The organism is Vibrio sp. Isolate24, from assembly GCF_022398215.1.
Classification (GTDB): domain Bacteria; phylum Pseudomonadota; class Gammaproteobacteria; order Enterobacterales; family Vibrionaceae; genus Vibrio; species Vibrio coralliilyticus_A.
In genome coordinates this window covers 980,414-1,038,084 of record NZ_JAKEUU010000001.1, presented here as the reverse complement: position 1 = coordinate 1,038,084, position 57,671 = coordinate 980,414, and the positions used below count along the sequence as shown (strand labels likewise).

Genomic DNA, 57,671 nt, shown 5'->3' with positions numbered 1-57,671 from the left:
CGAGCGAATCTAGAAGGCTCTGAAAAAGGTAGTTTTGCATCTATCGCATACCAGTCATTACCAGTCATTACCAATCATTGGATTATTTTTAGTTGTCCATTCCATGATTTTTATTGGTCATGAAGTTTCGCATCCATCATTCATTTCTTTACTACCTGTTTTGGGAACATGTCTCTTCATTATGTTCTCCCACCAAGGAGATGTATCTAATGATGTGATGTCTTTAAAACCTGTTGTCGGAATAGGTCTTATTTCTTACTCGTTATATCTATGGCATCAACCTGTATTTGTGTTTTTTAGATTCATTAAGCATGACTACTTTAGGTATGAGCAGTTTGTACTATTAGCTCTTATCTCTTTCGTATTTGCAGTATGCAGTTATTTCTTTGTTGAAAAGCCTTTTAGGAAAAAAAGGGGTTCTAAGGGAAAAGTGATTGTCATGCTGAGTGTTCTACTCCTTTTGTTTGCGTTTAACTTCTTTGTTCAAGAAAATCGAGGATACCCAGAAAGATTGGGGGCTGTTGTAACTCTTTTTAAAGATCTTAATGATAACTCTACCTTTAAAATAGGAGGAGTTCGTTGCTTTAATCAGTCATTCGATAAATCCTGCAGGGTTATGAGTGACCAAAAAAATGTTTTGTTACTTGGTGATAGTCATGCTGGAAGCATTGGTAGACACTTATATAATGAATCCTTAAAACAAGGCATGGGATATATACATCTAACGCCCTCTAATTGTACTGGGATTAATACTGTTAGGGCAAAGCAGAAAGTACAAGGAGAAGTTCTAGGGATAAAGCCTTGCGAAGTTGCATCTGAGAAGATTTCAGCATATTTAGAAAGCCCTGTTACACCTAGAATGAAAATTGTGTTTGTTGCTAGGTTACCACTGTATTTGAGTGGAAAACGCTTTGATAATGGCTTAGGAGGGCTTGAGCCTGGTGGGGATCGTTGGATCGAAGCAGTTAACGGTGGAAGTGCGAAGCAAGCAGTTATCGACAAGCTATCTTTTTGGGCTTCCTTAGGGCATGAATTAGTTTTGGTTTATCCGATCCCTGAAATTGGCTGGCATGTACCTAGAAAAATCCAACAAATTTTAGGTGAGCATGTTTTACCAAGCTTGAAAAAAGAAGCATATGATAATTTGAAAATCGGCGTCCATGAAACAACCTATCAAGAGAGGACATCGGAAGCTTTTGACCTCTTGGATAACGTAGAAGGCGAGAACGTTTCTAGAGTTTATCCACATAAAGTATTTTGTACTGAGGGTCACTGTAAAGCTAATGACGCTACATCAATTTATTATTATGATGATGATCATTTGTCTACACATGGTGCCAAACTTCTAGTGAATGAAATCGCTAAGCATTTACCATAAATCTCGTTGTACGCACCAAGCTGAAGAACTAGAGGCTGATCATCAGCCTCTTTTTTTATTGTTCTGTCACACTTTGGGGCAAAAATGTTTCAGCCAGAATTGGCTGAAACGAATGTGAACTATACAAACAATGCTGCAAAAGATTGCTCTCTTTTAATTGAGGTCAAGATCGAGGATAGAGAGTCAAGCATTGCCTCATGTACAAAATTACCCATGCTTATGCGTTTTACACCTAGAGTTTTCAGTTCTGAAAAGTTAGGTAATCCCGGAAAACACATCACATTTATCGGTAGAGAGGTACTATCGACAACGGATTTGATATCATCTTTTTTATTGATACACGGTAGGAAAGTGCCATCAGCACCTGCTTGTTGATATCTATTAATTCTTTCGATACTTGCTGCAAGAGGATCTTCAACATTAAGTAGAAACACGTCACTTCTGATATTAATAAAAATTTCAAGACCTGCTTTATGAATATGTTCTCTAACCTTTCCTAATATTTTGCCGAAAAGAGCGCTATCACACAAGATTCTTTCACCGTCTACCACGACACTGTCTTCTATATTGACTCCGACAACTCCAACTTTAGCTAACTCAATAACATTCTTTGCTATGATTTCAGGTGTATCCCCATATCCAGATTCAAGATCTACGGTCAAAGGCAGTTCTGTAGATTTGACAATAGCTTCTACAACCGACAGAAGATCTTCGAAGTGGATACTTTCTCCATCTGCCTTTCCAAGGTTATTCGCTATAGCTGCGCTAGAAGTACCAATGACAGAAAACCCAACATTTTCGGCAATCTTCGCGCTTGGTACATCCCATACATTACAAATAACTATCGGTTCGTCCATTTTATGCATATTCTTGAACACGTCTCATACCTCCATTTACTTTTGTAGTGAATAATTTCAGGCAAATGCTATCAACGGAATGAGGGAAATGTTCGCTGTTTTCGGAACTGAATAATAAATATTGAAATTGAAGAATATTTAGTCTTTGTTCTACTGTACATCTACAAAAACTGAAAAAATTTTGAGTGCATGTCGAAAATAGCCAAGCGCAAACGTCCTTGAGTATGAAAGAACAAACCAAAAGGAAACTTAAGATGAAATACATGCTTTTACTTTATGCTGCACCAGATCAAGAACCAGCATTTGGTACCCCCGAATTCGACAAGATGATGGAAGACTTTGCCCTCACGACGGAGACTTTTGAAAAGGATGGTGTACTTGTTGGCGGAGAAGGTTTACAGGATGTTAATACGGCGACTTCACTGCGGATTAAATCTGGCAAGGTAGAAACTATGGATGGGCCTTTTGCTGAAACACGTGAACATTTGGGTGGATACTATATTGTTGATGTCCCCGACTTGGATGCGGCACTGCGATGTGCAGAAATCATTCCCGTGGCTAAGTTTGGTACTATCGAAGTTCGCCCTTTGTTGGATTATAACGAAGTAGGTTAGTGTATGAACCAAGCCTCATCAAAAGCAATTGCTGTTGGCCATGTGATTAATGATGTCTTGAGCAAAGACAGAGGGCGGCTTTTGGCGGGGCTTATTTCACGCCTTAATGATTTTCAATTAGCCGAAGATGCTCTACAGGAAGCATCAATTGCAGCATTGAAACACTGGACGCGATCTGGCCTGCCGCATAACCCAGCAGCTTGGCTGATGAGAGTTGGATTAAACAAGGGAGTAGACCATATTCGTTCGGCGCGACGAGATGAGAGAAAGGTTCGAGATATGGTTGACAACTTCATGGGTGGTGAGGAATACGGTGTTCCCGAAACGATTCCGGATGAACGTTTGCGCCTTATTTTTACCTGTTGTCATCCAGCCTTGGAAGAAAAGTCGCGTGTCGCTCTAACCTTGCGTACGGTTTGCAATTTGACGACAAAGGAAATTGCTGCTGCTTTTCTCGATAGCGAGAAAACCATGGGGCAACGCTTGTATCGCGCAAAGGCCAAAATTAAAGCTAAAGGAATTGGGTTCTCTATTCCAGAAGCAGATAGATGGTATGAGCGACTGGAGACGGTATTAACAACCATTTATTTGATATTCACCACTGGCTATGTCAGGGAGGGTGAATGTCCACGCTTGCTATGCCAAGAGGGTATCTTTTTGGCTAGGCTTCTTGACAAGCTGCGACCCAATGAACCTGAAATTGAAGGTGTACTTGCCTTAATGTTACTTACGGATGCGAGACGTAAAGCTCGAATAAATGCAAGTGGAGTGATGGTACCTGTCGAAGAACAGGACACTAGCCTATGGCAGAAAAACAATATTGATGAAGCTCATCTTCTCCTTTCTAATGCCATCAAAAAAAGACAACCAGGGCCATTTCAGATCAAGGCTGCGATAACAGACTGCCACATGATGAAGCCTAGCCCCGATTGGGAACAAATGTCTTTGCTTTATCAATCGCTATGGCAATTCGAGCCCACTTCGGTTATCGCCTTGAACTGGGCAGTCGTGATTGCGGAGACAGGTCACCCAGAACTGGCGCTTACAAAGTTGAATAAGTTAAAAAAAGACCTTTCAGATTACCAACCTTGGTATGCGAGTCGTGCGCATATTCTCAGTCAATTAGGACAAAAAAGAGAAGCTAGCACTTTTTACAAACTGGCCATTGAAAGAGCGCCAAGTGCGGCAACACGTAAGTTCTTGGAGTTGAGATACGAGACGTTACAAGTGGATTAACATGGTACAAACACCAAAAAATAAAGCAATCTGCCTAGGCTGACAGATTGCTTTATGACTAATCCCTCTTATGGCTTTAGTTTTAGTACCTTGTCGATGTCATCGGCACTATGGCGCTCTGGTAATTGCTCCCATTCTTCACCCATAGTACGGTTGACGATACGACCACGTTGAACGGCTTCACGAGCTTCAATCTGTTTTGCCCAACGCACAACATTCTCATAGGTATGGACCTGTAAAAACTCAGCGGCATCGTATGCCTTGCCTAACACTAGATTGCCATACCATGGCCAAATCGCCATATCGGCAATTGTATATTCCTCACCCGATACGTAAGTGTTTTTGGCAAGTTGCTTATCCAACACATCTAACTGGCGTTTTACTTCCATAGCAAAGCGGTTAATTGGATATTCTTGTTTTTCATCAGCATAAGCATAGAAATGACCAAACCCGCCGCCTAAAAATGGGGCAGAACCTTGCGCCCAGAATAGCCAGTTAAATGTTTGTGTTCTAGCTGGGCCACTTTCAGGTAAAAACACACCGAATTTCTCAGCAAGGTGAACCAGTATCGATGCCGATTCAAACACGTTAATTGGCTCATCACCCGACTTATCCACTAAAGCAGGAATTTTTGAGTTTGGGTTTACCGAAACAAACCCCGATGAGAATTGGTCAGAGTCACCGATATTAATGATATGAGCATCATATTCTGCTTCTTGAATACCATGTGCTAAAAGCTCTTCAAACATAATGGTAACTTTTTGACCATTTGGCGTGCCTAATGAGTAAAGCTGAAATGGGTGCTCACCAATGGGCAGTTCTCTTTCAAATCTTGCTCCTGCTTCTGGACGGTTTATATTTGCCCATTGATTACCTGAACTTGGTTCATTTTTCCATACTTTAGGTGGTACGTATTCGTGAGTCATTGTTCTTCCTTATCCAAAAATGATATCCGGCACTAGGTTAGATGGTGGTGGTGTGAAGAGATAAAAACCCTCCATTATCAGATTATTAGAACCTTTGGTTATTGCAAATCGGTTAATTGAATAAGGGGTTGCTAATGTAGATAGACTATAGAGGAGCAATCAACTGATATTGCCCCCTCTATCTGTGGTGTGGCTAAGCTTGCTTAAGATGTTCAAGTGCAGAGTGTAGCGAGGGAAGAATATAATGCCCTAACGCCTTTACGTCTGCACAAGGCTCCACCAAGTCGGGAATTTGATAAGTGGTCATGTTGGCAGCGACCGCACTTTTGACTCCATTATTGGAGTCTTCGAATGCAATACAATGCTGAGCTTGGACGTTGAGACGGTCGGCGGCGAGTAGGTAAATTTCCGGATCGGGTTTACCGACTGAAACTTCACAGCCACAGGTTAGACCATCGAAATATTGGTCTAAGCCTGCCAAGCGCAATTTAACCTCTGCGATATCACGGTGAGTCGAGGTGGCAACCGCCGTCGGAATTTGGTTCTCTCGTAGCCATTTCAACAGTTCGACTACGCCTTCTTTCACTGGTATTGGTTGGTGTTTGACAATAGCATCATAATTACGACGCCATTCATCATGAAGCTTATCAAGATCGTCTCCATAGGCGGCACGAAAGATCTTTTCTATACCGGCAGCATTACGCCCGATGATTGAGAGATAGACGTCTTCATAAAAAGGTAGGTTGACGTTAACACAAGCTTGTTTGAATACGCGCATGCATACACGTTCTGTGTCTAACAGTAGGCCATCCATATCAAAGATAGCGGCTTGAATTTTCATAGGTACAGCTTAATCCTTAACAGTTAGGAAGCCCATTCTGGCACACATCATAATTATAGTAAAAGTGCTGACCTAGACGTGGGTTTGTTGAATGTGAAGGTTATAGGAAGGAAAATGATGAGTAGGCTGAGGGTGATTAAATAATCAAAGGTCTGATATTTACCAGACCTTTGTCATTTCAGCGGAAATTACAGCATCCACATTCTTGCTGTGCGCGCCGGAATGCTAAACGTATGATAGCGTGAGCTAACCACAGTGGTATCTCCCGTTAGCGTGTCTTTATACGAAACGTTCCAATTGAACTCATGTTGGTAGGTGTCCACAGTAACGGACTTCGCATCGCCACACTTGTTGATGCCGACTACGCCTTCCTTACCACGTTTGAAGACAAGCGTGCATTGGTCACTGTGTAAGACGGTCATTGATTTACCCTGCATTGAGTTGTGGAACTTGAGCATGTTAATCATAGTGGCGTCTTTCCAGACGTCGGCCCAACGACCGTTATCTCTGTCTTCACTGTCTGGTAGTTCATCACTGTAGACAAGTGGCGTGCCACCGTCTTTCCCCAAAACGTATGCGTAAGCTAACTGCTCATCCTTCGGATCCATGATTTGATAACGGAAGCCATCATTGGTTGGAATGTCATGCGTCACGGTGAAAGTAATGGCGCGCGAGCTCTCTAACGCTTGACCGTAGGCTTGAGGATCATGAAGTTGGTTTAATCCACCACCGAAAGAGAAAGCACCGCGAATAGAAGCGAACAGAGGGAAATCGTAAGCGGCGTGATTGGTATTGTTCAGGTAAGGCGCCAAAAAGGCTTCATAGCCACTGTCGCCCTTACCACCACTGGTAATGACTTCACCAAAAACATGCATCCCAGACGTAATATCTGATGTAAAAATCTGATCGATCTGATACTGACTCATGTGTTTGACAGCATCGATGCGGAAGCCTTTGATTCCCATCGATTTAAGTGCCTGAAGGTATTTCTTCTGCTGTGACACCACCCAGTTATTTGGATCTAAATCTGGTAATCCGGTATCGCCATTGTCACCACAAAGTCGCCAGTACTGGACGTGGCCTGGATCGTTCCAGTTAGTGATACAACCTGCCGGATGAAAGTCATTTCCAGAGAAGAGGTTTTGGCTCAAGTCGCCAAACAATGTCTGGTTTGCGTAGTAGCTGCTGCGAGAAGCATAGTCATTAAGCACATCGGTGCCAGGGTAATTCAGGTCGCTACGCTTTGACGCTTCGTTGGCCATATGATTCAGAACGACATCGGCATAAACATCTACGCCTTGCGCTTTAAGTGCAGCGATCATCGCTTCTAGATCTTGTTTGTTACCGAGTGGTGAATCGATGACACGAAAATCCTGAGGTTGATAACGTGCCCACCATTGGGTACCACTTGATTTCATGGCGGGTGAAATCAGAACCTTTTTGAATCCGTTTGCGGCGATTTGCTGGGCATTATTCGTGACATCCGAATATTTCCAGTTAAATGCATGTAGGATGGCGTCGGCATAAGTAATTTGAGGTACGCTGAGCGCAGCAGTGGCAGCGAGTAAAGTTGTTATATTTTTCATAGGGTGTTTCTCGTTATTGATATTCACGCTAATGATATTTTTGTGGCTTGCCATTAGTAGTGCTCGAAGTAGAAGGCTGAATTGCGGTCACACTCTGTAGGGGTTCAATTTATAAAATTTCTAGTAGAGTAGAATTTTGTGATATACCAGTTCGTTTTTTGAACGAATTGTTCGAAAGTTATACAAAGTGTCGGTTTGAGCACTTTTTATATCGTTGACGAATCCGTCATTTGTTATTTGTTGAGTTAGGGTGACCATTGAACGACGCAAGCTTACGTAGACTCCAGCAACTGCTTATTAAGTATGAGTCTGGCAAAACATACCATCTGTCTATCGACGAATTGGAAATAGCATTATCTACTTCAAGAAGAAATACTTCTAATATTTTGAGAAGCCTGTCTGACATAGGTTGGATCAGTTGGCTTCCTTCTAAAGGGAGAGGAAAGCTTAGCCAGTTTAAGATCATGCATAATTTACAAGGGGCACTTGAGCACATCTTTAGCAAAGAACTTGAACAAGGGCGTTTTTCTAATATTTCTCGTTTAATGGATCTGTATGGACACCTTGCGGTCAAAGCTTTGGCTGAAGCAACGGTAACACAAGCAAGTGTTAACGAGCGTTGTGATAGTTTGCTGATCACTGAATATCCATGGGTAGATACATTAGAACCTGCTAAGACGTATCGAATTGCGGAAATGCAGGTCATTCGTAGCGTCTATAGTACCTTGTTGACGCAAGACGAATCAGGCCGTATTCAAGCGGGGTTAGCACATAGCTGGAAAGTGGAAGGACGCTTTATTCATTTATGGTTGCGGCAAGATATTATTTGCCACGATGGTGAAGTGTTAGAGGCCACTGATGTTTCGGAGTGTCTACATCGGCTTAAAGTAACGGATGGACCGGTTAAGTACCTTTTTGAACAGGTGATCGGCATACGCGTTCTCGGCGCAGGGCAAGTAACGATTGAGCTCCAGCAACCTAATCCCTTGTTTTTGCATGTTTTGTGTGTGGTTCATGCTTCAATCTATCGCCTAAAATCTACGTATTTCTCAAGTGGTCTTAGTACGTATATAGGAAGTGGGCCTTTCTATCTGAAGGATTGGGACCGAGAGCGCTTGGTGTTGAAACGGCATCGTAATTACTATGCGCAATCAGCCTTGCTGGATAAGATCACCTTGTCTTCTTCTTCAGAGCTGAGTGACTTTAGCCTCAGTTTCAATAAGGATGGAGATTGTGAGGAAAGTACGATTAATGCTTTGTCTTACCTTGCTATCCATTTAAGGCCTGACGCAGAGGTCAGCCGAAACAACCTTCATCGGCTTGTTGAGTACTTGCGTCGCTGTCGCGCTAATCTGGACTCAGAAACGGTTGTTAATGATGTCAGTTTTACCCCTTGTTTGGAGCGTATTTCTGATGACGCGCCACCGCGTTTAAACGGGCACTTGGTACTGACCATGCCTCGACTGACCATTCCATATCTCAAAAAGATCGCTAAATGGCTAAAGAGCACGATTCTAGAAACCGGGCTGACCCTTGAAATTCTCGAGTTAGAGGATATTAGCAATCCAAGCTCAGTCAGTGACTATGCCGATATTCTCTTTATCGAAGAAGTCATAGAGCAGCCTGAAGAATTTGGATTGTATGATTGGCTTCTTGCCAGCTCTGGCCTGAAATTCATTTATGATCAAACAGAAATGAATACTCATTATGAACAAGTGAAGCATGCAATGAGTGATATTTTGTACTCTTATTCATTACGTAAAATTGAGCAGGGCCTGTATGACAAGAACCTGCTGCTGCCTCTGTTCCATGGTAAAGAAAAAATCACGCGTAGTCTTGAAGTGCATGGCGTTGAAACAAGTAAGTCAGGGTTGAGTGAGTTCTATAAGCTTTGGATTGATAAGGAAAAACAATAAGTTAATCTTATTTTCTGATAGTAGATGGTTAATAAAACATGCATTATTTCTACCTGACCCTTTCATGTTTTATGCCTATTAAAGCCTATACCATCAGCACGTGTTACCAATGATTACACATTAGGATGCATTGCTTTGTGCAGTGCAGTTTTACTCATAGGAAATATGTGTCAGGGCCTATTATCATGACTTCCAAAATTATAGCTATCGCGACTGTTTCTACACTTTTGACTGCTTGCGGTGGAGGTGGTAACGGAGGAGAAACCTCGTCAGCCACATCGCCATCTTCTCTTCAATCTAAATCAATTCAAGGTGTTGCCATTGATGGTTACATATCAGGTGCAACTGCATTTCTTGATCTGAATTACAACGGTGAACTGGATAGCGGTGAACCAAAAAGTATTACCGATGCCAATGGTCGATATGAGCTTTCTCTATCAGGAGAGAATGCGGATTGTATTGATTATGCGCCAATCGTGGTTGATGTACCTGTTGGCGCCATTGATGCTGACAACCCAAACACTCCGATCGAAGAAGCATATCAGCTGTTCTTTCCTCCAGTAAAGATGACGACTTCAGGTTCTGAAATTAAGTCAACGACTCCATTGACTTCCATGCTTTGGAATGTGATGAAGCTAAACCTAGATATAGATGATAATGCTATGGGTAGTTGTGCAGACCTAAAACTTGCGATTCAGTTGCAAGGCATTACGGACAATAGTATCCAGGAATTAGAAAACGATGTAGCGAACCGGAACAACGTTAGTGTAGATCAGCTGTATAGTGACTTCATAAAAGAGGATGACAATGAGGTAAAAGCGCTTACACAGAAACTAATGCCAGTAATCAAGGCCTCTTATCGTGAATCAAAGATGTTAAGACAGCAGAATCCGACAGCCGAAGAAGCTTACGTTAGTTACATTGTCCGCAGTGATGAGGATACCAATGACGATCAGAACGACCAATGGTATAAAGTTCAAGTGACAAAGAGTGGCTCAAAGGTAGAAAGAAGAACATTTGACGTAACGAGCGAGCTTGTTGACCCTCAATTGATTGAGCATATTGTGACATATACAGCCGAGAATAGTGATCTGTCCTATACAAGAGAGTACAGCCTGCGTAGAGAAACCGAGGGTAATCAAGAGTCTATAGAGACTCTCCCCTTTAATTGTTCAATTAAACAAACCATTGAGGAAACTCATAAGCTCTATGCAAATTCATGGCTTTATTATGTCGTAACTAATCAATCTGCTACTAAACAAGAATCCGAGATGGACGTTTGTCTCAATTATGATGTTGGTGGGGATGATTATGAGCAAACGGTAGAAGTGATGGCGGTTGATAATAGTCAGAATCAAGGGACAGTCATTATTGGACATCGTTTTCATTATGACCAATATAAGGCCAATGCTGCATGGGTAGATGTGGATCCTACGTTGAACAACGTCAATGGAAACTTGCTGGAAAGTTTTGTTCATATAGATCCCGATTTTCGTGAGAACGAAGGTTACGGTTCATTATTCTGGGTGAGATCGAAAGCAGAGTTTAGTTCGAATGAGTCGTCACAAGTTATAACAATCAAGTACTCAGATGATGCCTGGTTTAAGGAAACTGATTACGATGATGGCAGTACAGTCTATGAGTGTTCTGAAAGTGAATTTGGTGAATGGAATGTATGTGGATATCAGCGTGCTTTTGCCAATAAATATAAGGTTCTTAACGATGATAGACTTCCGGTGCTTAAGGCTTTAGCAACGTATTCACAATAATGAGCCACTGAAATAGCGGGTTAAGTGAGAAGGTCGGCCATTCGAATGAAAAAACATGCACTATTTTGTCCCATTTCTTACGTGTTTTTCTAAATCTACAGCTGTTAGCATTCGCACTGCGTTAACCACTGCTATAACGCCACGCGCCATTACACTCTAATGGCGCGTTTTTGCCTTTCATTATTCATCGGGGATTTTGCAATGAACCTTAAACTTATTGCTGTTGTATCCATCTCTGCAGGCCTAGTCGCATGCGGGGGAGGCGGCGACGGTGGTTCACCTAGCTCTAGTACTTCATCTCAAACACGAAGCCTTCAAGGTGTGGCCATAGATGGATACATCTCTGGCGCGACGGCTTTTCTTGATATCAATTACAACGGTCAGTTAGACTCTGGTGAGCCTAGTGCTGTAACTAATTCAGAGGGTAGCTATCGATTATCTTTGTCAGGTAGTAACTCTGACTGTATTGATTACGCGCCTATTGTTGTAAATGTGCCTGTCGGTGCGATTGATGCGGATCATCCTAATACGCCGATCAGTGAGCCATACCAGCTTGTCTTTCCTCCAGCAATGACACTCAGTTCAGAGCATGAGATAAAATCTACTACACCTTTAACGACAGTATTGTGGAATCAAATTCAGGAAGACCTAAATGAAAGTGGTATCACCAGTTGTACCGGGTTGAGGTCTGCTGTAAATACGCAAGAGAAAGTGATCCAAAATGTTAAGGAGCACGATCATCGTATTGCGGCACGTTATAACATCGCAGTAGATAAGATTTACGGTGATTTCATTAAGGAACAAAATAAAGAGCTGTATGAATTAGCTCAGAAGATGATGCCCGCAATTAGGAAGTCATACAGTGATACTAAGGCACTTCAGCAGGTAAATCCTGGCGCTCATCAAGCCTATGTAGACTACTATTGGAAATACTGGGACAAAGATACACAGCAAAAAATAGACAAGTGGTATAAGGTCAAAACAGTTTTAACTGACACTAAGCTAGTACACACGGAATACGAAGTCTCAGCAGACTTACAGACCGAAGTATTACTGACTCGTCATACAGAGCGAAACACGAAAAAGAAAGCAGGGTTTGACTACACTAAGAATGCATCATTATGGATTAATGAAGATAACGCCAGCTACAGCTGTGATATCACCGAGTCAATTGAGCAACTTATTCAACCCAACTCTCTGAAAACTTATCGTGTGAGTAATAGCTCAAGTACGCAAGAACTGGATTGGGATAGCTGCAAAAACAATAATGTGGGAAGCAATTTCACCCAATATTTAGAAGTGATAGTCGTTAATAATTATCGTGATGGTATGTTACGCGCCCAGCATACTTTTAGTTATTATCCCAATCCTAAATATCCTGAATGGGTAAACGTTGAGCAGAAGATCGATAGTTTTAGCCGTAGCACTTTGGATCAACTGAGTTATATATCTTCAGATTTCAATGACGACTCAGATTACGGGGCCCACACGTGGGTGAGGTCTAAGCACTCCCAAGTGGCAGTGACACCGTTTAAATTTAACGGTATTGCAATTTCAAGAAACGCCATCGGTGATTGGTGGAAGAATACCTATTACTATAATGGTACCTCTTCATTGGAGTGTTCTCCTGATAAAGGAAAGACTTGGTCAAAATGTAAGTAATGTGTTTTGTTAGATTAAGCCCCTGATTGGGGCTTTTTCTTTATCTGGAATCATTTAATGGGTGTTTGTAGTAAACCAAAGAGAAAATGTTTAGTAGACTATCCACCTAATTATAAAGCTTAAAAGGAAATAGGAATGAGTCAGCAGCAAGTCGCGTTTATTGGTCTAGGTGTGATGGGTTACCCGATGGCAGGTTACTTAAGTAAAGCGGGGTATTCCACCAAAGTGTTCAATCGCACTCAAGCAAAAGCGATTAAATGGGCCGATGAATATCAGGGCACAGCGTGTGAGACGCCAAAGCAAGCAGCGCAGGATTGCGATGTCGTGTTCATTTGTGTGGGCAATGATGATGACGTGCGCAGTGTTGTTTACGGTGAAGATGGCGTACTGGCTGGGTTGAAAGCAGGTGCTGTTCTGGTCGACCATACTACAACCTCAGCAGAGCTTGCGGTTGAACTGGCGGCCGCAGCAAAAGAAAACGGTAATCAGTTTATTGATGCGCCAGTTTCTGGTGGTCAAGCGGGCGCGGAAAACGGCGTGTTGACCATTATGTGTGGTGGTGATCAAGCAGTGTTCGAGCAAATCTCACCAGTGATGGATGTGTACGCTAAACAAATGACGCTATTGGGGGAAAATGGTCAGGGCCAACGCTGTAAAATGGTCAACCAAATCTGTATTGGTGGCATTCTGAAAGGGCTTAGTGAAGCGTTACTACTCGCTCAAAAATCTGGTTTGGATGTTGAGCAAGTGGTCGAGACCTTGAAGCATGGTGCGGCAGGCTCATGGCAAATGGAAAATCGCGCCGTGACAATGTCACAAGATAAATTCGATTTTGGCTTTGCCATTGACTGGATGCGCAAAGACCTAGGTTTTTGCCTAAAGGAAGCGGAACGAGTCGGGCTTGATTTACCTTTAACCAAGAAGGTTGATGAGCAATACGCTCAGCTACAACAAGATGGCTATGGCCGTATGGATACTTCTGTTCTGATGAAAGCGGTGGCGAAAAACAATAAGCGCTAAATAAAACAATACGCCGATGCGTGCAGGTAGCGATCGGCGTATGGATTTCAGTTCTGATTTAAGCGGGTTGCTCAGCATCAATAGAAGATAAACAGCTCTTTGGTATCAAACAACTTAAAGAATTCGAATCCTTTCATAGCCAACTTCCTCACTTGTAACATCGAAGGTTAATGGATTAGTGAAACTTTTATGCGCTTCGTTTCTTAACTACGGTTACCTCTTTAAATTTAGTGCAACTTGTCGTTATTTTCCAAATTGTTGATGAGTTAGTCACTTGCAAGGTCTGGCTTGTTGATACCCCACGACCTATTATCGGCCGTGGGCTGACAAGCTAACTTACTGTTTTAAATCGAATCGGTCAGCGTTCATAACTTTGGTCCAAGCTGCGACAAAGTCGCGAACAAATTTCTCTTTGTTATCGTCTTGAGCGTAAACCTCTGCATAAGCGCGTAGGATTGAGTTGGAACCGAACACAAGGTCGACTCGGGTCGCTGTCCATTTCTCTTTTCCACTACTACGTTCGACAATAGAGTAGGAGTTACGCCCTGTTGGTTTCCATGTGTATCGCATGTCCGTCAGATTGGCAAAAAAGTCGTTTGTCAGTGCTCCGACATTGTCTGTGAATACACCGTGCTGAGTACCCGAGTGGTTAGTTCCCAAGACACGCATACCACCAATGAGGACCGTCATCTCTGGTCCGGTTAAGCCCAATAATTGAGCATGGTCGAGCATCAATTCCTCAGGGCTGACCGCATAATGCTGCTTCTGCCAGTTTCTGAATCCGTCTGCAACAGGCTCTAGCACATCAAATGAATCGATATCTGTTTGTTCAGCACTCGCATCACCACGTCCCGGAGCAAAGGGAACGGATATGTTGACGCCAGCAGCTTGAGCTGCTTGCTCGATACCAACGTTGCCTGCAAGGACTATGGTATCGGCGATACTAGCACCTGATTCAGAGGCTATACCTTCTAGTATCGAAAGTACTTTAGCGAGCTTTTCAGGTTCGTTACCTGGCCACTGATTTTGTGGTGCAAGACGAATGCGTGCGCCATTCGCACCGCCACGTTTGTCTGAGTTGCGGTAGGTACGAGCACTGTCCCAGGCGGTTGAGACCATATCACTGATGCTTAATCCACTTGAAGCGATTTTGGCCTTGACTGCTTCAACATCGAAGTTGCTGTGACCTACAGGTACAGGATCTTGCCAAATCAAATCTTCCGCTGGGACATCTGGACCGTAATAACGGGATTTGGGCCCCATATCGCGGTGAGTTAGCTTAAACCATGCACGAGCAAAGGTGTCTGAGAAGTACTCAGGATCTTGGTAGAAGCGCTCTGAGATTTTGCGATATTCAGGGTCTATTTTCAGCGCCATATCGGCATCTGTCATGATTGGGTTGTGACGGATACTAGGGTCTTCGACATCGACAGGTTTATCTTCTTCTTTGATGTTGTCAGGTTCCCACTGCCACGCGCCAGCCGGACTTTTTTGCAGCGACCAGTCATAGTTTAATAGGAGGTGGAAGAAGCCGTTATCCCATTGCGTTGGGTGGGTTGTCCATGCGCCTTCCAACCCACTGGTCACTGTATCACGACCAACACCGCGAGAGGTGTGGTTGTTCCAACCCAAACCTTGTTCATTAAGATCTGCTCGCTCGGGCTCCGCACCCAATTGAGATGCATCTCCGTTACCGTGTGCTTTGCCAACAGTATGACCACCCGCCGTAAGAGCAACGGTTTCTTCGTCGTTCATTCCCATGCGCTCAAAAGTGACGCGCATATCCTGAGCAGTTTTTAGTGGGTCTGGGTTACCATCAACCCCTTCAGGGTTGACGTAGATTAAGCCCATCATGACAGAGGCAAGTGGATTTTCTAAGTCCCGCTCACCTGAGTAGCGGCTGTTTTCACTCCCACTTTCAGCCAGCCATTCGGTTTCTGCGCCCCAGTAGATGTCTTTCTCTGGGTGCCAAATGTCTTCACGGCCAAAAGCAAAGCCGAAAGTCTTCAAGCCCATAGACTCGTATGCCATATTGCCCGCAAGGATCATCAGATCAGCCCAGCTGATTTTGTTACCGTATTTTTGTTTGATAGGCCACAGTAAGCGACGAGCCTTGTCTAAGTTAGCATTATCAGGCCAAGAGTTCAGAGGTGCAAAACGTTGGTTACCGGTATCAGCACCACCGCGACCATCGCCTGTACGATAAGAGCCTGCAGAGTGCCACGCCATGCGGATCATTAAACCACCATAATGACCCCAATCTGCTGGCCACCAATCTTGGCTATCTGTCATCAGCGTTTTAAGATCATTTTTCAGGGCTTCTACGTCGAGTTTTTTCAACTCTTCGCGATAGTTAAAATTCAAGCCCATTGGGTTTGATTTCTGATCATGTTGATGCAGGATGTCGAGGTTGAGGGCGTTTGGCCACCAAGCTACGTTGGATGAGCCTGAAGAGGTTGCACCGCCATGCATAACAGGGCATTGACCGTTTGTACTCACGTTTTTATGATCCATGTTTGCTCCTTGAGTGTCGCTTATTCTCGGTTACTGCTTTGGCTGTTGTTTCAGCAGTAATCGAATTATTGGGTATTTTCTTAAAGACAAAGACGTTTCCCCATTGGCAAAGCGCCTGAGTGAATGCCCATCATTGGACTGTTGTTTAGATGTCAGGATAGTTGGTGAGAGAGCTTTTATAAAATTGTTTATGGCTATGCTATCGATAGATATTCTCTATCAGGTGCATATTGAAATGTACAGGTAAGGCAATGAGGAATATGAAAGCGAGTAATAACAAGGGCTGCCCTAGAGCAAGCAGCCCATTATAGAAAAGTTAACCGAATTTAACTTCTAACTGTTCGGCTTTATTCCAGCTGTCGTGAGTTTTGATCTGAGAAGCGTAGCGAATAATATTGGGGTAGCGTTCCAGTAGCCCAAACTTGGTGAGAATATCGACAATGAAGGACATCATGATATCGGCTCCAGTCAACTTATCTGCAACCAGATAACGCTTATTCTCCAAGCGTTGGTCAACGTAACTCATAACCTTGTGCAGCTCGATCTCCGCATAATCAGGCAGGAAGTTCATCTGAGCGCCATCCTTCGCGATGAACGTCTTTAACAGTAATGGCAGTGCCGCAGAGCTTTCTGCAAAATGCAACCATTGTAAATAATCTAGGTGTTCACTTGAGCCTTTAGGCGGTGCGAGCCTGTCTGCAGCGTATTTGTCGATCAGGTACTCAGTAATGGCTCCAGACTCGGTAATGACATGCCCGTCTTCTTCAATCACCGGAGATTTACCAAGTGGATGAATAGCCTTTAGCTCTGGCGGGGCGAGAAAAGTCACGCTATCGCGATGATAAGGTACGACTTCATAGTTAACTCCCAGTTCTTCCAACAGCCAAATAATGCGTTTAGAGCGTGATTGATTGAGATGATGTAATTTAATCATGTTGGTCTCCGGTTACAGTGGGTTGTTGGTTTTTACCACCAGCTTGCCAAAGTTCTCGCCTTCTAGCAGGCCGATAAAGGCTTGTGGTGCTTTGTCAAAGCCTTCGATTAGATGTTCGCGATAGTGGATTTTTCCTTCTGCTAGCCACTGGCTCATGTCAGTGGCGAACTCTTCATAACGATGAGCGTAGTCATCAAAAATGATAAAGCCCTGCATTTTGATACGCTTGATAAGAAGTTGTGACATGAGTAGGGACATTCGGTCAGGCCCCTCAGGCAGTGCCGTCGCATTGTATTGAGAAATCAGACCGCAAAGTGGGATTCGAGCGCTGGTATTGAGTAGTGGCATGACGGCGTCGAAGACTTTACCACCGACGTTTTCAAAGTAGATGTCGATACCTTGGTCACAGACTTTGGCTAATTGCTCGGCAAAATCATCTGCCTTGTGGTCGATACATTCGTCGAAGCCTAATTGTTGTTTGGCATATCGGCATTTTTCTTCACCACCGGCTACACCAATCACACGGCAACCTTTCAGTTTGCCGATTTGACCAACCATCGAACCGACAGCACCTGTCGCTGCGGCAACCACCAAAGTCTCACCTGATTTGGGTTGGCCAATATCCAGTAAACCCATATATGCGGTAAAGCCTGGCATGCCCATCACGCCGAGCGCATAGGAGGGGTGAGTTGGGTTCATGCCCATTTTAATTAGCCCTTCACCGTCTGAAATCGCGTAATCTTGCCAGCCAGCGAAAGCCAGTACCCATTCCCCAACTGAATAATCAGGATGGTTTGAGGCTTCAACTTGGCACACTGTGCCACCGACCATCACGTCATCAATCGCAACAGGGTCGGCATAGGATTTGGCATCACTCATACGCCCACGCATGTATGGGTCGAGAGACAGATACACACTTCGTAGTAGTAGCTCACCTTGAGCAGGAAGGGGCTTTTGGGTTTCTTCTAAACGGAAGTTTTCAGCAGTTGGTGCTCCTTTAGGGCGTGAAGCAAGAACGATGCGTCGGTTTACGTTGTTAGTCATTGTGTTTCCTATTATTAGACCAGTCGTCTAGTTGTAATTTCAAAAAATTCCCGTTGGTTTAGCCAAACGGGAATAGGTAACTTAAGTGCTAAGTAGAGACTGAGTGGTCTCTAAGCTACGTTCAAGATGTGATTGATCCTGAACCAGTTTGTTGAGAAGGCTTGCGCCAAGCCATTGTTGGTAAAGCTGAGCCGCAACCAAATGTGCATCCACAGTTTGAATAGACTGATCTTTAATACCAGCCTCTATGCAGCTCGCGATGGAGGCAATGACTGCTCCTGCGCCATTGGCTAGCTTGATACGCATAGGCTCAGACAGATCAGAAACTTCGGCACTGAGCTTGACCACAAGGCATCGATTGGCGTTGCAGACACCATTTTCTACGTCTAACCAGCGCGAGAAGTACCCCATTAAACGCTGATAACCATTGCCTGTATCAGCTGTAAAAATGTCATTAATACGCGCTAAGTAGCTCTTAAAATAATTTTCAATAAGCGCTTCACCAAATTGCTCTTTGGACTTGAAATAGTGATAGAAGGATCCTTTCGGTACATCTGCGGTCTTAAGCAACTCAGATAAACCCACTGCTGTGAAGCCCTTGTTTACCACTAATTCGTAACCCACATTGAGAATATGTTGGCGAGTGTCGTGTGTTTTTTCATTCATAGCGTGCAATATAGAATAAATTAGACCAGTCGTCTAGTGTTGTAGTGACTTGACTTGTTTGGTTTGGCCATAAATGCGAACCGTTTAACTGACTCTATCAAAGAGTGGGTTGAACGACTCGCACGCTAAGTGGCTAAAGTTTCAGTGGTAAGACATCTGGGCTGTCTGAATGAGAATCCTTGTTTTGTTGCTTTAGGTAGGATTTTGACTGAGTATGTACGGCCTGGCTTCGGCCATTATTTTTGGCTTGATACAAAGCGGTATCTGCGGCTTTAATGAGCTCAGTAGTCGAAGTGTTAAGCTCAGGGAAAGTCGTCACCCCGATGGAAACACCGAGTTGCCCTAATGATAATCCTTTCATGTCTAAATGCAGATCTCTAACGGAGTCGACAATGTGGTTGGCGAGCTCCATTGACTCATCTACTGAGCTACTTGGGCAGATCACCGCCAGTTCTTCACCGCCAAGGCGGCAGGCGACGTGTTCGTCGCCTATTTCTCGTTTCAATAGATTGGCCACTTCTTTTAATACGTAATCCCCTGCATCATGGCCGAAGTTATCATTAAAGCGTTTGAAATGATCTAAATCCAACATCAGAAGTGATATAGGGCTGTTGTCTTGTGCGGCTTTTGCCCACTCTTTCTCAAAAATTTCTTCAAAATAACGGCGATTGAATAGGCCTGTTAAAGGATCCCGCATCGCTTGTGAACGAAGCTTCTCTTGTAGGCTTAAGTTCGCCAGTGCCAAACCAAGGTGCTCTGCGATGGTAAACGAAAGCTGCTTGATATCTTCAGATATCTCTCCAGTTTGGTCATCAAAATACAAGTGAAACATGCCCACTGTGTTACCATGAGCGGTAAGAGGGATACAAAGAGTGAGCCCATCGGTCGAGGCCTGGTTCATGTGGTTGCATGAGAGGTTATGATGCTTCTCTTTCGATAAATGATATTTCCCTTTTCGCAGTGCCCAGCAGTCGTTAGGGGCGTATAGCTTACTTGCGGGCCATTCGCCTCCCCAGTCGAGTTTGACTTCCAACTGGTTGCGAGAGTCGCGCATGATGGAGACACAGCCATTCACGTTACCTAATACTCTGGGAATGATGTCTGCCACCACAATTTGTGCCTCTTTCACTGTATTGCAGGCCGCTAGCATGTTGGCTAATTGGTGGAGCAGTTCAATTTCCTGAGTGCTTTTCTGAATACGATATTCCTGCTGATCCCTTTCCGCTTGAACCATCCGGAATAATTTACGATGGCTGACCCAAGTTGAAATAACAAGAATTAATACCGAACACGCCATTAAGACGTGTTCGATAAACTTCAAATCAGCCGACATGGCGTAGACTGAAGTCATGGGCATCGCGAGACGAAGAATATATGTTGAGTCGTGACCATGGCCGTCTTCGGGGAGTTCAAGCTTTTTAGCTACATAAAGTAATTCTTGGTTTAAGGATTGGCTAAACCGTTTGGATATGCCTGTTTCACCAGATAAGGCGGAAACAAACTCTTGTCGGCGACTGTGATCGTCAAGCCGAGCTATCTCTCGGTTATTCAATTGGGAGTCGCCCAGTACTTCCCCTGAACTGTGTATGATGGTGAATCGTTGCTCAAAGCTAGATTGTGAAAGTGTATCAAGGAAGCTATCTATTTCAGGTTGACTCATATCATAGAGATCAAGGTTCTTGTCTTGAATTTGATGTGAGACGTCATCAATGATGTTTGACATGTAGGTACTGACAATATTTGTGACCCAATTGTCTAGTGTCTTATCGTAATAGTAGCCACCAACAAGTAAAGAAAGGGTCAGTGCCACAACAGGGAAGTATTGAAAGCGATTAAGAGAAGAGCGAATCATAAGGTCCCCATACTAACGGCTATAAAGATGGATTTTTACGTAAAAAGTCAAACGATACTCAACAGAGAGATTACTATTAACAATAAGTAAGTGTAGAAGTTCTCTGACTATATGCAATTGTGTTATTGCTCTTTGGTTTTATAAAACTTTTCCATTAGGTTGTTGATTTATATAAAGGATTCAGGATGAAAGGGTTACGCTTAGGTATAATGATGCTTGCTCTAGCAGCACTGAAACCTTGTGCTGCAAAGTCCATTGATTTAGTGACGCTTGAGTATCCGCCCTATATAGAAATGCAAGGACAGCAAGTCTCAGGCGTTGCTGTAGAGCTCGTAAGATATGTCTTTCATCAGTTAGAAACGCCAGTGAACATCACTGTGTTACCTTGGGCGAGAGCACTAACCTTGGTTAAACGCGGCCGTGCTGATGGTATCTTTACTGCGTTCAAAAATCCCGAGCGGGAAAAATTTGCAGATTTTTCGGAAAATGTGCTCTTCGTTCAAAATATCAGTCTCATGGCTCTCAAAGGAAGTGATTACAAACCTACAGAAGTTTTAGCTGGGGATGTATCCAAAATTGCTCTTTGTGTCGTCAATGGCGTGAGTTATGGCAAACGTATGGATGAAAAGATCGCGAAGGGAGGCTTTCGGCTCATTTTCCAAAGAAACAGCACGGAAGAGTGCGCTCATCTCGTCCGGACGAAACGCGCAGATATATGGGTAAATAATGAGTTCGGTGCGCGTAGTATTCTTGTTCGTGAAGGTTTAGATAATGATATTGAGATCTTATCGCCTCCTATTGAAGCGACACCCAGCTATATTGCCTTTTCCAAAGGTCGCAACCACGGCGAATTACTGAAGCGTTTTGATCAAGTCTTATTTAATATGAAGCAAGACGGACGCTACGAAGCACTCATTTACGACTATTTCGAAAACATGAGAGTAAAGTAAGTTGGTCTTTTTGTTTGGCTGATAGAGTCGGATACCGCCCGGTGATGCCGGGCGAGTGCCGCACTGCTTATGTATTCACCAGTTCATAAGTAATCAAAAACAGATCGTCTGTACTTGGGTAGATCTCACGAATCAGTTGTTTAAGCTTGGGCAGTTCAATCGCTTCTTGCTCTGCATGAAATTCGTTAATGTCATTGAACTCAAGCGGCTCGACAGCAAGGATTTTTATCTCGCACACCTTTTCATCTTTCTCCAAAGTGAACACTTCAACCTGAGTCCCTGGCACATAGTGAGACTCCGACTCGTCACGAATGGTAATCGTCTTTTTACCAGAAGTAATCAGCGGAGTTAGAAACTCAAAGAAAGTAATTTTAGTTGGTGCGTTCATTGGGCATCCTTTTCTTGACGCTTGTGCTTAGGTACGTAATTTAGAATAGAAATAGGCACGGGTTTACGAGGCTCAAATCCTTCTACTTCTCGGCGTTCAATCAAGTGACCAAGGCGGCTTTCTATCATGCACAAATTTTTGAAGTTGTCTTTGGAAACAAAAGATATCGCTTCCCCTTTCGCATCTGCACGGCCAGTACGACCAATGCGATGTACATACTCATCCGCTGGGAAGGGCAAGTCATAGTTAATGACTCGAGTTAGACCTTCAATATCAATACCACGTGCGCCTACTCCAGTCGCGATCATGTATTGGATTTTTCCAGCCTTAAAGTCTTCTAGTAGCTTTGATCGCACGGCTTGACTGCGGCCACTGTGAAAGGCTTCGGCTTCAATACCGCGCTTTTCTAACTGCTGAGCGAGTTTGGCGGCGCCATGTTTCGTTTCGATAAAGATCAATGCTTGATCCCAGTTGTTTTCTTTAATCAAGTGGCTCAAAAGCGCGGACTTCTTATCTTTATCAACCGTAATTAACCATTGCTCTATGTTCTTTTTGGATGCTTGGTTAGCGGCAATCGAGATTTCATATGGGTTATGGACGGCTGTTTTCGCTAGGTCGCGAACTTTATTCGAGAGAGTGGCAGAAAACAGCAGATGCTGAATATCTGTCGGCAGGCGATCAAGGATCTTGTTGATATCATCAATGAAGCCCATATCAAGCATTCGGTCAGCTTCATCTAACACCAACATTTCTACTTCTTCAAAATGCACTGCACGTTTACCGTACATGTCAATCAGTCGGCCGGGTGTTGCAACCAGAATATCAACGCCTTCAATCAGAGCTTGTTTTTGGCTTTGCTCATCTACACCACCGTACATTGCTAATGATTTCAGAGCAAGGTGTTGTCCGTAGTCACGAACCTTCTCTTCCACCTGAACGGCCAGTTCACGAGTCGGAGTCAAAATCAGGCCACGAATACGCTTCTTACGTTGAGTCTCACCTTGGCTGAGTTTTTCCAGCATGGGCAGTACAAAACTGGCGGTTTTACCTGTACCTGTTTGCGCGGCTGCAATGAGATCGTCACCGCGTAAAATCACAGGAATCGCTTTGGTTTGAATCGACGTTGGTTTGTCGTAACCCAGTTGTTGGATAGCGTGAATAATTGGTTGGCTTAAGCCGAGCTTAGAGAATGGCATCTATACACTCTGAATTTGAATAGTGAAGCAGGGAAATCCTGTGTTTGGCGCGAGTTTAGCATGATTACGCCAATCACGGGATCTCTCCCGAGCTTAATTCTTAACCCGAACTATTAATGATTTAGGCAGTAAGAATCTCTGTTACGATTTCTGTTTTCACTGAGTTGGCGATGAAACAGTGTTGGTGGGCAAGGTGATGCATCTTCTCTAACTGGGCATAATCAGGTTGCTTGCTACCAGAAAATATGATGTTAGGTCTGAGGGTTACTTTTGTTACCGAGGTTCGACCTTTGTCATCTTCTTCCATAATGCCTATGGCTTCATCAACATAAGAGTCGATGACGTAACGGCGCTTAGCGGCAATCCCCAGAAAAGTCAGCATGTGACAGCTTGAAATAGCGGCAATAAATGCTTCTTCTGGGTCAACGTTTTCCTCGACCGCATAAGGTAATGGAACCACATGAGGGGAAGCCGAAGCAGGGACACTCACGCCGCCGTCAAATTGCCACTGGTGTCCACGACTGTATTGGTTATCGCTGAACGTTTCATGTTCAGCTCGCTGCCAGCGAATGGTGGCGCTGTAATCTGACATGCATTCCTCCGTGAATATGATGCAATGTAATTGAAGTCAACCACCGTAGAGTATCTCATCACAGGGTAGTGACCTAGACGGAAGATGCATAATCTTGATGAGCATATCTGATTGTATTTCTTGCAGCACAAGTTGGCACGAAGGCACGGCTTTTGTTAAATCGGATAATGAAATGACCATTCTTCACACATTCCAATGACTTGTTAGGCTGTAAAGTGAGTCTAGCCCTATACTGTGGTGCGTGAGGGATGAATAACAAGGAATCCAAACTAATGAAATGTGTTGTCACTCTGATACTAGTTGCGAGTTTAACTATGACTGCTCGTGTTTGCGTAGCCAGCTCTGCAGATAGGGTGTTAACCAATGCGAGTATTTACGGTTACCCCTCAGCAGACTCGATTGCTATCGCCAATGGGAAAATTCTCTATGTCGGCTCGCAAGAAGACATGAATAGTTTACAGAGCTCTGCGACTGAAACCATAGATTTGGACGGCGGCTTTGTTGTACCAGGATTTATCGACAACCATAACCATGTGTTTGAGGCGGCTTCAGAAGCGGGAGGCCAGTGTGAGCTGGGCATGGATGCAGGCCTTGAAGCGCAAATTTCTTACCTCAAAGCGTGTCGTAAAGATGCTCGTCGAGGCGAGTGGGTCATGGGCTATGGTTTTTCTATAGAAGCTTTGCTGGCAGAAGAGAATAAACGTACACCACTAGAGGTGATTGATTCGGTTTTCCCAGATCAACCTGTGATTATTATGGAGCAAACATCCCACTCGATGTGGGTCAATTCCGTCGCCTTGAGCATCGCAGGAATCAATAAGCATTCACCAGAGCCACAGGGAGGTAAGATCCTGAAAGATGAAGGCACAGGTGAGCTCAATGGCATCCTGCTTGATAACGCCGGTGATATTGTGATGGAAATAGCTTGGAACAGCCTTGAAGAGCAGTTTGATCAAAGCTATGAAGGTATGATGGCAGGCTTGGATGAGGCCCGAAGACATGGAATCACCACCATAGGTGATGGGCGACTTTACTGGAAACGTGGCTGGTACGAAGTATGGAAGGAAGCCGAAAAGCGGGGTGACCTGACGGCACGTATTTCCCTGAGGCCTTGGATTTACCCGACGGACTCAATGCAGTCGCAACTCGCTTTTTTATCCAAGGTACTGACCACAGACAAATCTCGGCTTCTACTGGTGGATCAGGTTAAAATGTACAGTGATGGCATTCTGGTTAATGGATCAGCCAAGACGCTTGATCCTTATCTGGATACTTATATTCCTGACGAGCCCTACGGCATAAACTACATTCCACCCCAGGTGATGGCTGACTGGCTTAAAGCACTGGATAAGATTGGCTATGGTGCTCACATTCACGCGATTGGTGATGGTGCGATTCGAGAATCACTGAATGCTATTCAAACCATTCGTCAGCAAGGCAGCAACAAAAATTACACCTTGACCCATGTCGAGTTGGTGAACTCGAAAGACATTGAACGTTTTTCTGAGCTGGATGTAACTGCTGATTTCCAAGTGGGTTCTAATTATGTGGCGTATCACGATCATCAGTGGGCGGAGGCATTTCTTGGCGCTAAGAGAGCCCGTGCATTGATGAACTTGAAAGCCATTTTCGATACAGGTGCTAACGTCTCCTTAAGCAGTGACTGGAATGTGCATGATATCAACCCGCTTGTAGGGATTGGCAATAGCCTTATCATGGGAAAAACAGGCCTGCCCAGTGTTGAAGATGCCATAGACGCTTATACCATCAATGCAGCAGTGAGCTTAGGTATTGATGATGTGACAGGGTCAATTGAAGTGGGGAAGGCCGCAGATTTTGCCATTTTGTCGCGCGATATTACCAAATTATCTGCGGAGAAAATCAAACAGACCGATATTTGGATGACGATGCTAAACGGTCAAATCGTCTACAGTGTTGATGAATAAACCACCATGCCGTGCTGGAAAGAGCACGCGTTTTAGTATGAAGGAGTAGAGTGTTGAAATCCCCGATATTTTTGGCCGAAGTAGCTGTTAAACAAGCATTAATCTTAATGTTTGCTGTGCCTCTGTTGTTTGAGATGACGTTTGAAGCAATGCAAGACATGGATAAAAGCAATCAAGCTTCCATTTTGGCGGTAGTGGGGTTATTGATGGCAGCGGCTATTGTGGGGGTATTCGAAGCCACATATCAGAAAACCAATATCCAGCAGAAAGCGCATCGTTTTCTTGCTCATATAACTAAAGCATTGCTTTTCATCGGTATTTCGGAGTTGATGATGTTAGCTGTAACGGCAATTGGTACTACGGAAAACATATACGATGATCCATTACTTTGGGCCTTGGTACCCATTTATCTAGCTTTATACCTCTATGATTGGTGGGACGCATTAGTCTCTGACTAGTGAAGACGTTCAGGTTACCTGTCCAAGTGAAAGCTGGCATTGAAGCCAGCTTTCATTTGGGATAGCGGACCTTAATCAATAGAAAATTGGGTGACAACAGCACCATGATCTGATGGGTGCATCTCGCTGTGACCATCATCTAGGAGGCAGTAACTTTCTTCAGCGTTCAAGCCCTCTCCCTTATACAGAATAAAATCGATCCTTCCTGCGCCTGAATTCCCTTTGAAGAAAGGCGTCCAAGTAATGCATTTCTTATTCAGTACATCTGGGTTAATTTGGCGATAACTGTCAACGTAGTTGTGACTATCCGCGACTCTCAAGGTCGGCAAGTCGATATTACCGCGACCAAAGATATTGGTTTCTTCAGTGGTATCGACATAGGACAAGGTATTAAAGTCACCACCAATAATGACAGGAATAGTCGGTTCAGAGTCAGCTTCTATTTGGGTCAGAATATTGTTGAGTGGCTGTGCTCTGGCTGCATCGTCTTTGGAGATGAGCTCTTCGTTTGTATATGAAGGATCTGGGAGTAAATTGACGATGTCATCACTTGATGTTAGCCAGATAGAATAAGTGTCTACTTGTTTACCATTACCCATATCAATTCGCACGCCACAAATGTGACTAGTACAATCGCCTAACTCTTTCTCTATCGGGTAGCGACTGAAAATGGCCAGATTACCATCTGAAGCGGATGTTCGATATTCAAACCCTAGACGGTTAGCCAGTGCCTCCTGATAGCCATAGGCTTCTTGCATAAAAATAACATCGGCACCTGAGTGGATGATTTGCTCATAAACATATTCTTGGCTACGCAGAGGGTCTGGCGCAGAGCCGGCATGCCATATGTTGTATGCCATAGTTGTGAGCTCATCTGGATTCTGATGCGCAGCTTCCGTGGTGAATTGCCAGGTATCTCCGGTGATTGTGCTGGAAGATGACTCAACGTCAACACGCCAGAAGTACTGGGTATCTGGTAACAAACCACTCGTCTGGATTTCTTTGTCAGTTGTCGTCTTTTGATAAAGCACATTTGAGAAGTCTGAACGATCAGAAATCAACACAGTATAGGTCATGTCTTGCTCGGCTTTAAACTCGTCCGGATGTGACCACTGCAGGCGAGTATCTGTCGTGGTTACTCCAGTCGTTCCCGTTGACGGAACGGGGTTGTTAGTCGGTAATGTGTGTCTTTCGCCTAAATCATAGTGATAGAGTGCGTTGATATATCGTGCCCCCATACTTTGCGAATACACGCGGATGTTATCCATCGCCATATTAGCAGAAGGTATGTCTTCCAAGTGACTGTCATAGCCCGGGCTCGCTCCGAAAGCGAGATGCATCGATGCGAGTGCAATTGGTGCACCTGTTGCGACGCGGTTCCCATTGAGGTAAAGGTGGGTTGAGTTTTGATTACTCGCCATCGTTATATGAACCCACTCCCCACGAGGCACTTTAACGCCGGAAAGAAGTTGGGTGGGGAGTTGGGTATCTGGAATTTGCGTGCCTTCGTATTTGCGCCATAACTCTAATGTGTCGTTTTGAGTATTCAGTAACAAAACCGGCTCTCGACTTCTTGCTTCGCCATGAGAACCGTTCATTAGAGATAAGACTTCTTGTTCCGGCTGGTCTTCTTCGAGTTTGAACCAAAAGCTGACGGTTCTATGTTCTGATGCTCTCAAATCGGAAAAGCGAAGGCTGTTGAGCTCTGTAAATGACTTAGCCAATGAACCATCGAAGGAAGTGACACTTGGTAGAGATCCTAGTTCCTCAATATTAACAGGGTATTTTTTCCCCACATTTTGAGGGTCTACTTTCGAGCCGGTGGGTGGGTTATCGAAATCCATACCAATCGTCAGGTTGAAGTTGGTCGCTCGTGGGGGAATGTCGAGATCACGAGTTTCTTGTTCAACAATAACGTCTTCATCACAGCCAACAAGGATACCCATGAGTGATAGGGTAACCAAAGATCGTTTATTGAACAGTGAAGTCAAAGGTGTAGGTAATTGCATAGCCTTGTATCCTCAGTAAAAGATGAACCTGAGAATAAGTGCAGAGTGTTAACGTTTTACTTAAATAGTAATAACCAAAAGTAACGACGCTAAATAGATTTTTTATTGGGTGGTTTAATGAATGATTTTGGTGGATTTATTTTATAATTCATATGTTTATGGTTCATACTTTTTTAAGTGAAGCAAAATATAACATTTACAACTAATCTTACTTTTGTTGTCAACACTTGATTGTCCCGCTAGCAACGCCTTGATGAGTTTATTCATCCTTCATTACAAACTTGTTGTCGACCATTTATTTGCCGGCAAGTTTCTTTACGTAAATTAAGCTTGAAATTTTCTCTTGCGCGAAGATAATGAACGTAAAGTTTACGTTTTATGGTGGGAGAGCGCCGTGAGTGCACCAAAAACAGATGCAGAGCTCAAGAAAGCTACGATACATGAAGCGGCGAAAATCGCTGGTGTATCAATAGCTTCTGTTAGTAGAGCCTTGAATAACAAACCCGGAATCAGCGAGAAAACGAGAAAGAAAATACTCGAGATATGTAAAGAGTTGGGTTACGTCCCTAGTACCTCGGCGCGAGAACTTACCGGTAGCCACAAGAATACAATTGCTATTTCTCTGGGACCACATGACTTTTACGCGTCTCGTTACCTTGGAATGCTTTGGCCATCATTGTCGGCAGCTATTCGTAATTCAGGTCGGAATCTATTACCAGTCAGCTTTGGTGAAGTGGAGCTTGAACAGATTGGCGGAGCGGTGCTCCTTGGTATCACCAATGACGATCCGAGAATTGAAGCGTGTAAGAAAATGGAATTACCCTTCGTTTGTATTGGGATGAGTGAAGGTTCGTTTTGGGTTGCACCTGATGACTTCAATGGTGGTCGAGAAGCTACACAACACCTTGTAGATAAAGGTCTGACCGATATTTGCTTCGTCACACCAACCACTTATGGCGATGGTTATCAGTTTAGACATCAAGGTTACATGTCCGTCATGGCAAGCAACGCTTTACCTGTCAGAGAGCTACGGACTGGTGCAGAACCGTTGGGAGAAATCGCGGCGTATCGCTTTTTTACGCAAATGGAACGTAAACAGCTTGAAGGCTATCAAGGTTTTGTATGTGAGTGTGATGAAACCGCTTTGGGCGTGATTGCGGCATTAAAAGACCGTGGTTACTCGATTCCTGAAGATTTTTCCGTAGTTGGTTACGACGGGTTACCGGGGATATCGAAGGAGCTGACAACCGTTGTTCAAGATACGGATAAAATTGCTGAACGCGTAGCGAGCATGCTAGAACAAGCGATTTTGCGAGAGCAACCTGTAGGTTCTATCGTTCCTGTAGGCTTAAAATTGGGTAAAACGACGTAAAAATAGATCAAATAATTAACAGAATACTCAAAAAGCATGACTTAAGTCATGCTTTTTTTATTCTTAAACGTCATGAAAGCGTAATGTGATCAACTTAACGTAAGCGCTTACGTAAAATGCGCATAATACTCTCAGATTTAAAGAAACAAGATTTGAGGGCACGATGAAAAAAACAATATTAGCAGTATCCCTACTTGCTGCTGGCCTTTCTGCAAAAGTAGTCGCAAATACAGAAGTGACCATCGCCGGATGGGGTGGTAACGATGTTGTGGTTCTGAACAAGTTAGTGAACGAAGTTCTGACCGAAGATTTTAAGAAAGCAGGGCTTACTGTTAAGTATCAAGCTGTGGAAGGTGATTTCTCTCAGTTCATCACTAACTCTCTTTCCGCAGGAACCGCGCCAGATGCTTTCTACATCGATGTTGTAATGGCCAACGCGTTAGTTGGCTCGGGTAAGGTTGCTGTTAATGCGCCACAACTGGACAAAGTCAGTACTAACATTATTCCAAGCCTAAACTCCGCGTTTACTCTCGAAGGTAAGCAGTACGGCGTCGCTAAAGATTTCAACACCATTGCACTGCAATACAACAAAGACATCTTTGATGATGCGGAAGTTGCTTATCCAACGAATAAAGATTCATGGGAAGACTTACGTAAAAAACTTCTTGATGTGAAAGATGCTTTAGCGGATGAGGTATCAGGCATTTGTGTCATGCCTGATTATGCCCGTTTTGCGCCTTTTGCACTCTCAACTGGTTGGAAGCCATTCAATGAAGAAGGCAAAACCATTCTGGATGAAAACTTCGAACGTGCATTTAACTTCTACACTGGATTAGTAACAGAAGACAAAGTGGGCATTCTGGCAACGGACCTTGGTCAGGGTTGGGGTGGTGGTTGCTTCGGTACCGAAGAAACGGCTATTGCGTTAGAAGGTAACTGGATCAGTGGCTACTTACGCGATAAGGCACCGAACCTGCCTTACGGCACGACCTTGATGCCAAAAGATCCAGTGAGTGGTGAACGCGGCAACTTATTGTTCACTGTCGCTTGGGGCGTTAACGCAGATGGTAAGAACGTCGAAGCAACGCAAAAAGCGGTAGAAATTTTGACGAGCCAGAAAGCGCAGGAGTGGGTATTGGATTCAGGCCTTGCTCTGCCAAGTCGTGAAGCTCTTGGTAAATCAGAGTTCTTCGCGCAGCAGAAAGCAGAAAATGAACTTGCAAAACAAGTGTTTGATGGTGCTCTTGAAGGAAATGTAGAGCCATTCGCATTTGGAAATTACGGCACGGCATGGATGACTCCGATTAACGAAGCATTGAATTCAGTGTTGCTTGGTCAGATGACGCAAAAAGAAGCGATCAAAATGGCACAAGCGAAATACGATGCACTGACAGCGAAGTAACGGGGCGAGTGATGAACTCTTTACGTTTACGCCAACAAGTTTATGGATGGCTCCTTGCTGGGCCATTTGTACTGACTTTGGTGGTGTTCTTTCTTTACGCGTTGGTTAGAACGGTTTACTTCAGTTTTACTGAGTACGACTTGTTCAGCGATGCAATCTGGGTCGGTCTGGCAAACTTCAAAGCACTGCTGACCGATGATCTGTTTTTACTTTCTTTGGCTAACACTGTTTGGTTTTCTCTGATTGTAACGTGTGTGCAAACTGTTTTAGCACTCGGCTTAGCAATTTTAGTCAATTCAAAAATTCGTGCCAAAAGCTTCTTTAGAACGGCATTTTACTTACCGAGTATTTTGTCGAGTGCCGCTGTCACCTTGATCTTCATTTGGTTCTACCAAAAGAACGGTTACTTAAATGGCTTTGTGACGGATGTTGTCAATCACTACCCGCACCTGAGCTGCTTTGCGCTTGTGGCCATTGTGACTCAGTTTGTTTTGGTGACGAAAGACCGGATGAAAGGTCTGCCTGTCGGTTGGTTTGATCCAGCATGGGCGATACTTTCCTTCATCATTGCGGGCGTAGCGACTTTTGTGGCGAGTGCAGTGGGTTGGATTGAAGTGACGAAAGACGTGGTTGAGGTCAACTGGCTCAACACTCGTGATAACGTCGGTCCAATGCCTTTGACTCTGTGGGCAATTGTCATTCAGAACATTTACACCACGATTCCAACTTTCATGTTGTTGTTCTTAGCCGGTTTACAAGGCATTCCGGGTGAGCTTTATGAAGCGGCTCATATTGATGGTGCAAACAAATGGCAGCAGCACTGGAACATTACGATTCCTCAGCTTGCACCAGTGACATTTGTTGTCGTGACTTTCTCAATCATTGGTACGTTGCAGATGTTTGACCAAGTGGCACTGCTTGGCTCAGCAGCACCATTGGAGTCTCGCATTACTCTGGCGTACTACGTATATCACAATGCGTTCCCACCAGGTGGCACTCCGCAAATTGGTATGGCAAGCGCAGCGGCATTGGTATTGGCGTTTATCACGCTGGCAGTGGTTTATCTGCAGAAAATCTTTGGAGTGAAGGAGAAAGCAGATGGCTAACCAAATGTCAGCAATCAACCATGAGGATGCAAAACCTATGGCATCTATGGAAGAGATTTCAAAGTTTCAAGCGCGTCGTCGCTGGGCGAAAGTTGCTTGGGTTTACAGTGCCTTACTACTCGTGGCTACAGTGATGTTAGGGACCTTCGTGGTGGCGTTCTTGGCGAGTCTGAAAGATGACCCGTTGGAGCAACCATTTAAGTTCAACTTTGCTCAGGTTCAACCAAGCAACTGGGGCGCAGCTTACCAGCTCGGTAAGGAAGGTAACGATGCGCCAATGTTCGGTGGTTTCGCTCCGGGAGCAGAAGTGAACTTCACCGTGACTTACGCGGTGGAAGACGGCAAGGAACTGAAAATACCTGAAATTGAAGTGCCACGTCGTCGCCCTGGTACAGGTATGGCTGCGGCTATCGTGACCGACTTTGCTGCCGATTATGCACAAGTCAGCGAGCCAGTGTTGGTAGACACTAACGACAACGTGACGTTTGTAGAAAAGCGTGGTCGCCGTGAACTTACTAAGCAAGGCCACAGCCAAACGTGGGCATTTTCCATCAAGTATCAAGGTCAAGGTCCTGAGATTGCAACGCTACCACTAACCGTAGAAGCGCCGCGCGGCCAAGTGCTGATTGATAGCACGCTAGCGCCAAGCAAGATGGAACGTCGTGGCCGTGTAGCGGCATGGGATAACGCAGCACCGGGTGTGATTGGTTACGTGTTTAAGTCTTACGTTCGCGTGTACACCGAGTCAGTCAGTTTAGAGACCGGTAAGAGCCTGTTCATGAGCTGGACCATCAACTCGTTCTTCATTGCGATTGGTAAGGTAATTCTGACCTTGTTCTTTGCATGTACTGCTGGTTATGCCTTAGCTCGATTGAAGTTCACTGGTGCCCGTGCTGTGTTTGCTTTCATGTTGTTCAGCATGATGATTCCGGGACAAGTAACCTTCATCTCTAACTACCTAATTTATAAAGATATCGGCTTATTGAATACGCCATGGGCGGTCATTACGGCGGTCGTTGCTTCGGGTCAGGTCCTGATCATGAAACAGTTCTTCGAGAACATTCCGAAAGAACTGGAAGAAGCGGCAATCGTAGATGGCGCAAGCCCTGCTGTGATTCTTTGGAAGGTATTTATGCCACTGGCGAAGCCAGCCATCTTGTCGGTGACCATCCTTGGATTCCAAGGGGCATGGAACGACTTCTTCTGGCCTCTGGTGGTGATCAACAGCCCAGCTGATGCATTCACGCTTCCTGTTGGCCTATTGAGTTTACGTAACGCCTATGGCGTAGCAGGTGACTGGAACCTGATCTTGGCGGGGGCTTTCCTGTCAACAATCCCAGTACTGATTGTATTTATGGTTTTCCAACGTTACTTCGTGGGTAACGATATTTCTTCCGCTGTTAAAGGTTAAATTTCGGGGATATTTAAGATGTTTATGAACTACAACGCTGGTCAAGGCGAACTAAAAAACTGGATCGTTGAAGAGACGGCTTTTGACTCAGCTTTCCAAGGTAAATGTGAAGTAGTAATGAGCCAAGGAAATGGCTACATGGGCGCGCGTAGTGCAACGGAAGAAAAATACGTGGGACAGGTTCGCAACCTTTTTGTTGCGGGTACTTACAACAAGTTTGACGCAGACGAAGTGACCGAGCTGCCAAACTCTGCAGACATGAGTGCGATTGAAATCTTCATTGATGGCCGTCGTTTTCACCTAGAAACAGGCGAGGTAAGCAACTACTCTCGTCGTCTGAACGTGAAAAACGGTGAACTCATCCGTGAATTCACTTGGACAAACACAGAAGGCAAGAGCTTCGAGATGCGCTTCCGCCGTTTCTTCTCGCAAGCAAACCTTCATCTAATGGCATTCGACGTTCAAGTTAAAGCTTTAAACAGCGATGCGAAAATCGAAATCCGCTCTGGTGTGGACGCGCAGCTTTCTAACTCAGGCGCACAGCACTTCCACGAAGGTGAAAAGCGTATTTACGACAAGCGTTTTATCGAGCTTCTGCAGCACACCACAGAAAGCAAAGTAGACTTTGTATTCCTAACATCTCACCGCTACCTTGTGGATGGTCAGGAAATTGAGATTGACCCAGGTCTGCAAATGGACCGCCGTAAAGTATGGCTAAACATCCACCACGATCTGAAAGCGGGCGAAACGTTCGGTACAGAGAAAGTTGGTGTGGTGCATACGTCTCGCGATAAGCAGTTCGACGTTGAAGGATACGAACTTCAGGCTTTGCGTGACCATGCGTTGACTAACCTTAAAAACAATGCAGACCGCAGCTTTGATGAGCTTTTAGAAGAGAGTGCAGCAGAGTGGGACAAGCGTTGGGCAGGCATGAACATCACCATCGGTGGTAATGACTTTGACCAACTGGCGATTCGTTTTGCGCAGTACCAACTGAACATCTTCACGCCAATGCACGATTCTCGTTTCGGTATCGGTGCGAAAGGTCTGTCTGGCGAAGGCTACAAAGGCCACTCGTTCTGGGATACAGAAGTCTTCATGCTTCCGTTCTTCATCTACACAATGCCAGAAGTGGCTCGCAGCCTACTAGAGTACCGCTTCCGCACGCTAGGTGGCGCACGTAAGAAAGCAGCAGACAACGGTTACCTAGGTGCACAGTTCCCATGGGAATCAGCGCTAACAGGTGAAGAAGTAACGCCAGTATGGGGCGCGGTAGATATCATTACAGGTAAGTCGACTAAGATCTGGTCTGGCTTTATCGAGCAGCACATCACATGTGACATCACTTACGCATTGTGGCAGTACTACCAAATCACAGGTGACCAGAAGTTCATGGACGACATGGGCTACGAGATCATGTTCGACACAGCAACGTTCTGGACTAGCCGTCTAGAGTGGCTAGAAGATCGAGAGATGTGGGGTATCTGCAATGTTATCGGTCCTGATGAGTACAAAGAGCACATCGACAATAATGCGTTCACTAACTACATGGCAGTAGAGAACATCAAGCTGGCGATTCGTTACTACGAAGATCTAGAAACGTCTAATCCAGAGTTACTGGCTAAGCTTTCTGACAAGCTAAACCTAATTGAAGCTCGCAAGATGTGGCTAGAGCGCGTAGACAACATCTACCTGCCACAGCCACGTGCAGAAGATAAGGTTATCCCACAGGATGACACTTACTTGCAGAAAGAAATCATTGACCTGACTAAGTACAAAGAGCAGCCATTCGTTGGTGGTCTGTTCCAAGACTACAACCTAGAGCAGGTTAACGAGATGCAAGTTTCTAAGCAGGCGGACATCATGGTGCTGTTCCTTCAGCAAGAAGATAAGTTCGACCTTGAAACTAAGCTAGCGAACTGGAGCTACTACGAGCCGAAGACGCTACACGACTCATCGCTAAGCTTGTCTACTCACTCGGTATTGGCGTCAGATGTGGGTAACCCAGAACTGTCTTACGATTTGTTCCAACAGGCAGCATCTATCGATATCGGCCAGAACATGAAGAGCTCGGATCACGGTATTCATGCGGCGTCTATCGGCGGCATGTGGCAGTGTGTGGTTTACGGTTTCGGTGGCGTACGTATGCTAGGTGGCAACCTTCGTATTAACCCTAACCTTCCAAAAGAGTGGGACAGCCTGAACTTCCCAATCTACTGGAAAGGTGAGCGTTTGGAAGTAACGGTAGATCAAGAGCAAGTTCGTATTGAACGTCCTGAGTTCAACGGCCAAGCGCTAAACATCGAAGTTGCAGGCGAGCCACGTGTTATCGATTCAACAGAGGTGATTTTCAATGTGTAAGGCATTCATTTTTGACCTAGATGGCGTCATTACAGATACCGCAGAACTGCACTACCAAGCGTGGCAACGTATGGCGAACGAGGAAGGTTACTACTTCGACCGCGAAATCAACGAACAGCTGCGTGGTGTATCTCGTCAGGCGTCTCTGAACATCATCCTGAACGGGAAAGAGATCAGCGAAGAGAAGTTTGCAGAGTTGATGAAGCGCAAGAACGATTATTACGTGGATCTGCTGAATACGATTTCTGCAAAAGACGTTCTACCAGGTATTGAGCAATTTCTACTTGAGTTAAATGCACGTGGCATCAAAGTCGCGTTGGCGTCAGCAAGTAAGAATGCTCGTCCTATTCTTCACCGCCTTGGCCTAACGCCACTGTTTGATGCGATTGGTGACGGCTGGTCAGTGCAGCGCTCTAAACCAGCGCCGGACGTGTTCATCCACGCGGCGGGTCAAGTGGGTGTAAACGCTGACGAGTGCATCGTGGTTGAAGATGCAGAAGCAGGTGTAGATGCGGCAAAAGAAGCGGGAATGCGTGTTGTCGGTATTGGTCCTAACGACCGAGTTGGTCACGCGACATGGCGCTTCGATGATACTGCCAAGCTGACTTTGGCTGAAATCCTGTAGCAACAATAACAATGGGCGAGCTTGCTCGCCCTCATTAAAGACGTAGGTAGAACAATGGCACGTTTAGAACTGAAGAACATCAATAAAATCTATCCTGATGGTGCGCACATCATCAAGGATGCCAACCTGACCATTGAAGACGGAGAGTTCACGGTATTCGTTGGCCCATCAGGGTGTGGTAAGTCAACCATGCTGCGTATGGTGGCTGGCTTGGAGGAGATTTCATCAGGAGAGATGTGCTTAGATGGTGAAGTGGTGAACAACCTTTCGCCTACAGACCGTGGCATCGGCATGGTGTTCCAATCTTATGCGCTTTATCCGCATATGACGGTCTACGAAAATGTTGCTTTCGGCCTGAAACTGGCGAAGAAAAGCAAAGAAGATATTGATTCAGCAGTTCGCCAGGTAGCGGAAATGCTGGAACTGACTAACCTGCTGAAGCAGAAACCTAGCCAGCTATCAGGTGGTCAACGTCAACGTGTGGCGATTGGCCGAGCGATCGTGCGCAACCCTAAGCTGTTCCTGCTTGATGAACCGCTATCAAACTTAGATGCTTCGCTGCGTGTTCGCATGCGTCTACAGTTGGCGGAATATCACCAGAAACTGAAGTCGACGGTTATTTATGTCACGCACGATCAAGTAGAAGCGATGACGCTGGCGGATAAAATAGTTGTCCTTCGGGCCGGTGTGGTAGAGTAAGTCGGCTCGCCTCTGGAGCTGTACTACTTCCCACAAACTTTGTTTGTCGCTGGTTTCATCGGATCGCCGAAAATGAACTTGCTGCCCGCAACATTGGTTGAGGCGACTGGCGATCAGGCAAGGGTAGAAGTGGGTGATTACACATTTGAAGCCGATGTTGACGCGACTGCTGCAACACAGGGCGCGCTAATGACTTTGGGAATCAGACCAGAAGATATCCACCTCGATGAGAAGGGAGTGGGTGTTATTGTTGAAGGTCTAGAACGTCTGGGAACAGAGTCGCTGCTTTACACCACACTAGTTCGTGGCGGTCAGGAAGTCTTGGTGCGTGTGCCGGGGACTGTTCACGTTGAAATCGGTCAAAGGCTAAATATCCGAATTCCTGCTGAGAAGTGTCATCTTTTCGATAGCAAAGGGCTGGCGTTTAAGCGTGGTAAAACCATTGATGACCTGATAACGCTTCCACCGCAAATTCAGCAAGCCAGCTAGTTACCCCTAAATCATAACAACAATAAAAAAGCCCGCTTGGCGGCGGGCTCTGGATTACTGCATTCAAAATTCAGCTTTCGACTGATTTGAATGTGCACTTAATGCCTGTTGGCGCAGGCATCAAAAAAACTATCCCGTTGGCGCGGGACAGACAGTAACACTGAGATAATAAGGTATACCTCATGAAAAAGACAGTAGTGGCATCCTCTGTACTTCTTGCACTCACAATTTCCGGCGTGGCAATCGCCAACGAAAAAATTAACCCTGAAGAAGCTGAGCTGAAAGCCAAGCTGAGCGCGCTAGAAAACGAGTATTCGAAAGCTGAGTTGTTAACAGCATTGAATGCTGAGCCTCGTGAAGACAGCAAACTGCACGGTACGATTGGTACCAACGTTGAAATCGAGCAGTGGAAAGAAGTCAAAAACGGCGAAGTGCTGAACAATGGCGGTAAAGTCAAATACTCACTGGCGAACGGCAACTTCCGCCACGAAGACTGGGCAGGTGTGGATTTTGGCTTCTACATGGCTCGTGAGTTTAACTACTCAGGAGAGCTGTCTAGTGCCGATCATGATGGTGTGAATGACATTACAGAGATATACCTGAATAAATCTTACGCCATTGATAATGGCAGCATCGGTTGGGGTGTGAAATACGCTCAGGAAAGCGCGGATAAGCGAAGCACGCCTGAAGGTAAAGTATTTGGCTCATACCAGATTAACGATTGGCTAGACTTTCACGGCTACGCTCTGTACCACGTCGAGATTAAGCAAAACCTCGGAAACTTTGACTACTACGAGCTAGAACCTGGCTTTGGCTTCAAGATCGCAGAAAACATGGGAGCGTGGATTAACTTACGCTACCAACAAGGTGTTTGGGATGCTAAAGGTGACGCCGATAAAGAAGTTGAAACGGAAACCATCATTAAACCGGGGATGTGGTACAGCTTCGGTCACTGGAGCGCGGCTCTCTTCGCTGAAATCGGCAAGTTCGACAAAGAAAATGACCGTACTGGTGCAAGCTTACACTCTGAGGATTACGTCAAGCTAGGTGCTTCGGCTAACTATCCTATTTCGAAAAACTGGAGCGTATTTGGCGAGTTCAGCTACAAAACAGTTGATGTGGTGTTCGGCGATGGTCAAGACGGCGAAAACACCCTGCCATTTGGTCTGATTGGCGTGAACTACAGCTTCTAAAATGACCTCTCCTCCTGATACTCAGGAGGAGAGTTTCCACTGCATTTAATATTTCTGGTTTTGGACTGACATTGGCAGCTTTGAGTCCGTTTGGAGCCTGTCCGGCTCCTTTTTTTGAACCAAACCCAGACGTATTCAACGACTTTACAGGTTGGAAAATGACAGAAAAATACCGCCCATACCTTCACATGACACCGGATTCGGGTTGGATGAATGATCCAAACGGATTAGTGTTCTTCAATGGTCATTATCACCAGTTCTACCAGTATTACCCAAGCGACACCGTTTGGGGGCCAATGCACTGGGGGCACAAAATCAGTACCAACCTGATTGATTGGCAAGAGCTTGAGCCCGCACTTTATCCCGATGAATCTGGCATGTGTTTCTCGGGAAGTGCAATTGTTGATTGGCATAACACCTCGGGTTTATTCGAGACAGGCAAACCAGGCTTATTGGCGTTCTATACTTCGTTCATTCAACCCAAAGTGACATTGGCTGATGGCACTGAAGTAGAAGACCCAATTCAGCAGCAGTCACTTGCTTATAGCCAGGATGGGTTAACGTGGAAAAAATATGCTGATGGAGCACCGATCATCACGGCACGTGGTAATCCGGATTTCCGTGATCCTAAGGTGATTTGGCATGAGCAAAGCCAAGCGTGGGTGATGGTGGTGTCTTGCGGGCAACATATCGAGTTCTACCGTTCTACCAACCTATTGGATTGGCGTTTAGTGAGCGAGTTTGGTTACCGCCATGGTGCCCACAGTAAAGGCCCGTGGGAATGCCCAGACTTGTTTGAACTGCCTATCGAAGGCTCACAAGAAACACGTTGGGTGTTGGTGGTTGGCATTGGTGAGGGTGCGCACTGTGGCGGTGCTGGTACGCAGTATTTTATCGGCGACTTTGATGGCGAAATCTTCGTCAATCACAACCATCCAGAGAGTGTATTGTGGCTCGATTTCGGTCGTGATTACTACGCGACTCAGTCACTTTCTGATATCCCCGAAGCAGACGGTCGCCGAATTGTCAGCACATGGATGAGCAACCATCAGTACTCACTTGAGCTGCCAACTCAACAGTTCCGCAGTTCGATGGCCATGCCTCGTGAACTCTTCCTGTTTGACGGTAAAGCAGGGCTACGCGTAGGACAACGTTTTGTTAAAGAGCTTAATCAGGCGTTAAGCCTTGATGTACAAACGCCAGAGCCAAGTGATGAACAAGCGATTAGCCTGTATAGCCAACAAGAAGTCATGAAGTTCAGCGCGGATGTGGCTCTACAAGATACACAAACGTTGCACTTGAATGTTTACCAAGATAATCCGGCTTACTTTGAGTTTGTTCTCGTAGAACAAGGGGTTGAGGTGCGCTCAGTGCGCCGCGGTCAGTTTGGCACTGAACGGATTGATAAACACTTCCCACATGACTATCGGGTGACCTTACCGATTGATAACGAATTCCAAGTCGAAGTGTTGATCGACAAAGGCTCGGTCGAGCTACTGATCAACGCTGGTCAATTCAGCTTTACCAACCTTGTTTATGCCAAAGAGACGCAAGCAAGTGTCGCCCTAAGCGTGGATAGCGGCTCGCTAGCACTTCGCAACGTTCAAGTATCTAGCTTGGCAGGAGAGAAAACATGTTAAACGAATTACAAACTAAGCAAGCACTACAACAAGTGCTTGATTCAGTAGAGCTGCCAAAGCTGACCAAGAAAGACGAGAAGGTGTTTCTTGAACGTCTGGCGCAACATTTTCCATCCTTAGTCGGACAACTGCACACGCTTTACGGCGAGCGTTATGATTTTTTCTTGCACCTACAAAATCTGGTGGTAGTGCTTGCCAAGGCCTTTTCTGGTCGTAAACGTAAGTGGAAGAACCTTGATGAGAAACGACTTAAAGACCCAGCTTGGTATCGTAGTGAAAAGATGCTCGGCATGGCTGTGTATGTGGACCTGTTTGCTGGTGATTTGAAAAATCTGCAAATGAAGATTCCGTACCTCAAGTCACTTGGTATCAATTATCTGCACCTGATGCCGCTTTACAAAGCGCCAGAAGGAGACAGCGATGGTGGTTATGCAGTGTCAGATTACCGCAAGGTGGAGCCCAAACTGGGCACGGAGAAAGATCTGGCACAGCTCGCTGAGGCGTTGAGTGATGAAGGCATTAGCCTAGTGTTGGATTTCGTGTTCAATCACACCTCAGATGAACACTACTGGGCAGAGCAAGCACGTAAGGGTAACCCTGAGTTTGAAGACTTTTACTACTTCTTCACCGATAAAAAGGAAGTGGATGAGTACAACCAAACCTGCCGCGAGATCTTCCCAACCGTTCGCCGTGGCAGTTTTACATTCTTAGAGGATGTAGAGAAGTACGTTTGGACGACATTCAACAGCTTCCAATGGGATCTCAACTATTCAAACCCAGCGGTGTTTAACGCCATTACCGATGAAATGCTGTTCCTCGCCAACATCGGCTGTGAAGGCTTACGCCTTGATGCGCTCGCGTTCATCTGGAAAGAGAAATGGACTCAATGTGAGAGCCTGCCGAAGGCACACACCTTGATTCAGTGTTTCAACACTTGTTTGCAGATCGCAGCGCCTGCTGTGTTGTTCAAATCAGAAGCGATTGTGCACCCAGACGAAGTGGCACAGTATATCGACAAACAAGAATGTCAGTTGTCCTACAACCCATTAATGATGGCGCTGATGTGGGAAAGCTTAGCTACGCGTGAAACCAAGCTACTGACAGCATCTCTAACGAAAAGCTTCGAGATCTCAGACCAGTGTTCATGGGTGAACTACATTCGTTGTCACGATGATATTGGCTGGACGTTTGATGATGCTGTAGCTGAGCAGCTTGGCATTAACGGCTATGATCACCGCCGCTTCCTAAATCAGTTCTATACCGGCAAGTTTGAGGGGGCATTCTCTCAGGGCGTGCCGTTTCAAGAAAACCCGACTACGGGAGATTGTAGAGTGTGCGGCTCGTTAGCATCTCTAGCGGGCTTAGAAAAAGCGATTGAAGCTGACGATTCACAAGCAATCGAATTTGCACTTAAACGTATTCGTCTATTGAACAGCATCAACCTTAGCATAGGTGGTATTCCGTTGATTTATCAGGGAGACGAGCTCGGCATTTTAAATGACCACAGCTACCTAGGTGATGAGTTCAAACGCGAAGACGCACGCTGGGTTAATCGTCCAGAAATCACGCCAGATTCGGTCGAGTTGGCTAATACTCTTGGTACTTATCAAAATCGCGTTTATTCTGATCTTAACCATATGATCAAACTACGCAAAACCAACGAAGTGTTTGGTTTAGCGAAAACGCAAATTTTGGACACCTATCGCCCGCATCTGTTTGCTTACTGCCGCGAACATGAAAATGGCAGTAAGCTTCTGGCAATTTGTAATTTCAGCGAGCATACGCAAACTTTGCCTGTTTCGATTTGCGACATCTTACATGCTGATAAGAACCAAGGCTGCAAACAAGCACAAGTTGTCGATAAGCTGACAGGTAATCGTATGACTGGCGACCTGTTAGAGCTAGCGGCTTACGATGTGCTTTGGTTAGAGCTATGTGAAGGTAGCAAATAGTATGAAAGAGGTGACTTCAAACCGAGTTTGAGTGACTGGTGACGCCGCAGAAAGGGGCCATGACGGCTTTGCCAACGTTACATTCGCTCCAGAGAAAGCTGGCCTAAACACTAAGTTCTAAAAACAAAAAACGCGATACCGATTGGTATCGCGTTTTAGTTTGTATATGCCCTTTCCAGTCTAGAGTGAGCAATATTAATCATTAACCCGTTAGGCGGGAAATCACTTCGACAGGACTAATAACGCCAAAAGGTTCTTGTCCGGTTTTTGCTAAGTCGAGGCATTCAACGGCTTTGCTGGCAATATGAGCCAAATCTTGACGAACGGTTGTCAGATCGGTTGATACCACTGGTAGATCGTCAAAACCTGTAATGGCGATGTCATCTGGGATAGCTCGATTCTGAGTACTTATTGATTCTGCGACACCAAGAGCAATTTCATCAGAATGACAAACAAACGCATCAAATTGATCCAATAACTCAGGATTGCGGAAAAAATAGGAGCAAGCATGCATTCCTTGGAAATGCCTACCTTCAAATATAATCGCTTTGCTCGGTAGACCAACACTATCCAAAGCACTCTTATATCCTTGAAAACGCAAGCTTTCTTCTACAGGGTTATTATCTCTTGCAATAACAAAGGCAATGCGTTTTTTACCTTTATTTACCAAGTTAAGGGTGATTTGTCTGATCCCCATGTATTCATCTGGCGCGACCCACCAACCATCGACTTTTTTGCCGACGTTAACATAAGGCACTTGTTGTTGTTTTAATGAAGCAAGGCGCTCATCTCCTTCCGTCGCATCAATGACAATACACCCACAAGCACGCTGTTTAATGGTATCGACTTCTTCGTGATAGACGATTTCTGGAGCTAAACCTCGTTTGTTTAATTCATCCAGTAGATTGCTATACATCAATGTCATGTATGGAGAAAGTTGTGTGTCGTTACGACTTAGAAGGATGGCGATACTGATATCTTTTCCGCTCGACAACTTACGAGCAGTTAGACTTGGGTTGTAATTAAGAGCTTTACAGGTATCCAGCACTTTCTGTCGTGTGGACTCACTGATACCACCTTTGCCATTGAGTGATCGACTAACAGATGCGACGGACACGCCGGCAATTTCGGCCACTTTTTTTATGTTGAGTTTGGGTTCTTGAGTCATAACCGCTTTTTAAGGCTCTGAATTTGTGGTCACTATAACATGAGTAATCGGTTTCACAATCATGAGAAACCGATTACTTGATTTTGAGCACAATAAATTTAAATGAGCGTATTTATTGTCTTTTTCCTGTGTTGATATCAAATCCTCGCCTGAAATTTGAACTTTTGTCACATTATTTACTTATTTGTAAGTAACCGGTTACGTTGTGTGTTCATCATCACAGATCAGACTTTAGTGGTTCTGATAACTTAAAAATGCAAACTGGATTGATTAGGACGCTCTAATGCAAACATAGTTCGGTGGATTTATACACTCCCTGAAGGTTTATATTGTCTTAAAGGTAATATTAAAATCATATATTACTTAATTCCTAAATTGTAACTCGTGATATTTAAATATTAACAAATTAAACTTATATTTATAGGCTCATAAATTAACTATGAATAATGTGAATAAAAAAACTCTAGCAAAATTATTTTCAGTGGGAGCATTACTTACTTCTTCTTCGACCTTTTCTGCAACCTTGAACTTTGATGGAGTAACAGAAGCTGCAACCATATATAACTTTTCCGGTCTGGAATTCGAGTACTTCGACAATGATGACGGAACTACAGAGTTATTCAGTAAGCAAGTATTTATTGATGGTGCTGTCACCATTCCAAATACAAACTGGAGAATGGGTATACTGGCAGCAACTTTTCAAAATAATCCTTCTGATTCAGAAACCACTCACGCGACGGAATTGGAAATAAAACCCACCTATGAGATTTCGATAAGTGACTCATTGAATATTGGTAGCGAGTTTGCTTATGGCTCAGTCGGAGAGGATGGTAGCTCATATTGGTTTAAGCCATTCTTATTTAAGAAGTTTGATAATGATGTAAGTGTTTATAGTGAAGTGCTCTTAAAGCATTGGGATGGAGGTAAAGAAGGAGTAAATGAAAATCTTGTTCATCCAATGTATGAAATAAGCGAGAATGTTACTATAGGTGCTGAGCTATTTTATGCACATGGATTACAGGAAGCAACTTATACAGAGTTTGCCGTTAGACCCAATATTGCTTATACCTTTGATGGTGAAAAAATGCTTTGGGCTAAAGTCGAAATTGGTCAGCAAGGGGACCACGAAGATAGCAATGTCGATGGCGATTATATGAAATATATTATTGGATATAATATGAAGCTTAATGATACTTTTGCACTAATATCAGAGTTTTCAGTATATAACTGGGATAAGTCATATAATAATACTAGTGGAAACAACTACTTTGCAAAATTTGGGTTAGCTTACTAATATCCGAACCCTATTAATCCTTCCGTTGTGATATATACAACGGAAGGAATATAATCACTTATTAGCTAGGGTAGGATTGTTTTTTATAACTATGCCTTTATTGGCAAAGCACCAGTAGTGTTTATGTTGAACAAGTTTTTGGCAGTAAGCGAATTGAGGGAGTTGAGCATTTTTTATATCCTTGATCTCCGTGGCTATGCTACTGCCCGCATAAATGGTGAAAAGTATCGCCACTGTGAGTGCTTTCATTTTATTACTCCGTTCTATTTTCTATCCTAAGGCTAGAAGCCTGTCTCTTTTAAGTCAAATATACAGTGACATTAAATCAATTGAAATATTATTTATCCTATTGATTTAATTATATTAAGTATGGGTTGTCGTTTGGTGGTAGCTCTAGTTATAGCACGCTTTGAACTAGGCGTTCGCAGTGGTTGTAAGCTGGGTGCTTATTTGAGTGTGTGATCATTGTCACGTACATGATTTGTTTTTACGTAACCGGTTACGTAATTTGTTGGAGATCACAGAATGGCATCGGAATATGGTTATACTCGTCAGTGTGAAGAAAGATTAAAACGATAAAAATCGAGACTAACGGAGCAAAACTATGAAACAGGCACTTGTCCTACTCGTTCCTACTCTTTTACTGGCCGGATGTGGGGGAGAACATACTTCTTCGTCATCGGATAGAACACAAGTGACCATCTTGGGCACTATTAAAGCTGAGATTGGCCCTCATTTCGAACAGGCATTGGAGACTTATAATGCCTCGCAAAGTGAGTATGAGATTGTTTCTCTACCGATTGATGGTAATACTTATGAAAAAATGACGGCTTTGTACGCATCAAATAATGCACCAACTATTATGGTAATGGGGCAAGAAGCCCAAGAGTTGAAAGATAGGCTTATGGATTTTAGCCAATCAGAACTGATTAAAAATGCGTATCCAGGCACCTATGATGTAGTAAAAGATGGTGAGCGTGTATTGGGGGTGCCAATCACTGTTGAGTCGTTTGGTTTTTTATATAACAAAGCGGTTCTGGACCAAGCGGTTGGAGGAGAGTTTAACCCTTCAACCATTAATACTCAGGAGAAGCTAGCTAAACTTTTTGAACAAATCTCGGCTTTAGATAATGTTGATGCCGTGAGTGTTTCACCTATGGATTGGTCGCTTGGGGCGCATTTCTCCAATGTACTGTTTGCTAACCAAGGCAATGGGCTTGCTGCTAATCTTGAAGCACTTGAAGCCATTAAAGCTGGTGAAATCTCTCTGCAAAAAAATGATGTCTACAACGGTTGGGTGGACACTTTTGACCTGATGAAAGAATACAACCGTTCGAAGCGTTCGCCATTAGCACCAACCTATGATGAGAGTGCCATGGCTTTGGCACAAGGCCAAGTCGGTATGTGGTTCCAAGGCAATTGGGCTTACGCAATTTTGAATGAATTAAATGCCGATGGAGAGTTTGGCATTTTACCTGTTCCAGTTAACAATGACGAAGACTTCAAAGGTAACAACGCCCTTTCTGTTGGTGTTCCTATGTATTTCACGATTGATGCTGCTCAATCAACAGAAGCAGAGCGTGAGGGAGCACAAGATTTTTTGAATTGGTTGTTTACATCAGAAGCGGGAATTGACGCTTATGTGAACAAGATGAATTTCATTCCTGTATATGAAAATATCACAATCGAGCCTGCTGATGAGTTGTCACGGACAATATTAGCTAAAATGCAAGCGGGCGAAACGCTTAACTGGATTAACATGTATTATCCAGGTGATGCTTTCCCGTCTATGGGGGCATCTATGCAGAAATATTTAGGAGACGTGATTGACCGGCCCGCGCTTGCTGGAGAATTAGAGAAGTACTGGACTTCTAAATAATCTTGTTAAAACAGGCAGGCTCCTGCCTGTCATTACCGTCAAGCGGTTTCTACGCTTTATTTAGGACATTTATTATGCTGTTTAGCACCATACGCAAAGATGGTGTGAAGGACTTCTTTACCTTCGCATTTATCCCTTTATTTGCTTTCACTACAGTGCTGTTTATCCCGTTTATCATGGGTATTGTGCTGACTTTTACCAACTGGAATGGCTTTAGTTTTGGTGAGTTTGTTGGCCTACAAAATTACGTGGATGCATTTAGTGATGAAAACTTTCTCAAGATCTTTACCACAACACTTAAATATGTTCTCTACTGCTTGGTGTTTACTAACATTATTGGTTTTGGCTTAGCATTACTGATTACATCAGGAATCAAAGGCCAAAATGGACTGCGTTCAGTATTCTTTATGCCAAACTTGATTGGCGGTATTTTGCTGGGCTTTATCTGGCAGTTTATCTTTAATCGAATTTTTGTCACGGTGGGTGATATTACAGGCTTTGAGCTGTTGCTAGAACCATGGTTATCTGAGCCAGATAAAGCATTCTGGGCATTAGTGATTGTCAGTGTATGGCAGCAGTCAGGTTATATGATGTTGATCTACATTGCTGGCATTATGGGTGTTCAAAAGTCTTTGCTTGAAGCGGCCAGCATTGATGGAGCAAGTAAAGGTCAAATCCTTCGTGCTATCAAGATCCCAATGATGATGCAGTCGTTCACTATCTGTCTGTTTTTAACCCTTAAGAACGCATTTATGATGTTTGATGTCAACTTGGCTCTGACCAATGGTGGACCATATCGCTCTACAGAATTACTGACATTAAATATCTACAACGAAGCATTTCTATACCAAAACTACGGAACAGCACAGGCAAAAGCGATCTTGCTATTTGTTGTGGTCGTGATTGTGGCGTTGGCACAAGTCTACTTCACCAAGAAGAAAGAGGTTTAAAGTGATGAAAAGCAAATCTCGAGGCGTGTTTGTTGTCACGTTAGTTTTGGCATTAATTTATGTTTTTCCTTTTGCCATCCTTATTATTAACTCATTAAAAACCAAGTTCGAAATCTTAAAGAATCCACTCGCACTACCGACAGAGTTTAATTTCGATAACTTTGTTGAAGCCTTTGTCCGTATGGACTTTCTGAGTGCCGTTAGTAACTCGCTCTATATCACGATACTGGGCTTAGTGGTGTTAACTGTTTTCCCTGCGATGCTGGCGTATTATCTAGAACGTGAGCCAAGCAAATTTAAGAACATCATTTTCTACGTGTTAGTAGGTTCTATGATCATTCCTTTTCAGGCGGTCATGATCCCGTTTGTTAGTTTATTTGGAAAGATAGGCTTTTTGAACGGAAAGGTACCATTGGTTTACTTCTATCTCGGTTTCGGCGTCGCACTGTCTACTTTCATGTATCGCAGTTTCATCGCGAAGATCCCTAAGTCTCTTGACGAATCAGGTGCGATCGAAGGAGCCAGTAAGTTTACGGTATTTTGGAAAATTATCTTCCCGCAGCTCAAGCCAATTACGGCCACTATGTTAGTGCTGAATGCGCTGTGGTTATGGAATGATTACCTATTGCCTTCATTAACGCTACACCAAGATGATCGCACGTTGCCCCTGATGACTTATAGCTTCTTTGGTAAGTACACCAGTAACTATGGTTTAGCGATGGCTGGTCTTGTGCTTTCTATCGTGCCGATCATCATTTTCTATTTGATCATGCAACGTCAGATTGTTAGCGGCATTACCGATGGTGCTGTGAAGTAACCAGTACTAACCACTTTTTATACAAATTGATGCGTGAGGCGAGTTGGCGGCACGCTTAGAAAAATTGATAGGTAAAACTATGGCAGCAGTAACCCTTAAGGGCATTGAAAAACAGTATGACAACGGTTTTAAGGCCGTGCATGGCATTGATCTCGATATCAAAGAAGGTGAGTTCATGGTCTTTGTCGGCCCATCAGGCTGTGCAAAATCCACTACACTTCGCATGATCGCTGGGTTGGAGAGTATTTCGGGAGGTGAGCTACACATTGGTGGTCGGTGCATGAATGATGTGCCATCGAAAGACCGTGGTATTGCTATGGTGTTCCAAGATTACGCTCTGTATCCACATATGACAGTGTATGACAACATGTCATTTGGTCTTAAAGTGGCGAAGTTACCTAAAAACGAGATCGATCAACGGGTGCGCGAAGCGGCAGAAAAACTTCAAATCACAGACCTCCTTGATCGCAAACCTTCAGAAATGTCGGGAGGGCAACGTCAGCGTGTTGCGGTCGGACGAGCCATTGTGCGTAAGCCCGATGTGTTTTTATTCGATGAACCATTATCAAATTTAGACGCTAAGCTACGTGTCTCGATGCGTGTACGTATTACCAGTTTACATAGAGAGTTAAAGAAATCAGGTCAGCCAGCCACCATGATATACGTGACTCATGATCAGGTAGAATCGATGACTATGGGTGACCGTATCTGTGTGCTTAACCAAGGGCGCATCATGCAGGTGGATACTCCAATGAATTTATATAACTACCCAGCCAACAAGTTTGTAGCGGGTTTCATTGGCTCCCCTGCGATGAATCTAATGAAAGCCAAACTGGTCCAAGAGGGAGGTGATATCGCAGTTGAACTTGGTAAACATCGTTTCACCCTGCCAGCCGAAAAAGCTACGAAAGTACAAACTCACGTAGGAAAAGAGATATGGTTTGGCTCTCGCCCTGAATACATAGGTAATGCGGAAACGCACCCTGAATGTGTAGAAAACAGTTTTACAGAAGAGATCCTAACCCTTGAGAGAATGGGCTTTGAAGAAAATATTTACTTCGAAGTTGATGGACAGCCGTGTAGTGCACGGATTCCACATGAAAAAGCAGGGGAAAGTGATGTGGGTAATCAATACACATTCTGCATCGACATGAATAAATGCCATATCTTCGATATGGAAACTGAACAAAATATTTCACTGTAAGGGCGAGAAGTAGCATGAGTATTACGCCACGAGAAATCGACATACAACAGCAAGTTGAATTATGGATGCAAGAACTTACGGTCAGTGAGAAATGTTCGCTGCTTTCAGGCTCGGGCTTTTGGCATTCGCAAAACGTTGATCGACTAAATATTCCTAAGTTAATGCTAACGGATGGCCCACATGGTTTACGTAAACAAGGTGAAAAAGAAGATCACCTAGGTCAAAACGAGAGTGTACCGGCCACTTGTTTTCCTTCGGAAGCTGGTTTAGCGGCGTCATGGAGCCGAGAACTTGCTTATGCTCAAGGTCGTGCGATTGGTATAGAGTGCCGTGCGGAAAGTGTCAATGTCATCCTTGGTCCTGGCCTGAATATCAAACGCTCACCATTATGCGGACGCAATTTTGAGTATTTGTCTGAAGACCCGTATCTGTCATCACACTTAGGTGCAGCTTACATTCAAGGTGCGCAGTCTGTAGGCGTTGGTACATCAGCGAAGCATTTTGCTTGTAATAACCAAGAGACCAAACGTTTAACAATTAATGCAAAAATTGACCAGCGCACATTGAACGAAATTTATTTGGCAAGCTTTGAAACAGCGGTTAAAGAAGCTAACCCTTATACCATCATGTGTGCCTACAATCAGGTTAATGGAGAGTACGGCGCAGAGAGTCAGTTCCTGCTTAATGAGGTACTACGCAAGCAGTGGAACTGGGATGGTGTGGTAGTAACTGATTGGGGCGCAACCAACAGCCGCATTAAGGGCTTGCTAGCAAGCATGGATCTTGAGATGCCTTCATGTGGCGGTGTCAACGATAAAAAGGTAGAAGCGGCTTTAGAGGGTAATGCAGAGCTAATGTTAGCGCTTGATGAGTCAGTTCGTCGTATTTTGATGTTAATACTGCGTACCACATACAATCTGCCAGAAGTCGAAGGATTTGATGCCCAGCGTCATCATGAAATTGCTCGGGAAATTGCCCATGAGAGTATGGTCCTGCTTAAGAATGAACAGCAAGTTCTCCCATTGAAAGTAAGTGATTCAATCGCGGTATTGGGCGAGTTTGCACAAACACCTCGTTATCAAGGGGGAGGTAGTTCGCACACTAATCCAACGAAGGTCACGAGCACTTGGGATTCAATGCAGCAGTACTCGCAATCTCTCGAGTTCATGCAAGGTTTTGGGATCTATGATGAAAAGTGTGATGCTGCTAAGTTAGAGCAAGCTAAAGCCCTAGCTGCAAGCAAAGACAAGGTAGTTATTTGTGGCGGCTTACCTGAGCGTTATGAGACGGAAGGTATTGATCGAACACACCTTAGCTTGCCGAAAGCCCAGCTAGAGTTCATCGCAGAAATCACTAAAGTAAACCCTAATGTTGTCGTGGTACTAAACAATGGGGCTCCGGTAGAGATGCCTTTCGCCAACGAAGTTAAAGCCATTTTGGAAGCTTACCTGCCGGGGCAGGCAGGGGGAGATGCCATTGCTGATGTATTGTTTGGAGTGGTATCCCCAAGTGGCAAATTAGCAGAAACTTTCCCACTTAAACTCGAGCACACTTCAAGTTATGAGTATTTTCCAGGTGAGGGCTATGAAGTCACGTATCGTGAAGGGATTTACGTTGGTTATCGTTTCTTTGAAACCAAGAAGTTGCCTGTGCTATTTCCGTTCGGCCATGGTTTAAGCTACAGCCACTTCAAATACCACAACCTGCGCCTTTCGCAACGTCATATTCGTGATGATCAGACGCTACAAGTGTCGGTTGATGTCACGAATAGTGGTGATATTGACGCGAAAGAAGTGGTACAGCTTTATATCTCAGATCATCAATCGGAAGTATTACGGCCAGACATTGAATTAAAAGGGTTTGAGAAGCTCAGCCTACGTGCTGGCGAGACTCAAACGGCGCATTTCGTACTAGACAAACGTAGTTTTGCCTTCTTTGATGAAAAGTTAGCAGACTGGCGTGTTCAAAGTGGTCAGTTTGATATTCGTATTGGAGCCTCATGCCAGGATATTAGACTAACGGAAACCGTCAGTGTTGAGTCGACAACAAAAATTCCGTTTATTGTTCATCCCAATACCACCTTTGGTGAGCTGCGTGCTCATCCGGCAACGAAAGCGTATGCTGATGAGCTGATAGAGTATTTTATTGAGCATTCAGGGATCGATTTCAATCTTGGTGATAATGACGAGAACTTCGCAGAAACGGTGATTTCATTCTTCCCAATCAAAAATATGGTGTTGTTCTGTAAATCGAAGTTCACTGAATCAGAGCTTGAGCAAGCGTTAGATACGTTAACTATGCAAGTAGCTGACTTTGAAGAGGTAGTGTAATGGGCTGGATGGACGAAGCAGAAAAAGGCATTGCCATTGTTCATGAGCAGAAACAGACCAATTTCGTGGAGCTGTATGTTGACTCTGAAGTACGCGGTGACAATGTTTTTATTGGCAAGGAAGCAGAGGACAGACCTCTGCCAAGTTTTGAGCAGATACAAGATAAATTACCAGTCATTGAGTGGGATTCTAGCCCTGATGTGGTCGCAGGATATTGGAAAACTTGGCAAATTGCGTTCAGTAACCTGCGTCAACCTACGCGAGAGAATGGGTTTGTCTCTAACTTTATTGACACGGCATTTAATGGTCATTTGTTCATGTGGGACAGTGCGTTCATTACCATGTTTGGTAAATATGCTCACCATTTATTCCCTTTTATTGGGACGTTAGACAATCTGTATGCTAAGCAGATGCTTGATGGTTTTATCGGACGTGAGCTGTCAATTGAAACAGGTCAGAACCATTTTCACCGTCATGACCCGAGCTCTACAGGGCCGAATATCTTGCCATGGGCGGAGTGGCAACATTATCAACAAATGGGTGATAAACAGCGATTAAGTGATGTTTTTGTTCCTATTTTGGCGCTTCATCGGTGGATTGCAGACAACCGTACTTGGAAAGATGGGACGTATTGGGGATGTGGCTGGTCATGTGGTATGGACAACCAACTGAGGGTCGATAAGAAAAAGTACGATTATTCACATCATAGCCACTCATCATGGATTGATGTGACTTTGCATCAATATTTGTCCGCTACTTTACTGCTTAAAATGCAGGAAGAGTTAAATACTGATGAGAATCTGTCTGATATTGAAGCAGAAGTGGAAAACCTCAAGCAGGTTGTTAACGAGAAAATGTGGGATGAATCTCGCCAGTTTTATTTTGATACTTTGCGTGATGGTTCTTTCTCATCGATTAAATCGATTGCTCCTTATTGGGCGCTATTGACGGATATGGTTCCCGATGAGCGATTAGCACCGTTTGTTGCTCATCTTAATGACGAGAACAGTTTCAAAAGACCGCATCGAATACCCACGATGTCTGCAGATTGCGAACACTATACACAAACTGGCGATTATTGGCGTGGTGGTGTATGGGCACCGACTAACTATATGGTGCTCAAAGGACTTGAAGAGAAGGGGTTCCACGATCTTGCATTTGATATCGCCACCAATCATGTTGCCCATGTAGCTAAGGTTTTTTCTCAGACAGGAACGTTATGGGAAAACTATGCTCCAGAGATTATTCAACAAGGAACACCTGCGAAAAGTGATTTTGTTGGTTGGACAGGGTTAAGTTTAGTCAGCATTCTGATCGAGTTTGTGTTTGGCATTAAGATCGATGTTCCGAATAACAAGCTTGTTATTCGTCCCAAACTTGCTGATGAGTATGCGATAACTCAATTGCAGTTTGGTCCATTAGGTCAAGTCGACATTCATGTTGCCGCGAAAGCAAAGAGCACTGGCTCTCGCGTTACGGTTACCACAGACCTTGATATTGAAATTGAAGTGATCGAATAAAAGTAGGTGGGTTTCCCACCTACTCCTGTTAAGTAGTCCATTTAAGTATTAAAAATGCCATGTTAAATGAAAAGCAAACCCAACAAGCTCTCCAACAAGTGCTTGATTCAGTAGAGCTACCTAAATTCACCAAAAAAGACGAAAAGGTGTTTCTTGAACGCCTAGCACAGCATTTCCCATCTTTGGTTGGGCAACTGCACACGCTTTACGGCGAACGTTATGATTTTTTCTTGCACCTACAAAATCTGGTGGTGGTGCTTGCCAAGGCCTTTTCTAGTCGTAAGCGTAAATGGAAAAACCTGGATGAGAAACGACTTAAAGATCCAGCTTGGTATCGTAGTGAAAAGATGCTCGGCATGGCCGTGTATGTGGATCTGTTTGCTGGAGACTTGCAGAAGCTGAAGCAGAAAATTCCTTACCTAAAATCACTGGGTGTTAACTATCTGCATCTGATGCCGCTCTACAAAGCGCCCGAAGGGGATAGCGATGGTGGCTATGCGGTATCGGACTACCGCAAAGTGGATCCCAAACTGGGTACGGAGAAAGATCTGGCGCAGCTCGCTGAGGCGTTGAGTGATGAAGGCATCAGTTTGGTGCTGGATTTTGTATTCAATCATACCTCTGATGAGCACAAATGGGCGGTTGAGGCGCGCAAAGGTAATCCTGAGTTTGAAGATTTTTATTACTTCTTCACCGATAAAAAGGAAGTGGATGAGTATAACCAAACCTGCCGAGAGATCTTCCCAACCGTTCGCCGTGGCAGCTTTACATTCTTAGAGGATGTAGAGAAGTACGTTTGGACCACATTCAACAGCTTCCAATGGGATCTCAACTACTCAAATCCAGCGGTGTTTAACGCCATTACCGATGAAATGTTGTTCCTCGCCAATATTGGTTGTGAAGGGCTACGTCTTGATGCGCTCGCGTTCATTTGGAAAGAGAAATGGACCCAATGCGAAAGCTTGCCGAAAGCACACACGCTGATTCAGTGTTTCAACACCTGTTTACAGATCGCAGCACCTGCTGTGTTGTTCAAATCAGAAGCGATTGTTCACCCTGACGAAGTGGCACAGTACATCGACAAGCAAGAGTGTCAGTTATCCTACAACCCACTGATGATGGCATTGATGTGGGAGAGCTTGGCAACACGTGAAACCAAGCTCCTGACAGCATCTCTAAAGAAAAGCTTCGAGATTTCAGACCAATGTTCATGGGTCAACTACATTCGTTGTCACGATGATATTGGCTGGACATTTGATGATGCGGTGGCAGAGCAGCAAGGCATTAACGGCTATGATCACCGCCGCTTTTTGAATCAGTTCTATACCGGCAAGTTTGAAGGCTCATTCTCACAAGGTGTGCCATTCCAAGAAAACCCGACGACGGGTGATTGCCGCGTGTGTGGCTCATTAGCATCTCTAGCGGGTTTAGAAAAAGCGATAGACACAGATGATGCACAAGCGATTGAACATGCTTTGAAGCGTATCCGCTTGCTTAACAGCATCAACCTTAGCATCGGTGGTATTCCGTTGATTTACCAAGGAGACGAACTGGGTATTTTAAATGACCACAGCTACTTGAATGATAAGTTCAAACGCGATGATGCACGCTGGGTAAATCGTCCTGCTATTTCGCCAGCGGCAGTTGAACTTGCTGAGCAAAAAGGGAGTTATCAACACCGTATTAATCAAGAACTAAAACAGATGATAGCTTTACGCCAAAATCACCCAGAGTTAGGGAATGCCAAAACAGAAATTCTAGAAACTTATCGTTCGCAACTTTTTGCTTACTGCCGTACTAACGCAAAGGGTGAGCGACTTCTCGCTCTGTGTAATTTTGGTGAAATGGAGCAAACAATCCCTGCATCAATATGCGATATTTTGGGCACTCGACAGACGAAGGACCTGCTTTCTGGCAAGTCTTTCCTCGGCGATGAGATTGTTTTATCAGCCTACGATGTGCTGTGGTTAAAGGTAAATGCGTAATGAGAAGTGAAAAAGAAAAAATGCTCGCTGGTGAGCCCTATGATGCATGGGACAAGCAACTTTATGGCGAGCGTATTGAATGTCGCAAAGTATTGCAAAAGCTCAATAATAGCATTCCTGATACGGCTGAATGGCGCGATGCAATAGACACCCTAATTCCAGGCTCTGAAGGTGCTTTCTTAGAACCACCATTTCGCTGCGATTATGGCTCCAACATTAAGTTGGGTAAAAACTTCTACGCCAACTTTAACTGTGTTGTGCTAGACGTTGCAGAAGTTCGTATCGGTGACAACGTATTGTTTGCACCGAATGTACAAATCTATACCGCTGGTCACCCATTAGATGTTAAAGGTCGGGTAGAAGAGGGGGTGGAGTTTGGCACGCCTATTACCATTGGCGACAATGTATGGCTGGGTGGCGGTGTTATCGTCTGTCCGGGCGTATCCATTGGTGAGAACAGTGTGATCGGTGCAGGCAGTGTGGTGACGAAAGATATTCCACCTAACGTCGTTGCGGCAGGAAACCCTTGTAAAGTAATAAAACCAATTAAGCAATAAAAATAAGTAATATTAATATTGCTTGTCTATATTTAAACGGCTGGGTAAATATAGGAGGTAGTATGAAAAGGATATTTATTTCATTGGGTTTGCTGCTAAGCTCTGTTGCTTACCTGCCACACGCCAATGCTTCCCTAGATGGCATCTATAAAGGGTGTGGCTTGGGGCACTGGATTGCCAATGGTTATGCAAATGGCTGGTTGGCTGTCACTACTAACGTGACATGGGACTTAGGTACTACGGCATCGATCTCTTACTATTCCACCCCAGCCTCTTGTTCGGGGCCATTTTATGCTGCCGCTCAATTTATCGACAGAGCCTACCCAGAACTGGAACGAGAAACGGTACAGGGGGAAGGTGAACATATGATGGCGATGTTGAACATTCTTGGGTGCGGACAAACAGAGCAACAACTGGTACGTCAAGGAGTACGGAGCGATTTCGCAAAAGTATTGGCCAAGGATAACTATGCTGAAATGCCCCATCACGAAAAGGCTGATAGTTATTACCGTATAGTGGTAAAACATGCTTCACAACAGTGCTCGGCATCTTAAACCACACTAACAAACGGGTGGTGTGTTATGGTGTATCGCCCGTTTTGTGTTTGTTACTCTTTGCAGGGTCAATGTATCCTTGGCCAGCCTCTGGCTCTGTTTCACTTAGTGAAACACAGATGAATCAGTGGACCAAACTGCTGCATTTTAAAAATGGCAGCAGTACCATCTCCAGCCCTGATTTCTTCCTTTCCGAAAATGGTCGTTTTGATGCGGAAGTAGAACTGACCGCTACTGTGAACGCGTTTACCAGAACATCAGAAATGGTTCATTGCCGCTACCCTGCGCGCTATATCTGGCTTAAAGACAACTTCGGCTCTGATTTTGGGCTGTCTTTGCAAGATTGTGACGATTATCAGCAATGGATTCAACATAGTAAAACTGAGTCGGTCAGTGTGGTTTATGTCACGGGCTATCTTGGAAATCCGGCCTCATTTTTTGGTCACCTGATGATGAAATTCAACCGACAGGGTGACAGTAAAACGGATATTGAACTGCTGGATACCGGTATTAACTTCGGGGCGAATGCTCACCCTGATGACAATCCGGTTAAGTATGTGTTGTATGGTATATTCGGTGGCTACAGTGCTAGTTACACGACAGCCACATACTATCTTCATACTGCAAGCTATGCTGAGAATGAGCAGCGGGAGTTATGGGAATATGAACTTAGCCTAACCAGGCAAGAAGTTGCGCTGGTACAGGCGCACCTGTTTGAGCTGCAGGAGGTTGATTTCAGCTATTACTTCCTGAGTGACAACTGCTCCACTGCGTTTAAAGATATTTTGAATATCGTACTGGAACAGCCT

At 44.5% G+C, this 57,671-nt stretch carries 45 protein-coding genes and 1 pseudogene (2 of these 46 running past the window's edge); 32 read left to right on the top strand and 14 right to left on the bottom strand.

Annotated elements, in window-relative coordinates; translation table 11 throughout:
• Positions 1–123, top strand: the final stretch of a protein-coding gene (locus L1D23_RS04550) for an acyltransferase (protein ID WP_239864481.1). 645 nt of this gene lie to the left of the window's left edge; only the last 123 of its 768 coding nucleotides appear in the window; its start codon lies off the left edge, out of view; it ends in the stop codon at positions 121–123.
• Positions 104–1,378: an acyltransferase family protein gene (locus L1D23_RS04545; protein ID WP_239864479.1), complete on the top strand. Its 1,275-nt coding sequence runs from the start codon at positions 104–106 to the stop codon at positions 1,376–1,378. Before L1D23_RS04550 ends, L1D23_RS04545 begins: the two co-directional genes overlap by 20 nt.
• Before the next feature lie 119 nt (positions 1,379–1,497).
• Here L1D23_RS04545 and L1D23_RS04540 read toward each other — a convergent pair whose 3' ends face one another.
• Positions 1,498–2,256: an isocitrate lyase/phosphoenolpyruvate mutase family protein gene (locus tag L1D23_RS04540; RefSeq protein ID WP_239864477.1), complete on the bottom strand. Its 759-nt coding sequence runs from the start codon at positions 2,254–2,256 to the stop codon at positions 1,498–1,500.
• Positions 2,257–2,489: 233 nt separating this feature from the next.
• Between L1D23_RS04540 and L1D23_RS04535 the strand changes: the two genes are divergently transcribed.
• Positions 2,490–2,849 (top strand): YciI family protein, encoded by a 360-nt coding sequence (locus L1D23_RS04535; protein WP_239864476.1) that lies wholly within the window; start codon positions 2,490–2,492, stop codon positions 2,847–2,849.
• Positions 2,850–2,852: 3 nt separating this feature from the next.
• The gene (locus tag L1D23_RS04530; RefSeq protein ID WP_239864475.1) at positions 2,853–4,085 is read left to right on the top strand and encodes a DUF6596 domain-containing protein; all 1,233 of its coding nucleotides are present in this window, start codon (positions 2,853–2,855) and stop codon (positions 4,083–4,085) included.
• A 68-nt stretch (positions 4,086–4,153) separates the two neighbouring features.
• Here the strand turns inward: L1D23_RS04530 and yghU are convergent, their stop codons facing one another.
• The 3 genes from yghU to L1D23_RS04515 all read right to left on the bottom strand — a co-directional run bounded on the left by yghU (position 4,154) and on the right by L1D23_RS04515 (position 7,438).
• Positions 4,154–5,011: a glutathione-dependent disulfide-bond oxidoreductase gene (gene yghU, locus L1D23_RS04525; protein WP_239864474.1), complete on the bottom strand. Its 858-nt coding sequence runs from the start codon at positions 5,009–5,011 to the stop codon at positions 4,154–4,156.
• A 193-nt stretch (positions 5,012–5,204) separates the two neighbouring features.
• Positions 5,205–5,852, bottom strand: a complete 648-nt coding sequence (locus L1D23_RS04520) for an HAD family phosphatase (protein WP_239836049.1) — start codon at positions 5,850–5,852, stop codon at positions 5,205–5,207.
• Between the two features lie 188 nt (positions 5,853–6,040).
• Positions 6,041–7,438, bottom strand: a complete 1,398-nt coding sequence (locus L1D23_RS04515) for an alpha-amylase family protein (protein WP_239864473.1) — start codon at positions 7,436–7,438, stop codon at positions 6,041–6,043.
• A 257-nt stretch (positions 7,439–7,695) separates the two neighbouring features.
• On the opposite strand from L1D23_RS04515, the gene L1D23_RS04510 reads away from it, so the two are divergent.
• The 4 genes from L1D23_RS04510 to L1D23_RS04495 all read left to right on the top strand — a co-directional run bounded on the left by L1D23_RS04510 (position 7,696) and on the right by L1D23_RS04495 (position 13,805).
• Complete coding sequence (locus tag L1D23_RS04510; protein WP_239864472.1) at positions 7,696–9,354, top strand: ABC transporter substrate-binding protein; 1,659 nt, start codon at positions 7,696–7,698, stop codon at positions 9,352–9,354.
• 185 nt (positions 9,355–9,539) lie between these two features.
• Entirely contained in the window at positions 9,540–11,123 is a 1,584-nt protein-coding gene (locus L1D23_RS04505; protein WP_239864471.1) for a hypothetical protein, read from the top strand.
• A 201-nt stretch (positions 11,124–11,324) separates the two neighbouring features.
• Positions 11,325–12,785 (top strand): hypothetical protein, encoded by a 1,461-nt coding sequence (locus L1D23_RS04500; protein WP_239864470.1) that lies wholly within the window; start codon positions 11,325–11,327, stop codon positions 12,783–12,785.
• A gap of 135 nt (positions 12,786–12,920) precedes the next feature.
• Entirely contained in the window at positions 12,921–13,805 is an 885-nt protein-coding gene (locus L1D23_RS04495; RefSeq protein WP_239864469.1) for an NAD(P)-dependent oxidoreductase, read from the top strand.
• A gap of 336 nt (positions 13,806–14,141) precedes the next feature.
• On the opposite strand, the gene katG is transcribed toward L1D23_RS04495, so the two are convergent.
• From katG to L1D23_RS04470, 5 genes are all read right to left on the bottom strand, one after another.
• The gene (katG, locus tag L1D23_RS04490; RefSeq protein WP_239864468.1) at positions 14,142–16,319 is read right to left on the bottom strand and encodes a catalase/peroxidase HPI; all 2,178 of its coding nucleotides are present in this window, start codon (positions 16,317–16,319) and stop codon (positions 14,142–14,144) included.
• 316 nt (positions 16,320–16,635) lie between these two features.
• Positions 16,636–17,253 (bottom strand): glutathione S-transferase, encoded by a 618-nt coding sequence (locus L1D23_RS04485; RefSeq protein ID WP_239836056.1) that lies wholly within the window; start codon positions 17,251–17,253, stop codon positions 16,636–16,638.
• Between the two features lie 12 nt (positions 17,254–17,265).
• Positions 17,266–18,297, bottom strand: a complete 1,032-nt coding sequence (locus L1D23_RS04480; protein ID WP_239864466.1) for an NADP-dependent oxidoreductase — start codon at positions 18,295–18,297, stop codon at positions 17,266–17,268.
• Positions 18,298–18,378: 81 nt separating this feature from the next.
• Entirely contained in the window at positions 18,379–18,963 is a 585-nt protein-coding gene (locus L1D23_RS04475) for a TetR/AcrR family transcriptional regulator (RefSeq protein WP_239864465.1), read from the bottom strand.
• 133 nt (positions 18,964–19,096) lie between these two features.
• Positions 19,097–20,815, bottom strand: a complete 1,719-nt coding sequence (locus L1D23_RS04470) for a diguanylate cyclase (RefSeq protein ID WP_239864464.1) — start codon at positions 20,813–20,815, stop codon at positions 19,097–19,099.
• 185 nt (positions 20,816–21,000) lie between these two features.
• Between L1D23_RS04470 and L1D23_RS04465 the strand changes: the two genes are divergently transcribed.
• Positions 21,001–21,765, top strand: coding sequence for a transporter substrate-binding domain-containing protein (locus L1D23_RS04465; RefSeq protein ID WP_239864463.1), 765 nt, complete (start codon positions 21,001–21,003; stop codon positions 21,763–21,765).
• Between the two features lie 67 nt (positions 21,766–21,832).
• Here L1D23_RS04465 and yqfB read toward each other — a convergent pair whose 3' ends face one another.
• The 3 genes from yqfB to L1D23_RS04450 form a co-directional block, all read right to left on the bottom strand.
• Positions 21,833–22,153 carry a N(4)-acetylcytidine aminohydrolase gene (gene yqfB, locus L1D23_RS04460; RefSeq protein ID WP_239864462.1) on the bottom strand — a complete coding sequence of 107 codons (321 nt, stop codon included), beginning with the start codon at positions 22,151–22,153 and terminating at the stop codon, positions 21,833–21,835.
• Positions 22,150–23,349: a DEAD/DEAH box helicase gene (locus L1D23_RS04455; protein WP_239864461.1), complete on the bottom strand. Its 1,200-nt coding sequence runs from the start codon at positions 23,347–23,349 to the stop codon at positions 22,150–22,152. Before L1D23_RS04455 ends, yqfB begins: the two co-directional genes overlap by 4 nt.
• 121 nt (positions 23,350–23,470) lie before the next feature.
• Complete coding sequence (locus L1D23_RS04450; protein ID WP_239864460.1) at positions 23,471–23,941, bottom strand: OsmC family protein; 471 nt, start codon at positions 23,939–23,941, stop codon at positions 23,471–23,473.
• Positions 23,942–24,213: 272 nt separating this feature from the next.
• Here L1D23_RS04450 and L1D23_RS04445 point away from each other — a divergent pair, with 272 nt between their 5' ends.
• Together L1D23_RS04445 and L1D23_RS04440 are read left to right on the top strand one after the other, a co-directional pair.
• Entirely contained in the window at positions 24,214–25,887 is a 1,674-nt protein-coding gene (locus L1D23_RS04445; protein ID WP_239864459.1) for an amidohydrolase, read from the top strand.
• Between the two features lie 53 nt (positions 25,888–25,940).
• On the top strand, positions 25,941–26,345 hold the full coding sequence (locus L1D23_RS04440) for a hypothetical protein (RefSeq protein ID WP_239864457.1): 405 nt from the start codon (positions 25,941–25,943) through the stop codon (positions 26,343–26,345).
• 71 nt (positions 26,346–26,416) lie between these two features.
• Here L1D23_RS04440 and L1D23_RS04435 read toward each other — a convergent pair whose 3' ends face one another.
• On the bottom strand, positions 26,417–28,354 hold the full coding sequence (locus L1D23_RS04435) for an endonuclease/exonuclease/phosphatase family protein (RefSeq protein WP_239864455.1): 1,938 nt from the start codon (positions 28,352–28,354) through the stop codon (positions 26,417–26,419).
• Positions 28,355–28,748: 394 nt separating this feature from the next.
• On the opposite strand from L1D23_RS04435, the gene L1D23_RS04430 reads away from it, so the two are divergent.
• The 10 genes and pseudogenes from L1D23_RS04430 to L1D23_RS04385 all read left to right on the top strand — a co-directional run bounded on the left by L1D23_RS04430 (position 28,749) and on the right by L1D23_RS04385 (position 42,604).
• Complete coding sequence (locus L1D23_RS04430; RefSeq protein WP_239864453.1) at positions 28,749–29,726, top strand: LacI family DNA-binding transcriptional regulator; 978 nt, start codon at positions 28,749–28,751, stop codon at positions 29,724–29,726.
• A gap of 163 nt (positions 29,727–29,889) precedes the next feature.
• The gene (locus L1D23_RS04425) at positions 29,890–31,128 is read left to right on the top strand and encodes an extracellular solute-binding protein (protein ID WP_006961328.1); all 1,239 of its coding nucleotides are present in this window, start codon (positions 29,890–29,892) and stop codon (positions 31,126–31,128) included.
• 11 nt (positions 31,129–31,139) lie between these two features.
• On the top strand, positions 31,140–32,234 hold the full coding sequence (locus L1D23_RS04420) for a sugar ABC transporter permease (RefSeq protein WP_006961327.1): 1,095 nt from the start codon (positions 31,140–31,142) through the stop codon (positions 32,232–32,234).
• Positions 32,227–33,645 carry a carbohydrate ABC transporter permease gene (locus tag L1D23_RS04415; protein WP_043010050.1) on the top strand — a complete coding sequence of 473 codons (1,419 nt, stop codon included), beginning with the start codon at positions 32,227–32,229 and terminating at the stop codon, positions 33,643–33,645. Before L1D23_RS04420 ends, L1D23_RS04415 begins: the two co-directional genes overlap by 8 nt.
• Before the next feature lie 18 nt (positions 33,646–33,663).
• Positions 33,664–36,006 carry a glycosyl hydrolase family 65 protein gene (locus tag L1D23_RS04410; protein WP_239864452.1) on the top strand — a complete coding sequence of 781 codons (2,343 nt, stop codon included), beginning with the start codon at positions 33,664–33,666 and terminating at the stop codon, positions 36,004–36,006.
• A complete protein-coding gene (pgmB, locus tag L1D23_RS04405; RefSeq protein ID WP_006961324.1) occupies positions 35,999–36,631 on the top strand; it encodes a beta-phosphoglucomutase in 633 nt (210 codons plus the stop codon). The genes L1D23_RS04410 and pgmB overlap by 8 nt, the downstream gene beginning before the upstream one ends.
• A gap of 54 nt (positions 36,632–36,685) precedes the next feature.
• Positions 36,686–37,819, top strand: a pseudogene (ugpC, locus tag L1D23_RS04400) (sn-glycerol-3-phosphate ABC transporter ATP-binding protein UgpC).
• A gap of 182 nt (positions 37,820–38,001) precedes the next feature.
• On the top strand, positions 38,002–39,012 hold the full coding sequence (locus L1D23_RS04395) for an OmpG porin family protein (RefSeq protein WP_239864451.1): 1,011 nt from the start codon (positions 38,002–38,004) through the stop codon (positions 39,010–39,012).
• Positions 39,013–39,083: 71 nt separating this feature from the next.
• Positions 39,084–40,652 carry a glycoside hydrolase family 32 protein gene (locus L1D23_RS04390; protein WP_239864450.1) on the top strand — a complete coding sequence of 523 codons (1,569 nt, stop codon included), beginning with the start codon at positions 39,084–39,086 and terminating at the stop codon, positions 40,650–40,652.
• The gene (locus L1D23_RS04385) at positions 40,646–42,604 is read left to right on the top strand and encodes an alpha-amylase family protein (RefSeq protein ID WP_239864449.1); all 1,959 of its coding nucleotides are present in this window, start codon (positions 40,646–40,648) and stop codon (positions 42,602–42,604) included. The genes L1D23_RS04390 and L1D23_RS04385 overlap by 7 nt, the downstream gene beginning before the upstream one ends.
• Before the next feature lie 202 nt (positions 42,605–42,806).
• On the opposite strand, the gene L1D23_RS04380 is transcribed toward L1D23_RS04385, so the two are convergent.
• Positions 42,807–43,772: a LacI family DNA-binding transcriptional regulator gene (locus L1D23_RS04380; RefSeq protein ID WP_239864448.1), complete on the bottom strand. Its 966-nt coding sequence runs from the start codon at positions 43,770–43,772 to the stop codon at positions 42,807–42,809.
• Positions 43,773–44,220: 448 nt separating this feature from the next.
• Between L1D23_RS04380 and L1D23_RS04375 the strand changes: the two genes are divergently transcribed.
• The 11 genes from L1D23_RS04375 to L1D23_RS04325 all read left to right on the top strand — a co-directional run.
• On the top strand, positions 44,221–45,066 hold the full coding sequence (locus L1D23_RS04375; RefSeq protein ID WP_239864447.1) for a hypothetical protein: 846 nt from the start codon (positions 44,221–44,223) through the stop codon (positions 45,064–45,066).
• Positions 45,067–45,670: 604 nt separating this feature from the next.
• Positions 45,671–46,945: an extracellular solute-binding protein gene (locus L1D23_RS04370; RefSeq protein WP_239864446.1), complete on the top strand. Its 1,275-nt coding sequence runs from the start codon at positions 45,671–45,673 to the stop codon at positions 46,943–46,945.
• Positions 46,946–47,019: 74 nt separating this feature from the next.
• On the top strand, positions 47,020–47,895 hold the full coding sequence (locus L1D23_RS04365) for a sugar ABC transporter permease (protein ID WP_239864444.1): 876 nt from the start codon (positions 47,020–47,022) through the stop codon (positions 47,893–47,895).
• A 4-nt stretch (positions 47,896–47,899) separates the two neighbouring features.
• The gene (locus L1D23_RS04360; RefSeq protein ID WP_239864442.1) at positions 47,900–48,712 is read left to right on the top strand and encodes a carbohydrate ABC transporter permease; all 813 of its coding nucleotides are present in this window, start codon (positions 47,900–47,902) and stop codon (positions 48,710–48,712) included.
• A 79-nt stretch (positions 48,713–48,791) separates the two neighbouring features.
• Positions 48,792–49,916 (top strand): sn-glycerol-3-phosphate ABC transporter ATP-binding protein UgpC, encoded by a 1,125-nt coding sequence (ugpC, locus tag L1D23_RS04355; RefSeq protein ID WP_239864440.1) that lies wholly within the window; start codon positions 48,792–48,794, stop codon positions 49,914–49,916.
• 14 nt (positions 49,917–49,930) lie between these two features.
• On the top strand, positions 49,931–52,246 hold the full coding sequence (locus L1D23_RS04350) for a glycoside hydrolase family 3 C-terminal domain-containing protein (RefSeq protein ID WP_239864438.1): 2,316 nt from the start codon (positions 49,931–49,933) through the stop codon (positions 52,244–52,246).
• Positions 52,246–53,766 (top strand): trehalase family glycosidase, encoded by a 1,521-nt coding sequence (locus L1D23_RS04345; RefSeq protein ID WP_239864436.1) that lies wholly within the window; start codon positions 52,246–52,248, stop codon positions 53,764–53,766. The genes L1D23_RS04350 and L1D23_RS04345 overlap by 1 nt, the downstream gene beginning before the upstream one ends.
• Before the next feature lie 59 nt (positions 53,767–53,825).
• Positions 53,826–55,751 carry an alpha-amylase family protein gene (locus L1D23_RS04340; protein WP_239864434.1) on the top strand — a complete coding sequence of 642 codons (1,926 nt, stop codon included), beginning with the start codon at positions 53,826–53,828 and terminating at the stop codon, positions 55,749–55,751.
• Positions 55,751–56,308, top strand: a complete 558-nt coding sequence (locus L1D23_RS04335; RefSeq protein WP_239864432.1) for a sugar O-acetyltransferase — start codon at positions 55,751–55,753, stop codon at positions 56,306–56,308. Before L1D23_RS04340 ends, L1D23_RS04335 begins: the two co-directional genes overlap by 1 nt.
• Positions 56,309–56,370: 62 nt before the next feature.
• On the top strand, positions 56,371–56,862 hold the full coding sequence (locus tag L1D23_RS04330; protein WP_239864430.1) for a DUF3015 family protein: 492 nt from the start codon (positions 56,371–56,373) through the stop codon (positions 56,860–56,862).
• A 119-nt stretch (positions 56,863–56,981) separates the two neighbouring features.
• Positions 56,982–57,671, top strand: the start of a protein-coding gene (locus L1D23_RS04325) for a DUF4105 domain-containing protein (RefSeq protein WP_239864428.1). Its footprint extends 1,047 nt past the window's final position; the window shows 690 of its 1,737 coding nt (coding positions 1–690); the start codon lies at positions 56,982–56,984; the stop codon falls past the right edge of the window.

Bases quoted from the DNA above. Each gene is read 5' to 3' on its own strand.
- L1D23_RS04545 (WP_239864479.1), top strand. From the start codon at position 104: ATGATTTTTATTGGTCATGAAGTTTCGCATCCATCATTCATTTCTTTA.
- L1D23_RS04535 (WP_239864476.1), top strand. From the start codon at position 2,490: ATGAAATACATGCTTTTACTTTATGCTGCACCAGATCAAGAACCAGCA.
- L1D23_RS04530 (WP_239864475.1), top strand. From the start codon at position 2,853: ATGAACCAAGCCTCATCAAAAGCAATTGCTGTTGGCCATGTGATTAAT.
- yghU (WP_239864474.1), bottom strand. From the start codon at position 5,011: ATGACTCACGAATACGTACCACCTAAAGTATGGAAAAATGAACCAAGT.
- L1D23_RS04520 (WP_239836049.1), bottom strand. From the start codon at position 5,852: ATGAAAATTCAAGCCGCTATCTTTGATATGGATGGCCTACTGTTAGAC.
- L1D23_RS04515 (WP_239864473.1), bottom strand. From the start codon at position 7,438: ATGAAAAATATAACAACTTTACTCGCTGCCACTGCTGCGCTCAGCGTA.
- L1D23_RS04505 (WP_239864471.1), top strand. From the start codon at position 9,540: ATGACTTCCAAAATTATAGCTATCGCGACTGTTTCTACACTTTTGACT.
- L1D23_RS04500 (WP_239864470.1), top strand. From the start codon at position 11,325: ATGAACCTTAAACTTATTGCTGTTGTATCCATCTCTGCAGGCCTAGTC.
- L1D23_RS04495 (WP_239864469.1), top strand. From the start codon at position 12,921: ATGAGTCAGCAGCAAGTCGCGTTTATTGGTCTAGGTGTGATGGGTTAC.
- katG (WP_239864468.1), bottom strand. From the start codon at position 16,319: ATGGATCATAAAAACGTGAGTACAAACGGTCAATGCCCTGTTATGCAT.
- L1D23_RS04485 (WP_239836056.1), bottom strand. From the start codon at position 17,253: ATGATTAAATTACATCATCTCAATCAATCACGCTCTAAACGCATTATT.
- L1D23_RS04480 (WP_239864466.1), bottom strand. From the start codon at position 18,297: ATGACTAACAACGTAAACCGACGCATCGTTCTTGCTTCACGCCCTAAA.
- L1D23_RS04475 (WP_239864465.1), bottom strand. From the start codon at position 18,963: ATGAATGAAAAAACACACGACACTCGCCAACATATTCTCAATGTGGGT.
- L1D23_RS04470 (WP_239864464.1), bottom strand. From the start codon at position 20,815: ATGATTCGCTCTTCTCTTAATCGCTTTCAATACTTCCCTGTTGTGGCA.
- L1D23_RS04465 (WP_239864463.1), top strand. From the start codon at position 21,001: ATGAAAGGGTTACGCTTAGGTATAATGATGCTTGCTCTAGCAGCACTG.
- yqfB (WP_239864462.1), bottom strand. From the start codon at position 22,153: ATGAACGCACCAACTAAAATTACTTTCTTTGAGTTTCTAACTCCGCTG.
- L1D23_RS04455 (WP_239864461.1), bottom strand. From the start codon at position 23,349: ATGCCATTCTCTAAGCTCGGCTTAAGCCAACCAATTATTCACGCTATC.
- L1D23_RS04450 (WP_239864460.1), bottom strand. From the start codon at position 23,941: ATGTCAGATTACAGCGCCACCATTCGCTGGCAGCGAGCTGAACATGAA.
- L1D23_RS04445 (WP_239864459.1), top strand. From the start codon at position 24,214: ATGAAATGTGTTGTCACTCTGATACTAGTTGCGAGTTTAACTATGACT.
- L1D23_RS04435 (WP_239864455.1), bottom strand. From the start codon at position 28,354: ATGCAATTACCTACACCTTTGACTTCACTGTTCAATAAACGATCTTTG.
- L1D23_RS04425 (WP_006961328.1), top strand. From the start codon at position 29,890: ATGAAAAAAACAATATTAGCAGTATCCCTACTTGCTGCTGGCCTTTCT.
- L1D23_RS04420 (WP_006961327.1), top strand. From the start codon at position 31,140: ATGAACTCTTTACGTTTACGCCAACAAGTTTATGGATGGCTCCTTGCT.
- L1D23_RS04415 (WP_043010050.1), top strand. From the start codon at position 32,227: ATGGCTAACCAAATGTCAGCAATCAACCATGAGGATGCAAAACCTATG.
- L1D23_RS04410 (WP_239864452.1), top strand. From the start codon at position 33,664: ATGTTTATGAACTACAACGCTGGTCAAGGCGAACTAAAAAACTGGATC.
- pgmB (WP_006961324.1), top strand. From the start codon at position 35,999: ATGTGTAAGGCATTCATTTTTGACCTAGATGGCGTCATTACAGATACC.
- L1D23_RS04395 (WP_239864451.1), top strand. From the start codon at position 38,002: ATGAAAAAGACAGTAGTGGCATCCTCTGTACTTCTTGCACTCACAATT.
- L1D23_RS04385 (WP_239864449.1), top strand. From the start codon at position 40,646: ATGTTAAACGAATTACAAACTAAGCAAGCACTACAACAAGTGCTTGAT.
- L1D23_RS04380 (WP_239864448.1), bottom strand. From the start codon at position 43,772: ATGACTCAAGAACCCAAACTCAACATAAAAAAAGTGGCCGAAATTGCC.
- L1D23_RS04370 (WP_239864446.1), top strand. From the start codon at position 45,671: ATGAAACAGGCACTTGTCCTACTCGTTCCTACTCTTTTACTGGCCGGA.
- L1D23_RS04365 (WP_239864444.1), top strand. From the start codon at position 47,020: ATGCTGTTTAGCACCATACGCAAAGATGGTGTGAAGGACTTCTTTACC.
- L1D23_RS04360 (WP_239864442.1), top strand. From the start codon at position 47,900: ATGAAAAGCAAATCTCGAGGCGTGTTTGTTGTCACGTTAGTTTTGGCA.
- ugpC (WP_239864440.1), top strand. From the start codon at position 48,792: ATGGCAGCAGTAACCCTTAAGGGCATTGAAAAACAGTATGACAACGGT.
- L1D23_RS04350 (WP_239864438.1), top strand. From the start codon at position 49,931: ATGAGTATTACGCCACGAGAAATCGACATACAACAGCAAGTTGAATTA.
- L1D23_RS04345 (WP_239864436.1), top strand. From the start codon at position 52,246: ATGGGCTGGATGGACGAAGCAGAAAAAGGCATTGCCATTGTTCATGAG.
- L1D23_RS04340 (WP_239864434.1), top strand. From the start codon at position 53,826: ATGTTAAATGAAAAGCAAACCCAACAAGCTCTCCAACAAGTGCTTGAT.
- L1D23_RS04335 (WP_239864432.1), top strand. From the start codon at position 55,751: ATGAGAAGTGAAAAAGAAAAAATGCTCGCTGGTGAGCCCTATGATGCA.
- L1D23_RS04330 (WP_239864430.1), top strand. From the start codon at position 56,371: ATGAAAAGGATATTTATTTCATTGGGTTTGCTGCTAAGCTCTGTTGCT.